This is a genomic window from Caulobacter sp. GW821-FHT09H08 (assembly GCF_059415885.1).
On record NZ_JBWKOC010000006.1, the window covers coordinates 1 to 55,485 of the forward strand.

Here is a 55,485-nt window from a genome sequence, read left to right on the forward strand (position 1 = left end):
TAGGCTTGATCGTTCTTCAGTCAAACCCATGCAACGCATGGCTCTACTTCGGACACTGATGTCTTCTTCACAATCCTCATCCCAACGGACGCAAGTCCGTCGGGGAGAGTGATATCCTTTTCGCTGACCTGGTGGCTTTGCCGGGGGTTCCCCACCCGATCCCATTCCGAACTCGGTCGTTAAGTCCCCCTGGGCCAATGGTACTTCGTCTCAAGGCGCGGGAGAGTAGGTCGCCGCCAGGTCCGCCAAAAGGATATCAAACCAACAAGTCCAAACCCTGCCAACACAATACACCAACACCCTGACGCGGGGTGGAGCAGCCCGGTAGCTCGTCAGGCTCATAACCTGAAGGTCACAGGTTCAAATCCTGTCCCCGCACCCAAGGCCCAAGGTCGTAGTATTCACCCTGTCCGTGTGCGGCAGGGTTTTTTGTTATCTTGGCGCGCAACTTATAGCGGCATTTTGGCAACGCTCGCTGCGCCAAACGCGAATTTTTCTGACTTTCGCCGCCCTCCAGCCAAGATTCTCCGTTCAAAGCCCATAGCGCGTGGCGCGGTTTTGCGTCATGACTTCCGTCGGAAGGACGCGGGCCGACTATCAGCCCGTCGATTGAGGTGTTTGAGGATAATATGGCGAACGGTGTCGTTAAGTGGTTCAACCCGGCCAAGGGCTTTGGTTTCATTCAGCCCGAGGACGGCGGCCAGGACGTGTTCGTCCACATCGCCGCGGTTGAACGCTCGGGCCTGGCGGGCCTGAACGAAGGTGATCAAGTCAACTACGAGCTGGAAGAAGATCGTCGCTCGGGCAAGACCTCGGCCGGCCAACTGCGCGTGACCGGCCATGGCGCCGTTCCGGCCGGTGGCGGCGGTGGCGCTGGCGCCCGTGGTCCTCGTCCCCCGCGTAGCTTCGACGGCCCGCGCGGCGGCGCCGGCGGCGGCGGCTTCTCGGGCGGCACCGGCGAAAGCGGCACCGGCGTCGTGAAGTGGTTCAACACCACCAAGGGCTTCGGCTTCATCCAGCCGGACAACGGCGGCGGCGACGTCTTCGTGCACATCTCGGCTGTCGAGCGCGCCGGTCTGCGCGGCCTGAACGAAGGCCAGCAAGTCGGTTACGAACTCGAACAGGACCGCCGCTCGGGCAAGACCTCGGCCGGCAACCTGCGCATCCTCTAAGAGGACGCGAAGCGAAGGGGCCGCCCCGGAGGGACGGCCTTTTCAGAGACTTTTGAAGGGCTCCGCCGACGCTGAGGTGTCGGACGGGGCCTTTCGGCATTCTGGATAGGCGGTCCAAGTCGCCTGAAAGCCCTCTAACGCTAAAGAAAAAGCCCCGCCGACGCTCACACGTCGCGGGGCTTTCTGCGTTCGGGCGAGGGGCTTCGTGAAAGCGCTAGGCCTCCAGGCGGGCCCGCTCCGAAGCGGCCTGGTTTACCGCCAGGGCCGTCAGGTTGACGATGCCGCGGGCCGTGACGCTGGGCACCAGCACGTGCAGCGGCCTGGACATGCCCAGCAGCACCGGACCGACCAGCAGGCTTTCCGTGGCGGCGCTGAGCAGCGTCAGGCCGATATTGGCCGCGTCCAGGGTCGGCATGACCAGCAGGTTGGCCGAGCCCTTCAGCGGGCTGTCGGCGACCAGGCGATCGCGCAGGTGCTGGCTGAGGGCGGCGTCGGCGTGCATTTCGCCGTCGACCTCGAGATCCGGCGCCTGCTCGCGCAGCAAGGCCAGGGCCTCGCGCATCTTGCGGGCGGTCGGCGAGTTGCTGGCCCCGAACGAGGAGTGCGAAAGCAGGGCGGCCTTGGGCGTCACGCCGAAACGGCGAACGGCCTCGGCGGCCAGCTGGGTGCACTCGGCCACCTGCTCGGCGGTCGGATCCACGTTCACGTGGGTGTCGCAGAAGAACAGCGTGCCGTTGTCGAGGATCAGGGTCGACATGGCGTAGACGCGGCTGACGTTCTCCCGGCGCGGGATGATCGGCAGGGCGTAGGTCATGTGCTGCCACCAGTCACCGCTGCCGCCGACCAGGGCGGCCTCGACATAGCCCGACGCCAGCAGCATCGAGGCGGCCACCGTGCGGCGGCCCTCGACGCGGCGCTCGGCGGCCGTCGGCGGCACGCCGCGCCGGCCGACCAAGCGCTGATAGTCGGCGATCAGCGGCGCGAACAGTTCCTTATCGGCCTGGGGGTCGACGATCTCGACCAGGTCGCCGCCCAGGCGCAGGCCCAGTTCCTCGATCTTGGCCTTGATCACCGAGCGGCGGCCGACCAGGACGGGGAGGGCCAGGCCTTCGTCGACCACGGTCTGGACGGCGCGCAGCACGCGCTCGTCCTCGGCCTCGGCATAGGCGACCTTGACCGGGGCCTTGCGGGCCCGCTCGAACACCGGCCGCATCAGTTGGCCCGAGCGGTAGACGAACAGCTCCAGCTCGGCGCGATAGGCGTCGAAGTCGGCGATCGGCCGGGTGGCCACGCCGCTGTCCATGGCCGCCTTGGCCACGGCCGGGGCGATCTGCAGGATCAGGCGCGGATCGAAGGGCTTGGGGATGATGTACTGCGGGCCGAACATCGGAGCGACGCCGCCATAGGCCGAGGCGACGACCTCGGAAGCTTCGGCGCGGGCAAGCTCGGCGATGGCCTCGACGGCAGCGACTTTCATCGCTTCGTTGATCTCGCTGGCCCCGACGTCCAGCGCACCGCGGAAGATGAACGGGAAGCAGAGGACGTTGTTGACCTGGTTGGCATAGTCGCTGCGGCCGGTGGCCATGATGGCGTCGGGTCGGGCAGCCTGGACCAGCTCGGGCAGGATCTCCGGCTCGGGATTGGCCATAGCCAGGATCAGCGGATTGGGCGCCAGCAGCGGCAGCCATTCGGCCTTGAAGACGCGCGGCGCCGAGAGGCCCAGGAAGATGTCCGCGCCGGGGATCACCTCGGCCAGGGTGCGGGCGTCGGTCTGGCGCGCATAGCGAGCCATGTTGTCGAGCATGTCGTCGTCGCGACCGGCGTAGACGACGCCCTTGATGTCGGTCAGCGTCACGTTCTCGACCGGCAGGCCCATCGAGACCAGCAGATCGACGCAGGCCAGGGCGGCCGCGCCGGCGCCCGAAGTGACCAGCTTGACGTCCTTCAGCGTCTTGCCCTGGACGAGCAGGGCGTTGCGGACGGCCGCGGCGCAGACGATGGCGGTGCCGTGCTGGTCGTCGTGGAAGACCGGGATGTTCATCCGCTCGCGCAGCTTGCGCTCGATGACGAAGCACTCGGGGGCCTTGATGTCCTCGAGATTGATGCCGCCAAAGGTGGGCTCTAGTGCAGCCACCACCTCGATGAAGCGGTCCGGGTCCTCGGCGTCGACCTCGATGTCGAACACATCGATGCCGGCGAACTTCTTGAAGAGGACGGCTTTGCCCTCCATCACCGGCTTGCTGGCCAGCGGGCCGATATTGCCCAGGCCCAGCACGGCGGTGCCGTTCGAGATCACGGCCACCAGGTTGCCACGCGCGGTGTAGTCGCGGGCGGTGTCGGGATTGGCGGCGATGGCTTCGCAAGGAGCGGCGACCCCCGGGGAGTAGGCCAGGCCAAGGTCGCGCTGGGTGGCCATCCGCTTGGTGGCCTCGATCGCCAGTTTCCCGGGCCGCGGCAGCCGGTGGTAGTCCAGGGCGGCTTTGCGGAAATCCTCGTCCATCGATCGTTCCTCTGGGCGGCCTGCGCGGCGCATCTGTCAGGCTTCGTCTCAGCGCGAAGCGTCAAAGCCTTGCTAGCGGGGTTGGCGCGGCAATTCCAACCCTTCGCCTCGGATTACACGATTTTTCTTGGTACCGGTACCAATTGGCAATCGCGCGAACGATGGATTCCAGCTCTCATAAGTAATAAATCTATTATATAATGCCTCTGCTTCGGGCGCCCTGCGCCGCCTTCCTCGGCGCTTCTCCTTCCCGCGCGACCTTACGGGGCAAGGTGCTGGACAGGGCGTCCGGAGCACCCGAGCATCGGCTCGGCAATGAGATCTGAGGACGGCGCATGAGCGGACTGACGACACACATCCTCGACCAGGCGGCCGGAAAGCCGGCGGCGGACGTCGTGGTGCGCGTGTCTCGGCGCGAGGGCGAGGCGTTGACGCCGATGGCGGAGTTCCGCACGGACGCCGACGGGCGTGCGCGGCTTATCGCCGGCGAGGCGCTGGAAGTGGGCGGCTATCGCCTGGAGTTCTCGATCGGCGCGTATTTCGAGGCCTCTGGCCTGCCGGTCACCGACCCGCCGTTCCTGGACGTCGTGGTCATCGATTTCGCCGTCTCGAACGTCGAGCAGCACTGGCATGTACCGCTGTTGGTCTCGCCGTACGGCTATTCCACCTACCGGGGTAGCTGATGGGCGAGATGATCCGCTTCCTGCTCGACGGCGAGGTCCAGGAGGTCCGCGGGGCGAACCCGACGACGACCCTGCTGGAGCACCTGCGCGGCCCGATGCGGCGCACGGGAACCAAGGAAGGCTGCGCCGAGGGCGACTGCGGCTCGTGCACCGTGCTGGTCGGCGAGCAGGACGGTGAGGCTGTCGCCTGGCGGGCGGTGAACAGCTGCATCCAGTTCCTGCCGATGTTGCATGGCAAGGCGTTGCTGACCGTCGAGAGCCTGGCGAAAGGCGGCGCGCTGCACCCGGTGCAGCAAGCGATGGTCGACAAGCACGGTTCGCAGTGCGGCTTCTGCACGCCTGGCATCGTGATGTCGCTGTACGGTCGCGCGATCGCGGCCAAGGGCGCCGAAGCGCCGGCTGGTGAAGTGCTGGCCGGGAACCTGTGCCGCTGCACCGGCTATGGCCCGATCATCGAGGTGGCCAAGGGTGTGAGCGCCGAGGTCGCGCCGGCGGTCGATTTGACGGCCGTCCACGACGAGACGATGCTGGAGCTCAGCTTCCAGGACGAGATTCATGGCGTCACCCGCACGTGGTTGGCGCCACGCACGGTGGCCGAGTTGGCGCAGGCCTACCTGGCGCATCCGGACGCGACCATCGTCGCCGGGGCGACGGATGTCGGCCTGTGGGTCACCAAGCAGCGGCGGCCGCTGCCGACCCTGATCAGCGTGTCCGAAGTCGCCGAACTGAAGGCGCTGGAGGAGACGGCCGACGGCCTGCGCATCGGCGCTGGCGTTCGCTATGTCGACGCCATCGCGGTGATCTCGAAACTCTATCCCGATCTTGGCGCGATGATGCGCCGACTGGGCTCGACCCAGGTGCGCAACAGCGGCACGATCGGTGGCAACATCGCCAACGGCTCGCCGATCGGCGACATGCCGCCAGCGTTGATCGCAGCGGCGGCGACCCTGGTCCTGCGACGGGGCGACGAGCGCCGCGAGATGGCGCTGGAGGACTTCTTCCTCGACTACGGCAAGCAGGATCGTCGGCCCGGCGAGTTCGTCGAGGCGGTGATCGCGCCGAAGCTGGATGCGGGCCGCATCTTCAAGGTCTTCAAGCTGTCCAAGCGCTTCGACCAAGACATCTCGGCCGTGTGCGGGGCGTTCTCGCTGGCGGTCGAAGGCGGCGTCGTCATCGATGCGCGCGTCGCGTTCGGTGGCATGGCGGGTACGCCCAAACGAGCCAAGGCGTGCGAGGCGGCGCTGATCGGCCAAGCCTGGAACGAAGCAACCATCGAGGCCGCGATGGCCGCGCTCGACACCGACTACGCGCCGATGAGCGACATGCGCGCCTCGGCGGCCTACCGGTCGCTGGCGGCGAGGAATATGCTGCGCAAGGTGTTCCTGGAGAGCCAGGACGTCGAAGCCCGCGTCACGCCGGAGAGCGCTCATGGCTGACTCCGCAGCAACTGCCCCCGTTCAGAGCGCGCCCTTTCAGGGCGTGGCCGCGCCGCTGCCGCACGACAGCGCCGCGCGGCATGTGGCGGGCTCAGCGGTCTATATCGACGACCTGCCTGAACCGGCCGGCCTGCTGCACCTGGCTTTCGGCATGAGCACCAAGGCGCATGCCAAGATCACGCGCATGGACCTCTCTGCCGTGCGGACCGCGCCCGGTGTGGTGCTGGTGATCTCGGCCGAGGACATCCCCGGCGAGAACGACGTCAGCCCGGTCATCCACGACGACAAGCTGTTCGCCGCCAGTGAAGTTTCTGGCGGCGAAGTCTATTGCGTCGGCCAAAGCCTGTTCGCCGTAGCCGCGACCTCGATCGCCGCCGCTCGGGCCGCCGCCGCCAAGGCCGTGGTCGAGTACGAGGACCTGCTGGCCGCCATCGACATCGCCGCCGCGCGGGACATGGATCTCAAGATCGAGGCCAGCCAGCGCATGGCGCGGGGCGACGCCCAGGCCGCGTTGGCGAGCTCGCTGCGCCGCGTGCAGGGCAAGTTCGCCATCGGCGGCCAGGACCACTTCTATCTCGAAGGCCAGATCGCGCTGGCGACGCCGCGCGAGGATGGCGACGTCCACGTCTGGTCCTCGACCCAGCACCCGACCGAGGTGCAGCACCTGATCGCCCGCGTGCTGGGCCGGCCCGACCACTGCGTCACCGTCGAGGTGCGTCGCATGGGCGGCGGCTTCGGCGGCAAGGAGACGCAAGCCTCGCTGTTCGCCGCCGCCGCCGCTTTGGTCGCCGTGAAGACCGGTCGTCCGGCCAAGGCGCGTCCAGATCGTGACGAGGACATGGTCATGACCGGCAAGCGGCATGACTTCGAGGCCGCCTATGACGTCGGCTTCGACGACGAGGGCCGCCTGACCGGGCTGTCGCTGGAACTGGCCTCGCGCTGCGGGGCGACGACCGACCTCTCCATGGCGATCAACGACCGGGCGATGTTCCATGCGGACAACGCCTATTTCCTGCCGGCGGTCGAGATCGTCTCGCACCGCTACCGGACGCACACGGTGTCGAACACGGCCTTTCGGGGTTTCGGCGGGCCGCAGGGCATGATCGCCATCGAGCGGGTGATGGACGACGTGGCCGCCGCGACGGGTCTCGATCCGCTGGAGGTGCGTCGCCGCAACCTCTATGGCGGCGAGGGTCGCAACCTGACGCCCTACCACCAGGTGGTGGAGGACAATGTCGCGCCGCAGTTGATCGACGAGTTGGCCGCGTCCTGCGCCTACGACGCCCGCCGCCGTGAAATCGAGGCGTTCAACCGCACGAGCCCGGTGCTGAAGAAAGGCATCGCCCTGACGCCGGTGAAGTTCGGCATATCGTTCACGACGACCTTCCTCAATCAGGCCGGCGCCCTGATCCATCTATATGCCGACGGCTCGATCATGCTGAACCACGGCGGGACCGAGATGGGGCAGGGGCTGAACGTCAAGATCGCCCAGATCGTCGCCAACGCCTTCCAGGTCGAGATCGGCCGCGTGAAGATCACCTCGACCGTCACCGACAAGGTGCCCAACACCTCGGCCACCGCCGCCTCGTCGGGCGCGGACCTCAACGGCATGGCGGCCCTGAATGCGGCTGAGACCATCAAGGGCCGTCTGGTCGAGTTCGCCGCGAAGAAGTGGGGAGTCGAACCGAACGAAATCGCCTTCACCCCAAGCGGTGTCCGCGTCGGGGCCGAGGCGTTCGAGTTCGGCTGGTTCATTCGCCAGGCCTATCTGGCGCGGATCTCGCTGTCCTCGACCGGCTACTACGCCACGCCCAAGATCCACTACGACCGCGCGACCCACACGGGCCGGCCGTTCTACTACTTCGCCTATGGCGCGGCCTGCAGCGAAGTGCTGATCGACACCTTGACCGGCGAGATGAAGGTCACCCGGGCTGACATCCTGCACGACGTCGGCAAGTCGCTGAACCCGGCCATTGACCTGGGTCAGATCGAGGGCGGCTTCGTCCAGGGCATGGGCTGGTTGACGACCGAGGAGCTGGTGTTTGACGCCCAGGGCCGCCTGCGGACCCACGCGCCGTCGACCTACAAGATCCCGACCTGCGGCGACCGCCCGGCGCACCTGGATGTTCGCCTCTGGAAGGCCGGGCGCAATGTCGAGGCTACCGTGCATCGCTCCAAGGCCGTCGGTGAGCCGCCGCTGATGCTGGCGATCTCGGTGCACAGCGCGATCAACCACGCGGTGGCCAGCGTCGGCGACCACAAGGTCTTCCCCCAGCTCGATGCGCCGGCGACGCCGGAGGCGATCCTGATGGCGTGCGAGGATGTGCGGAGGCGCGCCCATGCGTAACTGGGCCCGCGCCGCTCTAGCTCGCCTAGACGCCCACGACGAGGCCGCCCTCGTCACCGTCCTCGCTACCGAGGGCTCGGCTCCGCGCGAGGCCGGGACCAAGATGGTCGTCTGGCGGGGCGGCCAGGACGGCACCATCGGTGGCGGCAATCTGGAGTACCGCGTGGCCGACCAGGCGCGGCGGATGCTGGACGGCGGCCAGGCCCATTTCGCGATCCAGGACTATCCGCTGGGCCCGCTGCTGGCCCAGTGCTGCGGCGGCCGCGTGCGGCTGTTCCTGGAGCGCCTGAACGACAACAGCCGCGACTGGTTGACCGAGGCCGCCAAGCGCATGGATGCGGCCCAGCCGTTCGAGGTCCGCACCCGCTTCGATCCTGGCCTGTTGACCAAGGTGGTCGCGCCGATCATGGCCAGCGACGCCGAGGGGGCGGCCGTCTCGTTCGGCGACAATCCCGCCACCGCGCGCGGCGCGCGGCCCGAGCAGGGCGACGTGATGGTCGAGCGCGCCGATGCGCCCCGTCCGCCGCTGCTGCTGTTCGGCGCCGGCCATGTCGGTCAGGCCATCGCGCGCGCCTTCGAGCCGCTGCCGTTCCGTCTCTCCTGGTTCGACACCCGTCCCGAGACCGCCGACATCCCCGGCGTCACCGTGCTGGAGCCGGCCGAAGTCGCCGCCAAGGCCATGGGCGCGGGCGCTGACGCCTATGGCCTGGTGCTGACCCACGACCACGCCCTGGACTACGCGCTGGTCTCGGCGGGTCTCGCCGGCGGCGGCTTTTCCTATTTCGGCGTCATCGGTTCGAAGACCAAGCGCGCCCGTTTCATGAGCCGGTTACGTGACGATGGTTTCTCGGAGGCCGTGCTGACCCGTCTGACCTGTCCCATCGGCCTGCCGCATCTGAAGAGCAAGGCGCCGGAGGTGATCGCGGTCTCGGTGGCGGCGGACCTGCTGATGCGCCAGGAAGCCGCGCGCGCCCGTAACGACGAGAGTATCGCCAGTGCAAGCCTTTAGGGCGTCGATCCTCCACCTGCTGGATGATCCCGCGAAGAATCCGGAGGCGGTCGCCTTCCACGACGACGGCCTGCTGCTGGTCGAGGACGGCCGCGTGGTCGCGTGCGGGGCCTATGAGGAACTGACGCCCTGGCTGGGCGAGACGGCGGTCGTGGACCTGACCGGCCACCTGATCACGCCGGGCTTCATCGACACCCACATCCACTTCCCGCAGGTCGACATCATCGCGGCCCACGGCAAGCAACTGCTGGACTGGCTGGAGCAGCACACCTTCCCGGCGGAGAAGGCCTTCGCCGATCCCAAGCACGCGGCGGATACGGCGGCCTTCTTCATCGACGAACTGCTGCGCAACGGCACGACGACGGCCCTGGTGTTCGGCTCGGTGCACAAGGTCTCGGTCGACGCGTTGTTCGCCGAAGCCTTCGACCGCGACATGCGCCTGATCGCCGGCAAGTCGCTGATGGACCGCAACGCGCCCGACGGCCTGACCGACACGGTCGAGAGCAGCCGCGCCGACATGGAAGCCCTGATCGCCGAGTGGCACGGCAAGGGGCGGCTGGGCTACGCCGTCACCCCGCGCTTCGCGATCAGCTGCAGCGACGAACAGCTGGCCATGGCCGGCGAGGTGCTGGCCCAGCATCCGGACGTCTGGATGCAGACCCACCTCTCCGAGAACGTCCACGAGATCAAGGAAACGGCTCGGCTATTCCCTGCGGCCCGGGACTATCTGGACGTCTACGACCGCTTCGGCCTGCTGCGGAAACGCTCGGTCTTCGCCCACTGCGTCCACCTGAAGGGCGAGGCGTTCCAGCGCCTGGCGGCCAAGGACGGGGCGGTGGCGTTCTGTCCGACCTCGAACCTGTTCCTGGGCTCGGGCCTGTTTCCGTTGGAGGAGGCTTGCGCGCATGGCGTGAAGGTCGGAATGGGCACGGACGTGGGCGCCGGCACGACCTTTTCGATCCTCCATACGCTGGGCGAGGCCTACAAGGTTGGGCAGTTGCGCGGCGACGCGCTGGATCCGTTCCAGGCGCTGTATCTCGCCACGCTAGGCGGGGCGCGGGCGCTGGATCTGGCCGACAAGATCGGGAATTTCGCGCCGGGCAAGGAGGCCGACTTCGTGGTGCTGGACCTGGCCGCTACGCCGCTGCTGAAGCGGCGGCTAGCCGAGACGAAGAGCCTGGAGAACAAGCTCTTCGCGCTGACGGTTCTGGGGGACGATCGGGCGGTGGCGCGGACGTATCTGGCCGGCGTGGAGCGGTATAGGCGGGGGTAGTCCGAGGACTTGCCCCCTCCGCGCTTCGCGCTCCTCCCCCGAAGGGGGAAGAGGGAAGCGTCCGCCCGCCTTTGGAGGCGGACGACCTCGCGAAGCGAGGTCAGGTGGGGGAAGTTACCCGTGCGCCGCCTTCATCGTGTCGGCGTAGAGCTTAAGCAGACGATCACCGTCGACGGCCACCGTCGCCGCCTGCACCGGCATGTCATCCCAAGCCGACGGCCCGAACAGCTCGCCCTCAGGGCTCTGGCAGGTCTGGCCCAGGGTAATCCCCTCGGTCACCACCCGCACGGCCCCACGGCGCACCTCGAACAGCGTCGGATCGATCACGAACGCCACCGCCGCCGCGTCGTGAACGCAGCAGCCGACGATGCCATCGCGGCCGCCGTAGAAGGCCGCGTAGGGCTTGGAGATCTCGTTCAGGAACACGCCGACGTCGGAACCGCCGGCCGCGAGGGCTTCCATATACTCAGGCGACATCACCACCTGGGTCGTCACGTCCAGGCTGACGGCGGTCAGGTTCCAAGGGGCGGTGAAGACCTGGTCGGCGGCTTCCGGATCGTTCCAGATATTGGCCTCGGCGACCGGGGTGACGTTGCCCGGCTTGCCGGCCACGCCGAACGCGCCGCCCATAATGACGACGGACTTCAGCAAGGTCGCGACTTCCGGATCGGCCTGCAGCGCCAGGGCCAGGTTGGTCAGGGGACCGACGGCGCAGAGGACGACCTCGCCCGGATACTGGCGGGCCAGATCGATGATCGCCTGGTGGGCCGGCTTGGCTTCGGGCTGGGCCGGAACCAGGCCCGTCAGCTCGACATCGCCCAGTCCGTTCTCGCCGTGCACGAAGGTCGGCGAGGGGTTGCGCGGGCGGGTCAGCGGCTTGCTCGCGCCCTTGTAGACCGGCGCCTTCAGGCCGAAGCGGTCCTTCAGGTACAGCGCGTTGCGCGTCGTGGTCTCGATGTCGGAATTGCCGAAGATGGTCGTCACCGCGATCAGCTCGAGGGCGGGGCTCGCCTCGATGAACAGCAGGGCCATCGCGTCGTCGATGCCGGGGTCGGTGTCGAAGATAATCTTGGTCGTCATGTGCAGGCTCTAGCGCTTTTCTTCTTGTGGAGCGAGGCGCTGGTCGGCCCCGCCCTGCATCAACGAAACATGGGCCGAGGCGACTTTCCAGCCGTCGGCGGTGCGGATCCAGGTCTGGCTCTGGCGGCCGATCTTGCCGCTGTCGTCGCGGCGGAACTCGACATTGGCGACGGCGAAGTCCGCGCCAAAGGTCGTGATCTCCGTTCGCAGTCGCGTGCGCGGCGGCGAGCCGCCGGCCCGGCCGACGCGGAAGGCGGCGATCTCGTCGAAGCTCCACAGGTTCTCGGCAACGCCCAGGCGCACCGTATGGGCCGAGTTCCAGAACGCGCCGTCCAGGGCTTCGACGTCGTTGCTCATCAGCGCGACTTCATAGGCGTCGACCAGGGTGGTGACCTCGGCCAGCACGGTAGGGTCGTTGACGATCATAGGGCGCCTTTCGGGGGATGGGCGGCCACGACGCCGGCGCGCTGCAGGCGCAGGGCGGCGGCGAAGGCCAGGTCCTCGCGCCAGGCCGGAGCGATGATCTGCACGCCGATCGGCAGTTCGCCGGGCCTGTTCAGCGGCGCGGCCACGACGGGCAGGCCGATATAGCTGATCGGCTGGGTGAAGGCGCCGAGGTTCTTGCGGACCGAGACCGGCACGCCGTCCATCTCCATGGTCGCCTGGCCGATCGGCGGCGCGGGGCAGACCGACGATGGGGCCAGCAGGATGTCATAGCGCTGGAAGGCTTCGCGGACCTCGTCGCGGAAGACGGTGCGATAGCGCTGGGCGGCCTTGTGCACGCCCTCGGGCAGCAGGGCGCCGGCCAGCAGGCGGTCGCGGACGGCGGGGTCATAGTCCATGGCGCGCTGGACAAGATCAGCGTGGTGCAGCTCACCGCCCTCGAAGGCGGTCAGGCAGAATGCGGCGGCGCGCGCGGCCTGGGCGCCGGGCAGATCGACGAGGTCGATAGCGTTCAGTCCCTTGGCGGCGCGTCCCAGGGCGTTCAGCACGTCCGGGAACGCGCCTTGCTGGAACCAGCCGCGCAGAACGCCGACACCCAAGGGACGTTCGGCCAGCTCGTCCAGGCGGGCGGACAGTGGTTCGGCCTCGCGGATGCAGATCGCGTCGCCGGTTGGATCGGGGCCTTGAAGGACGTCATACGCCAGGGCCAGGTCCTCGACCGACCGCGCGAATGGGCCGACGTGGTCCAGGCTCTCGACGAACGGGAAGACGCCCTGGCGCGACAGGCGGCCATAGGTGGGCTTCAGACCGAACACGCCGCACAGGCTAGCCGGGATACGGATCGAGCCGTTGGTGTCCGAGCCCAGGGTCAGGGGCACGAGGCCAGCCGCCACGGCCGCCGCCGAACCGCCCGACGAGCCGCCGGCGATGCGCGTGGGATCATGCGGATTGCGCACCGGCCCGTCGTGGGCGTTCTCCGTGACGAAGCCGTAGGCGAACTCGTCCATGTTCAGCGCGCCGACCAGGATGGCGCCGGCGGCGGTCAGGCGCTGGACCAGCGTCGCGTCGTGAGCGGGCGGCGCGGCGTCGCGACGGATCTTCGAGCCGGCCAGGGTCGGCAGGCCTTCTACGTCGAACAGGTTCTTCACGGCGAAGGGGACACCGGCCAGCGGACCGGTGACGTGACCGGCATCCACTGCGTCGGCGGCGGCCAGGGCCCGGTCGGCCGTCACGGCGGTGAAGGCGTTGATCCCGCCGTCCAGGCGTTCGATGCGCGAGAGGGTGGCCTCGGTGACTGCGCGTGCGGTGACGCGGCCGGCGCGGACCTCGCCGGCGATCTCGACGACGCTGCAGAAACTCACGGCTGGAACGTCTCCGGGGTCTCGCCGGCATGGCTGCCGAGCGCGGCGACGAAGAGGGCTGTCTGGGTCCTCAGCAGGGTCACGTTCTCGATCACGCCGGGCAGGGCGGCGGAGGGCAGGTCCAGCCCCTTGTCAGCCGCGCGAGACGGCGTCCAGGCCGCCAGCTCGAAATCATCGAGGGCCAGGAAGGCTGCTGTCTCGGCATCAAGCGCCATGGCGGCTGACTCCATAAGTAAGAAAAAACTTCATACACCCGGGTTCGCCGACCGCGCCAGTCCTGCTTGGTCCGGAACCGTATTCCGCTCAAGCCCGCGCCATCCGAAGGCGCGATCGCCTGCCTGACGAGCAGGCGCCGGCGAACGTGCATCGCGAAGCCCGCCAGCCCTTCTGTCGCGTCTCCGAACGGCGCGAGATGCACTTGTAAGGAAGGACTTACTTGATGGCGCATCACCGACTGGCTTCGACTCCTGACACCGTCCGCTTCGGCATGTTCGATGCGGCGTTCGATCCCGTGCTGACGGTGAACCCGGGCGACAGCGTCACCTTCGAGTGCGTCTCGGGCGGTGTCGAGGTGATGCCGCAGCCCGGTTCACCCTACGCCATCCCACCGGCGCTGCAGGCGATCCACGACAGCAACCCGGCGCGCATCGGTCCGCACATCCTCACCGGCCCAGTCGCCATCGCCGGCGCCGAGCCGGGGGACATGCTGGAGGTCCGCATCGAGGCGATCGAGCCCAACAACGATTGGGGCTACTGCGCGGTGCGGCCGCTGGCGGGCACGCTGCCCGAGGATTTCCCCGACCGCTATGTCAGCCATATCGCCGTCGACGCCGCGCGCGGGACCTGCAAGCCGGAGTGGGGACCCGAACTGCCGCTGGCGCCGTTCTTCGGCACCATGGGCGTCGCGCCGCCGGCGAAGTACGGCCGCCTCTCCAGCCGCGAGCCGCGCGAGCACGGCGGCAACATGGACAACAAGGAGCTGGTCGCCGGCTCGACCCTCTACCTGCCGGTCTGGGTTCCGGGCGCGAACTTCTCGGTCGGCGATGGCCACGGTCGCCAGGGCGATGGCGAGGTCTGCGTCAACGCGCTGGAGATGGGCCTGACGGGGACCTTCACCTTCGTGGTGCACAAGCAGGCCGAAGGCTTCGCCTGGCCGCGCGCCGAGACCTCGACCCACTACATCCTGATGGGCTTCAACGAGGATCTGGACCTGGCGATGAAGCAGGCGCTGCGCCAGACGATCGACTTCATCGTCGCCCGTTCCACCCTGACGCGCGTCCAGGCTTACCAGTTCTGCTCCCTGGCCGTGGACTTCCGCGTGACCCAGACGGTGAACGGCGAGAAGGGTGTGCACGCCTTGCTGCGCAAAGGCTTGCTGTTCTGAAACGGCACGCTTTCGCGGGCGGCGGGAGCGCGTTTATCCTTAATTTTCCCTTGCTGGATGAATGACGTTCTGGTCGAGCGCCACAACCTCTAGGTCTCGCTGCGGTTGCAGCTTGGCCGTGGAGCCCGACGATGGATTTGCAAGGTAGCGATGGCGCCAACGCCCTGACGGGCGGCGCGGGCGACGACGTCATCTACGGCTTCGGCGGCAACGACACCCTCAAGGGCGGCGCGGGTGACGACGTCCTGGCCGGGCATTCGGGCAACGACCTCCTGCAAGGCGTCGACGGCGAGGACTACCTCCTCGGCGGCGCGGGCAACGACACCCTGGACGGCGGCGCGGGCGGCGACTGGGCGGCCTACGAGGACGCCACCGCGGCGGTGAAGATCGACCTCAACAACACCAATGCGCAGAACACGGGCGGCGGCGGCACGGACAAGCTGGTCGGCATCGAGCACGTCTACGGCTCGGCCTTCAACGACGTGCTGATCGGCAACGCCGACAACAACATGATGGTCGGCGACGCCGGCAACGACTCGCTGACCGGCGGCAAGGGCGACGACACCCTGTGGGGCGACACCGGGACCGACACGCTCGACGGCGGCGACGGCGACGACTACCTGGTCGGCGGCGCGGGCGACGACACCGTCAAGGGCGGCGCGGGCTGGGACTGGTCGTCCTATGAAAACGCCACGGCTGGCGTCGCGGTCGACCTGACCAAGTCGGGCGCCGCGCAGGACACTGGCGGCGCGGGCAAGGACCTGCTGACCGGCATCGAGCATCTGTACGGCTCGAAGTTCAATGACGTGCTGACCGGCGACGCCAAGGACAACTACCTCTGGGGCGCGGACGGCAACGACAAGCTCTTCGGCGGCGCGGGCGACGACCACCTGTCGGGCGGCAATGGCGTCAACACCATCGACGGCGGCGACGGCTGGGATACGATCGACTACTCGTTCAGCGCTGTCGGCGTGACCATCAACCTGCAGAACGCCCCGGCGCCGCAGATCCCGATCCCCGACGGCGTCGACACGATCATCTCGGTCGAGGCGGCGATGGGGTCGGCCTTCAACGACTACATCGTCGGCAACGCCGCCGAGAACTACCTGTTCGGCGACGCGGGCAACGACGTCATCTTCGGCATCGACGGCCATGACGTGCTGGACGGCGGCGACGGCAACGACATCCTGCGGGGCAGCTTCCGCAAACCCGGCGACATGCTGCTGGGCGGCGACGGCAACGATCTGGCGATCGTCTGGACGGGCCCGGGCAGCGAAGGCGACGCCACGATCGTGGACGGCGGCGCGGGCGTCGACGAGTTGGCGTTCTCGTCGGGCTACAACATCACGCTCGATCTGAAGATCACCGGCGATCAACTCGTGGCGCCCGGCGTGCACTTCGTCGTGCAGAACGTCGAGAATCTCACCGGGGGCAGCGGCAACGACCGCCTGACGGGGGACGCCAAGGACAACGTGCTGGACGGCGGCGCGGGCGTCGACACCCTCGATGGCGGCGCGGGCTCCGATACGGTCAGCTATGCCAACAATGGCGGCGTCGGCGTGGCTATCAACCTGAGCCAATCCGCCCAGTCGAGTGTCAACGGAAACGATGGTGACACGCTCATATCGATCGAGAACGTGGTCGGTTCCTTTGGCAACGATATTATCACTGGCAATGCCACTGTGAACCGCCTGGACGGCGGGGGCGGCGATGACGCGCTCAACGCCGTTGGCGGTAACGACGTGCTGAATGGCGGCTTCGGGGATGACTTTCTCGTGGCCTCTTTCGACGGGATTTCCAAGGACTCGCTTTTCGGCGGCGCCGGCAATGACCTCTTGGTGACCAGCAAGTCGGCGGCGACGCTGGATGGCGGCGAGGGCGACGACGTTTTCGGCGTGGCGCACTGGGCGAACATGGTCGGAACCGTGATGATCGATGGCGGCGTCGGCGTCGACACCCTGAACATGAACGATTTCTACGGAACGGTAGCGCCTGACCTGAAGATCGATCTGTCGCTCAGCGGTAGGCAGGATGTCGGTCAAGGCCAGTTCCTCGACATCAAGAACGTCGAAAACCTGGTCGGTGGTCTGGGCAACGATCTTCTGAAGGGCAATGCGGGTGACAATGAACTGCGCGGCTCGGCAGGCAACGACACGCTCGACGGCGGGGCTGGGTTCGACATCGTCAGCTATGCGGAAATCGGCTTCACGGCCGGGGTGACTGTCGACCTGCGCAACAGCGTGCAGTCGAACGGTCTGCTCGGAACCGACACGCTGATCTCGATCGAAGGCGTGCGGGGAACGGCCTACAACGACACTCTGACCGGCGATGCGAAGGACAACCTGTTCATCGGCGGCGCGGGCGACGACTATATCGACGGCGGCGCCGGCATCGACACGGTGAGCTACCTGAACGATGGCCTGAACACCGGTGTGCAGGTGCATCTCTGGATGGGTTATCAAAGCCTGGTCAGCGACCGTGGCCACGACACCCTGATCTCCATCGAGAACGTGATCGGTTCGAACTACGACGACATCATCTACGGATCGTCAGGCGCCAACCTGCTCAAGGGCGGGGCGGGTAACGACAATCTGAATGGCTATGGCGGGGCCGATCAGCTCGAAGGCGGCGCGGGCGACGATTACCTGTCGGCCTATGTCGTGGACCAGCCGACCATCGCCTCGACCGGGACGGTCATGCTGGGCGGCGATGGCAAGGACACCATCGAGTTTGGCCTGGGAGACAACCGAGGCGAGGGCGGCGCCGGTGATGACCGGTTCTACTTCAACAACTTGGCCGGCGATAAGGTGATCCTCGGCGGCGAGGGCGTCGACACGCTCCAGTTCGTCAATCGCGGACTGGACTTCCTTGACGGGATCACGCTGGACCTGTCGCTCTCGGGCAAGCAACAGATCGCGGCGGGCGTGACCGCCACGGTCAGTTCGATCGAGAACGTCATCGGCACGCTCGCCAGCGACAAGATCACGGGCGACGCCGGCGACAACTTCATCATCGGGTTTGGTGGCAACGACACGCTGCTTGGTGGCGACGGCGCCGACACGCTGTCCTGCTCCGACGGCGCCGACGTGCTGACCGGAGGTCGGGGCGCGGACAAGCTGTGGGGCGGCGCCGGCTCGGACACCTTCGTGTTCGCCGTTGGCGACTCCGCGCCCGCCGACGCGACGACGGGCGCCGGCGTGGATGTCATCATGGACTTCCAGAGCAACGACGAGATCCGCTTCACGGGCAAGAGTCTGCCGATCAGCTTCGGCAGCTACACCGCGAGCGACTTCGCGTCGGCCCTGTCCACGGCCAGCACGTTGCTCAAGGCGGCCGCCTACAACCAGCTGTACATGGCCTTCCAGGTCGGGGCGGACGTCTACATCTTCGCCGGCCAGAACGTCGCCGCCAACGCGCCCGGGATCGAGAACATCATCAAGCTGCAAGGCGTCTCGGTCGGGACGGTCAGCATCGACAACTTCTTCTAAGGGCGCCTAGCCGCCCCGCCCGCAACCACCACCCCATCCCTACGTTGACATCTCGTCGGCGTAGGGATGTGACCCCTCCGCGAGGCGTGCGGAGCCTGTCCAACGAAGGATGGGTCCGACCCATGGAGGGAAGCGTATGAGATCGTTGTTGCCCGCCGTCGCCTTGCTGGCGCTGGCCGCCTGTTCGCCCCAGCCCGCCGAGACCAAGGCCGAGGCGCCCGTCGCCGCGCCGGCGGTGACCGCCCTCAAGCCGCCGAAGGCCGATATCCCGGCCGGCGATTACACGCTGGACAAGCACCACGCCACGCTGGTGTTCCGGGTCAGCCACCTAGGCTTCTCGAACTACACGGCCGCCTTCGCCGACTTCGACGCCAAGCTGAAGTTCGACCAGAACAACGCCGGGGCCAGTTCGCTGGAGGCGACGATCGATCCGCGCTCGCTGACGCTGCCGGCGCCGCCCGAAGGCTTCAAGGAAGAGCTGGTCGGGACGCAATGGCTGAACACCGGGACCTATCCGACCATCACCTTCAAGTCGACCAAGGTCGAGACGACCGGGCCCGACACCGGCAAGGTGACCGGCGACCTCACCCTGCACGGCGTCACCAAGCCGGTGACGCTGGATGTGACCTATAACGGCGGCTATCCGGGCCATCCCCAGGACCCGAACGCCCGCATCGGCTTCTCGGCCAAGGGGATGTTCAAGCGCTCCGACTTCGGCATCGCCTACGGCGTGCCGGCGCCGGGCACGACCATGGGCGTCAGCGACGAGGTCCAGGTCCAGATCGAGGCCGAGTTCAGCGGTCCGCCGCTGGCCAACGCCCCCGCGCCAGCCAGCGGTCACTAGGCAAGCTCCAAGGGCCCGTCCTCGCCCTTCGACAGGCTCAGGATGAGGACTATTCCAGGCGCTTCAGTAGAAACCTCACCCTGAGCTTGTCGAAGGGCGAGGTTTCGGTCGCTCACCGCGCGCCGCGCGTCAGGTAGCCTTCGAGCAAGGCCAGGGCGTGATCCAGGCGCGCCCGGCGCCACTCGGGGGCGCTCATGTCGGTGTCCAGGGTCGCCGACAGCGAATAGCCGTTGGCCAGGTGGAAGCGGCTCATGGCCGCGATGGTCACGTAGATCTGCACCGGGTCGAGATTGGCGCCGAAGATCTTCTGGCGCTGGCCGCTCTCGATCAGCTTCTCGATAGTCCGGCGCAACGGAAAGGCCGTTTCGGTGACGACCTTGGACTGCGAGGCGAACTTGCCGTGCTGAAGGTTCTCGTTGCGCAGCAGGCCCTCGAAGCGCGGGTTCTTCTCGAAATAGTCGAAGGTGAATTTCTGCAGTTCGAGGAAGCCCTCGAGCGGCTTGTCGAAGTCGATCTTCAGCTCGGCCTCGCGGGCCCGCAGGTCCATGTACGCGTTCTCGAGGACGGCCATGTACAGGCCCTTCTTGTCCCCGAAGTAGTGGTACAGCATCCGGATGTTGCACTTGGCGGCCTTGACGATCTTCTCGATCCGGGCCCCGGCGAAGCCGGCCTGGGCGAACTCCTTCAGGGCCGCGGCGAGGATCGCCTTGCGCGTACGCTCGGCGTTGCGCTTTCGGGGCGCGTTCTCTGCGTCGGTCTTGTTCGCGTCCAGGACGGCGTCGGTCGTCACGGGATATTGGCCCCCTGCTTGATCCAGGCGCCCAGCTGGGCGCGCTCCTCTTCGGTCATGCCGGTCTCGTTGCCAAGGGGCATGCTGGTCGAGGCGACCGCGCGCTCGCTGATTTTCGGCGCATAGGTGCGAATATGTTCCGGCGTGTCGAAGGTCGCGCCCAGCGGCGCAGCCGAGAAGCCGGCGTGGGTCGGCTTGGCGCTGTGGCAGGCGACGCAGTGTTTCTGGACGATGGCCTGGGCGGTGGCGAAGGGGACCTGGCCCGAGACCTCGACCTTGTCCTTGGGCTTGATCGAGGCGATCGCCGTCGCGCCGAAGATCAGCATCGCCCCGTAGAACAGGAACTCGTGCCGGATCTTGCCGAAATGGCGCTGGATGAAGAAGTAGCGGATCGCGATCGCGCCGGCGCTGATCATGGCCAGCAGCAGCCAGGCCTTCGGATGACCCGAGACGGCCGGATAGTGGTTGCTGATCATGATGAAGATGACCGGCAGGGTCATGTGGGTGTTGTGCACCGAGCGCTGCTTGCCCATCGCTCCCAGGCGCGGATCGACGGGCCGGCCGGCCAGCATGTCGGCGACGATCTTGCGCTGGTTGGGGATGATGATCAGGAAGACGTTCCCGACCATGCAGGTGCCGATGATCGCGCCCACGTGGATGAAGGCGCCGCGATCGGTGAAGAGCTGGGTCAGCGCCCAGGTCGCCGCCGTCAGGGCCGAGAACCAGAGCACGCCGAATAACTTACCGTTCTTGCCCAGCGGCGAGCGGCACAGGGCCTCGTAGACCAGAAGGCCGCCGAAGATGAAGGCCAGGCCGACGCCGATCGCTTCGGCTTGCGTGAACGCGTGCTTGGCCGTGTCGATCAGAAAGATGGGCGCGCCGACATAGTAGAGCACCGTCAGCAGGGCGAAGCCGGAAAGCCAGGTGGTGTAGGCCTCCCATTTGAACCAGTGCAGGTGCTCGGGCATGTGGGCCGGGGCGTTCAGGTACTTCTGCGAGTGGTAGAAGCCGCCGCCGTGCACGGCCCACAGCTCACCCTTCACGCCGTCCTTCGGCGGATTTGGGTCGCGCAGATTGTTGTCCAGCCAGACGAAGTAGAAGGACGCGCCGATCCAGGCCACGCCGGCGACCACGTGCAGCCAGCGTAGCGCCATGCCGATCCAGGCGGCGAAATCGTAGTCCATCAGGCGGTCACCGCGTCGAGCAGCCGGAGCTTGGAGATCAGGCCGATCTGCTTGATCGCCTCGGCGATCTCGGTCGTCTCGTCGTTGTCGGCGCGAGCCTCCATGGCCCGGAGGATCGAGGCCTTGTCGTTCAGGCGCACGGCGATGATGAAGGGGAAGCCGAAGCGCGCGTTGTAGGCCGCGTTCAGTTGGTGGAAGCGCGCGAACTCCTCGGGCGTCAGCCTGTCGAGGCCGGCGCTGGCCTGTTCGGCGTTGCTCTCGGCGGTCAGCGCCTTGGCGATCGCGGCCTTGCCGGCCAGTTCGGGATGGGCGCGGATCAGGGCCAGCTTGTCGGCGGTGGTCGAGGCGTTCAGCACGGCCATCATGTCGTCGTGCATGGCCTCGACGCTGGCGAATGGCCGCTCGCCCCAGGCGCGCTCGACCACCCAGGGGGAGAGCTCGAAGGCGAACCCCAGGGCGGTGGTGAAGCCGGTCTGGTTCATGCTGTTCAAGCGCGCCAGGGTCAGGGGAGGAGCGCCGCTCATGCTGTTTCTCCCGCGTACGGATGGGTCGCGATCCAGTGCCGCGCGATGTCGATGCGCTTGGCCACCCAGACACGGTCGTGGCGGATAATGTGCTCCAGGAACCGCCGCAGCGCGCCGATGCGGCCGGGCTTGCCGACCACGCGGCAGTGCAGGCCGATGCTCATCATCTTCGGCGCGGTCTCGCCCTCCAGATAGAGAGCGTCGAAGGCGTCGCGCAGGTAGGTGAAGAACTGCTCGCCGGTGTTGAACCCTTGGGCCGCCGTGAAGCGCATGTCGTTGGCTTCCAGGGTGTAGGGCACGATCAGCTGGGCGCGGCCATGCTGGTCGTCCCAGTACGGAAGATCGTCGGCATAGCTGTCGGCGTCGTAGACGAAGCCGCCTTCCTGGGCGACTAGGCGGGCGGTGTTGGGGCTGGTGCGGCCCTGGTACCAGCCGAGGGGCCGCTCGCCGGTCAGGCGCTTCTGGATGTCTATGGCCTGCTGGATGTGCTCCAACTCCTGGTCGGGCGTGAAGTGCTGATAGTCGATCCAGCGATAGCCGTGGCTGGCGATCTCCCAGCCGGACGTCATCATCGCCTCGACGGCGTCCGGGTGGCGCTCCATGGCCTGGGCGACGCCGAATACGGTCAGCGGCAGTTGGTATTCCTCGAACAGCCGCCGGATGCGCCAGAACCCGGCGCGCGAGCCGTACTCGTAGAGGCTTTCCATCGACATGTTGCGCATGCCCTGGATGGGCTGGGCGCCGACCATCTCCGACAGGAAGAACTCGCTGACGGGGTCGCCATGCAGGATCGAGCGCTCGGCGCCTTCCTCGTAGTTCAGCACGAACTGCACGGCCACGCGGGCGCCGTTCGGCCATTGCGCCTGGGGCGGGTGCTCGCCGTAACCGATGAGATCTCTCGGATAGCTCATTCGAAAACCTTCGCCGCCGCGTCGACGCCTGCGCCGGCCGGGGCGCCGAAGCCTTCCCAACGCAGCACGGCTTCCAGCCCGGCCAAGGTCTGAAGCACCGCGTGCTTGCGGGCGTTCACGCCCATGGTGCCGATGCGCCAGATCTTGCCGGCGAGAGGACCGAACGCCGCGCCGATCTCGATCTCGAACTCGGTGCGCATGCGGGCTTTCACCCGGTCGTAGTCGACGCCGCTCGGGGCGATCACGCCGGTCACGTTGGTCATCTTGTGGGCCTGGTCGCCATAGACCTGGAGCCCGAGCGCCTCGATCCCGGCGACCATCGCCGCGCCAGCTTGAGCGTGGCGGGCGAAGCGGGCTTCGAGACCTTCCTCCAGCACGATCCGGGCGCACTCCCGCGCCGCGAACAGCATGCTGGCCGCCTCGGTGTGGTGGTTCAGGCGCTTGTCGGACCAGTAATCCATGATCATCGCCAGATCGAAGTAGTTGGAGGCGATGCGGCGGCCATTGCCGCTCATGCCAGGCCCGGCGAGGCCCTTCTCGACATGGCGGCGACCGAAGATGTGGTCGGCGGCGCGGTCGCTGATGGTGATAGGGGCCGAGCCCGAGGGGCCGCCCATGCACTTCTGCAGGCCGGCGGTGACGATGTCGGCCTGCCAGGCATCGGTCGGCACGCTCATGCCGCCTAGCGTGGCGGTGGCGTCGACATAGAGCAGGGCATCGTGGCGCCGGCAGATCTCGCCGATGGCCTCAATGGGCTGGGCGATGGTGGTCGAGGTGTCGCCGTGCACGCAGGCGACCAGGCGCGGCTTCACGCGAGCCACGGCGTCCTCGACGGCCTGAGGATCGACGACCTTGCCCCATTCGCCCTCGACGAAGGTGACCTTGGCGTCGCAGCGCTCGGCGATCTCGGCCAGCAGCAGGCCGAAGCGGCCGGCATTGACCACCACCACATCGTCGCCGGGTGAGAGCGTCGAGACCAGCGCCGCCTCGATCCCGGCGCGCGAGGTGCCGTCGATCAGGAAGGTCCAGCGGTTCTGGGTCTCGAACACGCCGCGATAGAGGCTCATGACTTCGTTCATGTAGCCCGTGAACTCGGGATCGAACTGGCCCAGCAGTTGCACTGACATGGCCCGCAGCACGCGCGGATGCACGTTGATCGGGCCGGGTCCCATTAGCAGGCGGGCGGGGTGATCGAGTTCTTTGAAGACTTCAGTCATGCGCGTTCGCGTCGTTCTAGCTTGTCGATGAAATGGAGCATGGCCTGAGCCGCCAGGGCGCAGTCGGCCTCGGTGACGGCCTCGGCCGGGTTGTGGCTGATGCCGCCCTCGCAGCGGATGAACAGCATTGCGACGGGGCAGAGGTCGGCCATCACCATGGCGTCGTGGCCGGCGCCCGAGGGCAGGCGGCGAGCCGGCAGCGAAAGGTCGGCGAGCGCCTCGTCCAGAAACCCCATCAGCGACGGATCGCAGGGGCTTTCGGCCAGGGCCTGCATCAGGTGGATCTCGGCCTTGAGGCCTCGCGCGGCGACGATGGCGTAGATTTCCGTGCAGATCGCATCGACGGCGGTGTCGCGCGTCGCAGAGGTCTCGGCGCGAATATCCATCGAATATTCGACCGCGCCGGGGATGACGTTGAACGCGCCGGGCAGGGCGGTCATGCGGCCGACGGTGCCCACGAGGCCATCGGTTCCGGCCCGGCAGATCCGCTCCAGGGCCAGCATGCACTCGGCGGCGGCGGGACCGGGGTCCCTGCGCAGATTCATCGGCGTCGTGCCGGCGTGGCCGGCGGCGCCGATGATCTTCACCATCAGCCGCTTTTGCGCCGCGATGGCGGTGACCACGCCCAGCGCCAGGCCCTCGGCTTCGAGGACGGGGCCCTGTTCGATGTGGGCCTCCAGGAAGGCCAGGACATCCGCGGGCTTCCGCGCGGCGCTGGCGATGGCCTCGGGATCGCCGCCGAACGCGGTCAGCGCCTCGGCGACGGTGACGCCCTCGGCGTCCTTCATCTCCAGAGCGGTGGCGTCCAGCGTCCCGGCGATGGCTCGGCTGCAGCTCATCGAGGCTGGAAAGCGCGAGCCTTCTTCGTCGCCGAACGCCACCACTTCGATGGCGAAGGGCAGGCGGCGGTCGGCGACATGCAGCGCCTCGACCACGTCGATGCCCAGCATGATCCCGAGCGGGCCGTCATAGCGCCCGCCGTTGCGGACGCTGTCGATGTGCGAGCCGATGATCAGGGCCTTGGCGTCCGGCGTCTCGCCCTCGTAGCGGCCGATCAGGTTGGCGGCGGCGTCGCGGCGCACGGTCATGCCGGCGTGGATCATCCAGCCTTCCAGCGCGGAGAGGGCGGCCGCGTGCGCCGGCGTCAGGAACCGCCGCGTCAGCTGTCCCTCGACCTCGCTGTAGGGCGCGACGCCCAGCAGGTCGCAGCGCGCCTTCGCCCGAACGCCAAGCAAGCCTCCGATGTCGCCCGCTACCGCCACCTTCGATTCGACCTCCGCATCGTTCGCGAGACTTCAGCGGTAGCAGGAGAGACCCGAAAGCCTTGCCCCGCAACCGCCCGTGCGCCGTCTTTCGCGCACCGGCGCCTCGACAAGCGCCATCCGCGATCGGCGGCGCCTGCAGCTAAGTCATAATCTACTTACTTGTGATCGGCGAGAGGCAGCTTGTCAGGGGATCCGGCGTCGCTCTACCATCGGGCGAGCCGAGGCGCCCATGAACCGCACCATCCCCGCCAGGATCCTGAGAGTGAACCACGGCGGCGAGCATGGAGCTATCCGCATCTATGGCGTCCAGATCGCCTTGGCGCGGTTGCGAGCGCCTGATCTGCTGCCCTTCCTCAACCACACGCTCGAGCACGAGCGCGAACACCTGGTGAAGTTTCGGACCCTGATGCCGGCGCGCGGCGCCAAGCCGTGTCGCCTGATGTGGATCTGGTCGGTCGGCGGCGCTGTGTTGGGCGCGGTTACAGGCCTCTTGGGGCGCAAGGCCATCCTGGTCTGCACCGAGGCGGTCGAAAGGACAGTCCATCGGCACCTAGACGATCAACTGGCTTTCCTGGGTTCCAGCGATCCTGAAATGTCGACAGTGATCCGCGACATCCAGGCCCAGGAACTAGCGCACCTGCGTTTCGCTCAGGCTTCACGCGGCGTCGTCAATCCACTGACTCGGCTGTTGGATGGAGCGATCGTGGCGGCGACCGAGACCCTGATCTGGATGTCGACACGCGGAGACTCCGTGCGTCTTGCGGGCGAGCTCCGCAGCGCTGCTTGACGCCCAAAAGAAAAGGCCGCGCCGGGGTTTCCGGCGCGGCCCAAGTCAAGCGTTGGGAGGAAATAACGCTTAGAGAGAAAGCTAGTAGACGAACCGGATGCCCGCGAAGATCGAACGGCCCACTGCGGCGTAGCGCGTGGTGACCGGGTCGTTCTGGTAGGCCCAGCGGTTCTCGGTCTGGTTCGTCAGGTTCAGGGCGTCGACCGACAGGGTCAGGGACTTGTTGAACTTGTAGGTGACCGAGCCGTCCAGGTTGAACGTGCTGTCGTTGCCCAGGAAGTCGTTGACCAGCGGGCTGTCGCAGAAGCCCGGATCGCAGGTGCCGGTCGCGATCGGGTACTGCGTGCGGTACTTGGCGCGGTAGGCCGATGACAGGCGAGCGCTGAACTTCTCGACTTCGTAGTAGACCGTGAAGTTGAACGCGTCCGGCGAGGCGCCCGTGAACGGACCCTTGGCGGTGACGGCGGCCGTGCCCAGGCGGGCGTTGGCCGGGGTCACGATATATTCGAGTTCCGACTCCAGGTGCGTGGCGTTGAACTGCACGCCCAGGTTCTTGAAGTACCAGGGCAGGAAGGTCAGGTCCTGCTGGTAGTTGAACTCGATGCCGCGGATGTAGCCGCCCGGCGCATTGCCGAACTGGCGGACGTCGAACGGGTTGTTGTTGTCGATATAGGCGATGGCCAGGGCGTTGGTCTGGGCCGCGCGCAGGGCCGCGATGGCGTCGGCGTCCATGAACGAGTTCAGGCTGGCCGAGGACACCAGGGTCTGCGGGAAGCTGGAGATGTCCTTGTTGAACACCGCCACCGAGACCAGGGCGCCCGGCTGGAAGTACCATTCCAGCGAGAGGTCCAGGTTGGTGGCGCGGAACGGATCCAGCTTCGGATTGCCGACCGTCAGCGAGCCACCGACCGTGGCGCCGTTGGTCGGCACGCTGATGGCGGTGACGTTCGGGGCCAGGTTGGCCAGCAGCGGACGGGCCATGACCTTGGCCGCGCCGAAGCGCAGCAGCAGGTTGTCATAGACCTCGTACGACACGTTCATCGACGGCAGCAGGTCGTGGTACTTGTTCTCGCCCGAGATCGGACGCGAGGTGTTGGTCAGGCCGTCCGACTGCACCTCGGTGAGGGCGTAGCGCGTGCCGATGTTGCCGCGCAGCTCACGACCGAACAGCTGGGTGTTGTAGTCGAACTGGACGTAGGCGCTGGTGTCCTTCTCGTCGACCGAATAGCGGTTGGCCGCGCTGGCCAGGTACGACAGGCGCCAGTCGCCATACTTGTTGATGCAGTTGCAGTTGAAGCCGAACAGGTCGGTCATCTTCCGCAGGTCGGGTGCGAGGAAGGCGGTGGTCGTGCCTTCCGGGACCTTCAGGCCGGTGCCCCAGTTGATGACCTTGCTGACGGCCGCGACGTTCGAGCCGGCTTCCTTCAGGCTGGGGTTCAGGGTCTCGCCGGTCAGGCGGCGATATTCCGAGGTCTCGAAGCCGTATTTGCGCTGGCTGATGCCGAACCGGACGGCGGTGTCGCTGTCCAAGTCGTACTTGAAGTCCACGCGCATCGTCTCGTAGTCATTGCGGGTGTAGCGCTGGTAGTTGCGCAGGGCCGAGTAGCCCTTCACGAAGTCCCAGGCATTGGCCTGGGTCGCGTCGAAGCCCAGGTTCAGCACCGGCATGTCGCCACCGCCGCGCGCGTCGTACGTGACGTAGTCGTTGCCGGCCACGCCCTGGCCGCTGTCGAGGCGGATGAAGTCCGCCAGCAGGCCTTGGGTCTTGTTGTTCGACGAGGACTTCCCGTAGACGGCCGTCATCGAGAAGTTGTCGCTGAACTCGTGGTCCAGCTTCAGCGACGACTGGCGGAAGTAGGTCGTGAAGAACGACGCGTCGGCGGCCGAGCGCAGGTCGACATTGCCCAGCTTCAGGTAGTCGGCGTTGGCGCCCGAGGGGCTCAGGGCGGCGTCGATCAGGCGCACGCTGGGACGGCCGATGAACTGGGTCAGCATGGCCGTGCCGGTTGGATCGGCGACGTAACCGACCGACTTCGGGTTGTTGTAGTAGTCGTACGGATCGAGGTTGTTGGCGTTGTAGCTGTTGGTCATGCCCGAAACGAGCGCGCCGCCACCCAGCGACTGGCCGCAGTCGATGGCGTCCTGGATCGCGCTGGCGGCGCGGGCCGTGCAGCTGGCGTAGAGGGCGCGCTTGGCTGCGGCCGTGTCACCGGCGGTGATCGTGTTCAGCGCGGCGTTGGTGTTGTTGCGGTTCAGGCCGACGGTCTGGACCTGGTAGTTGATCGAGGACTGCTCGAGCTCCGAATAGACCCAGTCCAGCGACACCGTGGTGCGGCTGGTCGGGCGCCATTGCAGGGCGCCGGTCAGGCCGGTGCGCTTCTGGTCCAGGTCCTGCTGGTTCAGCGTAGCCAGGGCCGGGATGCGGGTCAGGGCGCCGGGCGCGGTGATGCCCGAGCCGACGACCGTGGCGCTCGAGGGATTGTTGACCAGGTTGTAGGCGGTCGGGTTCGAGCCCACCAGCGCGGCGCAGACGGCGGCGTTGGTGATGTTGGCGCCCGGGATCACGCCGTTGTTGCACGAGGTGCCGGTCGGGGCGGCGAAGCCCTGGCGACGCGGGGTCGCGGTGGTCGAGCCCGTGCCCAGGAACGTGGCTTGGCGATAGGTGTAGTCAGACTGGCCGGCTTGGCGCTGGTAGCTGTCGATGATCTGGTTGCGCTTGTTGTAGGCGACCGAGAACAGGGCGCCGAACTGGCCCCAGTTGGTGTCCCAGCGGTCCGAGACCAGGGCGGCGACGCGCGGCGAGTGGGTGCCGCCGTTCTTGTAGTAGGCGTCCTGCACCGACAGGGCCAGGCGACGGCCCTTGAAGTTCAGGGGCTTGCCGGTTTCCAGGTCGACCGTGGCGCCCAGCGAGCCTTCGTCGGTCTCGGCCGAGGCGGTCTTCTGGACCTTCAGGGCGCTGAACAGCTCCGAGGCGAAGGTGTTGAAGTCGAAGCCGCGCGAGCGGTTGGCGCTGTCGCCCGAGTTGGACGGACCGGCCGTCGACAGGGCTTCCAGGCCGTTCAGGCGCACGCGGGTGAAGTCGCTGCCCAGGCCGCGGACGGTGATCGTGCGGCCTTCGCCGTTCTCGCGGTCGATCGAGACGCCCGGAAGGCGCTGCAGCGATTCAGCCAGGTTGGCGTCCGGGAAGTCGGCGATGTCGTCGGCGTTGATGGCGTCGACCATCACGCTGGAATTGCGCTTCATGTTGAGCGCGCTCTGCACGGCGGCGCGGTAGCCGGTGACGACGACGGCTTCGACCGAGGTGTCTTCGGCGGGGGCGGCGGCCGGGGCGGGGGTCTGCTCCTGGGCGAGGGCCGAACCGGCCGTCAGGGTCAGGGCGGCGGCGATCGACAGGGCGCCCAGCGAGGCCTGGCCCAGCAGCGCGCAGGCACGGAGATGCTTGGAATGAGTTTGCACGGTTTCCTCCCGAAAAGTTGCGGCAGGCCCGGCTCTTCTTGACGCGCACCGGGTCCCAAAAACGATGGGACCGCTACCGGCCACCGGTGTCATTAGCAAGAGAAACCGGTGTCATTTGAAACTTTGTCAGTTTTGTCGAAAAACGATGACGTATTTCGGCCCCGTGCGGGGTGGCGGAAATAGCCAAGCATTAGCCCGGTAAGGGGCTGAAAATTCTAACGGAAGCCGGGGCGGTTTCGCGATACCCAGCGTTCGAAAGTGGGCGCGTCCAGGCGCGGGGCGGAGGCGCCCTTAAGTGCCATTTGTTGGCGGATTACGTCGGATTCGCGGCCGCAGGACAGGGTTTCGCGCCTCCTTTTGGACACGCTGCGCCTCCAGCTTAACCTTGGGATGTGGAGGGGGATCATGCGTCGGACCTTGGCGGCTTGTTTCGCGATCGCGCTTGCGATGCTGGCTTCGGCGGCGACCGCCGATCCCCTCACGATCGTCTCCGAGGCCGCCATCACGGAGCAGAACGCGACGCGGTTCGTCGTCCATTCCGATCGTCTAGGGCGCGACTACGAGGTCGCGGTTCAGCTTCCCAACGCCAAGGTCTTCCTGCCCGGTCAGAAGCTGGCGACAATCTATGCGCTGGATGGCGGTTATGGCCTGGCCGGACCGAACAGTGTCTTTCTCGGCGCGCGGGCCATGATGGCGCCGGCGATCGTTGTCAGCATCGGCTTCCTCCGAGGCCAGCCGCCGTCGCGCGCGGAGGACTTCGCCCATCGCCCGTTCACGGCTGATGGTGTAACGGCAGGCGGCGGTGGCGCCGCCTTCGAGGCTTTCCTGCTGCAGGACCTGAGGCCATTCATCGAGGCGAGATATCCAGCCGATCCGGCGGGTTCCGTGCTGTTCGGCCATTCGATGGGCGGGGTGTTCGCCACCAACGTGTTCGCGGACAATCCCGGCGCCTTCGCGGGCTACATCATCGGCAGCGTGGTGGTCCCGCGAGATCCCGGCATGGTGGATCGGGTCGCCAAGGCCACAGCCAAGGCGCACGGCGAAAGGGTCTTTCTCGCCGTGGGCGGCGCGGAAGACGCCACGACCAGGGAAAAGCGCCTGATGGATAAGGGCTTCGCCGCGTTGACCGCAGCGTTCAAGACCAGCCCGGGCGTGAAACTGCAAGCCAAGTCCTACGCGGGCGAGAACCACATTTCCTACTATCCGAACCTGGTTCTCGACGGCTTGCGCTTCACGTTGCCGCCGACCGTGCCTGTCGATCTGCCGTATGCGCCGCTGTCGCCGGCTGCGCTGGCCCGCTATGTCGGCGGCTACGCGCTGCCGGACGGTCGCATCCTGACGATCAAGCCGGGTTTCGAGAACCTCCTGTCGGCTCAAATCGAAGGCCAGTCAGCGACCTACATGCTGCCGAACGGCCCGGACCGCTTCTATGCCTATGTGGCCGACCTCGACGTCACCTTCGACACGAACGGGCTGACCTTGACGGGCCGCGGCGCCAAGGCGCGCGCGGATCGGAAGGCGTCGGAGTAGGGGGGCTTTAAGCCCCCGCCCAGGTCTCCAGGTCCTTGAGCGCGCGGACGCTCATCAGGCGCTTCTTGGCGCGACCGCGTTCCTTGAGCGGGATCTTCTTGCCGTCCTCGTCGACCTTAGGAGCCTCCAGCGGCGGCAGCAGGCCGTAGTTGATGTTCATCGGCTGGAAGCTGCCGGGACCATTGCCCGCCTCCAGGTGGCCGCCGGTGATATGCTCGACCAGCGCGCCCAAGGCGGTGGTCGGAGGCGGAGCGTCGATCGGCGCGCCCTTGCGGTCGGCGGCGGCGAAGCGGCCGGTGAGCAGGCCCATGGCGGCGCTCTCGACATAGCCCTCGACGCCCGTGACCTGGCCGGCGAAGCGCAGGCGCGGCTGGACCTTCATGCGCAGCGACCGATCCAGCAACTTGGGCGAATTGATGAAGGTGTTGCGATGGAGGCCGCCCAGGCGGGCGAACTGGGCGTTCTCCAGCCCCGGGATCATCCGGAAGGTCTCGGCCTGGACGCCGTGCTTCAGCTTGGTCTGGAAGCCCACCATGTTCCAGAGCGTGGCCAGGGCGTTGTCCTGGCGCAGCTGGACGATGGCGTAGGACTTCACGGTCGGGTCGCGCGGGTTGGTCAGGCCGACCGGCTTCATCGGACCGTGACGCAGCGTCTCGCGACCGCGCTCGGCCATCACCTCGATGGGCAGGCAGCCATCGAAATAGGGGACGTTCTCCCACTCCTTGAACTCGGACTTGGGGCCTTCGAGCAGGGCGTCGATGAAGGCCTCGTACTGCTCCTTGTTCATGGGCAGGTTGATGTAGGCGGCCGCGTCGCCGCCGGGGCCTTCCTTGTCGTAGCGCGACTGGCGCCAGGCGACGTCCATGTTGATGGACTCGAAGTGGATGATCGGCGCGATGGCGTCGAAGAAGCTGAGCTGGCCTTCGCCGGTCATGTCCAGGATCGCCTGGGCCAGGGCCGGCGAGGTGAGGGGGCCGGTGGCGACGATGACGTTGTCCCAGTCTTCCGGCGGCAGGCCGGCGATCTCCTCGCGGACGATGGTGACCAGCGGATGGGCTTCCAGGCGGCGAGTGACCTCGCCGGAGAAGCCGTCGCGGTCGACGGCCAGGGCGCCGCCGGCCGGCACTTGGTGCTGGTCGGCGCAGGCCATGATCAGGCTGTCCAGCTTACGCATCTCGGCGTGCAGCAGGCCCACGGCGTTGAACTGCCAGTCGTCCGAGCGGAACGAGTTGGAGCACACCATCTCGGCCAGGCCGTCGGTGTGGTGCGCGTCGGTGATGACTTTGCCGGTCGCGTCATCCTTGCGCATTTCGTGCAGGATGACGGGCACGCCGGCCTGGGCGATCTGCCAGGCGGCCTCGGAGCCGGCCAAGCCTCCGCCAATGACGTGAACGGGCTGAAGGGTCGAATTCGTGGTCATGGCGCGCCCTATACCCCCGGCTGTCGCCGGACGAAACCTAGTGTAGGCTCCTGAGTCACGGGCGGGGCCGCGCGCCCGGCGAGCCTGGGAGGGCATATGGCGAGGTTTTCCGTGACCGAGGCGGCGACGGCCGGCTTCGGCGTCATCACCCGCAAGCCGCTGGTGGTGGCGGGTTGGGCGATCGCTTTCATCGTGGCGATGCTGCTGCCGGCCATACTCTGCTTCCTCGCCCTGGGGCCGGAAGTGCAGAAGCTGATGCAACTGGCCATGACCCAGAAGGGCGACACGCCCGATCCCGAAGCTTTCCAGCAGATGATGAATGCCCAGGCGGGCATGACCGGTGTCAACTTACTGTTCTGGCTGTGGTCCTCGTTCGTGAAGGCGGTGTTCGCGGCGGCGGTGTTCCGCGCCGTGCTGGCGCCCGAGCAGTCGGCCTGGGCCTATCTGCGGGTCGGCTCGCGCGAACTCTGGCTGACGCTGCTGCTGCTGGTCGAGCAGGTGCTGGCGATGATCGTGATCTTCGTCGTCGTCCTGCTGGTGGTCGTGCTGACTGCGGTGGTGATGGTGGCGGGCGGCGAGGCAGGACGTGGCGCGGGCGTCGCCGTCGGCGTCGTGGCCGGCGCGGCGGCCTTCTGCATGCTGATCTGGCTGGCCCTGCGCCTGTCGATGGCCGCGCCGATGACCTTCGTCGACAACCAGTTCCGGCTGTTCGAATCCTGGACCCTGACCAAGGGCAAGGCGTTGCCGCTCCTGGGCATGACGCTGTTGGTCGTGCTGCTGATCCTGTGCCTGGAGATCGTGTTCATCGGGGTGCTGATCGGCGCCGGTGTCGCAGCCGGCGGATCGCTGGCGGCCTTGTACGGCTCCGGCGGCGTGGAAGCCTTCATGGCCCGGCCGCCGATGGAGTGGCTGCGCGATCTCTGGCCGTGGCTGACTGTCTTCGGTCTGATCGCCGCCCTGTTCAGCGCGACGGTCCAGGCGGTGTTCTACGCCCCGTGGGCGGCGGCGCACCGGATGCTGACCTCCGAGGACTGAGTGGCGCCGGCGTTACGGCCGTCCGAAATCCGGTTCCGTCCACGCGACGGCATCGCCAGACGCGTGGCGAGGCCATAGATTGCGAGGGATCGCGACGACTCGCCCACGGCGGTCCGGAGCGAGCGTCGCATGAAGGGACTTGATCGGATGACGGACGGATCGGCGAGCGTCGCCGGCGCATTGCGCGCGGGCGTTTCCGACCTCGGCGCGTCGATCAATGCCTGCTGGGCGGCGCTGCTGGTCGCCATCCTGCTGACCGTGGCCGCGACCTTCCTGCCGCCGGGCGTGCAACTGCTCGCCGTGCTGGCCGCCGGCGTCGTCGCCCAAGGCGCCTTGTTTCGCCGAGCCTTCGACCGCGCGCCGGGCCTGAAGGGCCTGCGCTGGGGGCGTGACGAGTGGCGGCTGCTGGGCGCGCATCTCCTGGTGCTGTGCCTGTTCGCCCTGATCGCCTCGGTCCTGCTGATCGTCATCGGGGCCGTGGCCCTGGGCGTCGCCCGCGCCAGCGCGCCCAATCTAGACGTCACTTCGGCGGCGGCCTGGAAGGACGCCCTGGCCAATGCCGGGCTGGGCGGGATCGTCGCCGGCGCCGCGCCGCTGGCCGGCCTGGCGATCCTGGTGTGGCTGGGCCTGCGCCTGTCGTTCACCGCGCCGGCCACCGTCGCCCAGTCGAGCGTGCGGGTGCTGAGCGCCTTTCCGCTGACCAAGGGTCGGGTCGCGACGCTGCTAGTCGTCAGCCTGGCGGTCGCCCTGCCGGTGATCGTCGCCGCGCCGCTGTTGGGCCTGGCCCCGGCGCGCGGTCTGGGCCTGCGTAGTCTGGGAACGACGGCGGCGAGCGCCGCGCTCACCTATCTTCTGCTGGCGCCGGCCTGGGCCGGGGCGCTGGCCCATCTCTACCGCCACAGCGCGGTCTCGCAGGACGCCTAGATGTCTGTTCGTTCCATCGACGCCACCCTGGAAGGCCTGAAGACCATGCGGCGCAAGCCGGTGGCCGTGCTGGCCTGGGCGACCTTCTCGCTCGTGATGCTGCCGATCCTGGGCCTGCTGGTGAAGATCGTGCTGGGCGAGGAGGGCCGTCAGGTCCTGGCGGGCCGAGGCTCGTCGGCCGATCCGCGTGAATTGCTCGACCTGGTCATGCATCTGGGTGGGGTGATGGTGCTGCTGGTCGCCCTGGCCCTGCTGCTCGGCGCGGTGCTGCAGGCGGCGATCATCCGCTCGGTGCTGGAGCCGCAGAACAAACGCTTCGCCTATCTGCGCCTGGGCAAGGAGGAGATCCAGCTGCTGGTCGTTTCGCTGATCACCTGGGCGACGGCGCTGGTCTGCACCGTGATACCGTCAGGTGTCCTGGTGCTGGGCACGGCCATGCTGTCGGGCGCGGCCTCGACCTGGTTCGGCTTCCTGGGCGGTCTGGCGGTGATCGGCTTCACGCTGTGGGTGGCCGTGCGCCTGTCGCTGCTGGGTCCGCACGCCTTCTCGCACCATCACATCGATGTCCGCGCCGCCTGGATCCAGACCCACGGCCAGTTCCTGCGGCTGCTGGGCATGTTCGTCATGACCATCGTGCTGAGCGCCGTGGTTTCGATCCTGGGCGCGATGATCTCCAGCATCATCGGCAACGTGATCGGCGGCGGGGTCGACCCGATGGCCGGCGGCGATGTGGTGACGAGCCACCCGCGCCTGATCCTGGTGCTGCTGGCCAACCTGCTGCTGGCGCCCGTTTTTCTGACTCTTCAGACGGTGATCCTGGTCGCCGCCCCGGCCCGCGCCTTCGCCCAGCTGAATCAGGACGAGATCGACGCGGGCCTGCACGAATGAGGGACCGAAACCCACCCTTCGACAAGCTCAGGGTGAGGTTTCTATTGGAGCGTCCGCATTGGTCCTCACCCTGAGCTTGTCGAAGGGCGAGGATCAGGCGCTCGCGCTGGCCCGCGCCGCCATCCGCTCGCGCCAGGCCAGCACGTGCTTGGCCTCGGCCGGTGTGTTCAGGCCCGTGAAGTCGGCGAAGTCCAGGGTCGTCTGTCCGGTGATGTCGGCGACCGTATAGGTGTCGCCGGCCAGGTAGGGGCGACCGTCGGACAGTTCGCGGTCAAGCCACAGCTGGGCTTTCTCGACCACTTCGCGGTTCGACTCGCCGAACTCGACGTTCTGCTTGAGGAGACGCGCGGTCAGCGGGTGGGCGTGGCGCCAGAACATCCCGACCGGCACCATCAGGCGAAACTCGACCCGGCGAGTCCACATCTCGACCTGGGCCTGCTCCAGCGCCGTGACCCCGAACAGCGGCGGGGTCGGATGCAGCACCTCGAAATAGCGGCAGATGGCGATCGTTTCGCTGATGGTCGTCCCGTCGTCGAGTTCCAGCACCGGCACCTGGCCCAGGCTGTTGCGCGCCAAGTGCTCGGGCGACCTATGACCGCCCTGCATCATGCCGATCCGGATTTCGGGAACCTCCAGGCCCTTCTCGGCCAGGAAGATCCGCACACGGCGCGGATTGGGCGCCGGCATGGCCTCGCCATAGAGCTTCATCGTCGACTCCCCGATCGCGGCGGCGCTGACGGCCGCCTTTCAAACGGATGTTAGAGTCTGCGCGCGACTTCCCGCAAGCCCGTGGCGAATAAAGACCTCGGCGGCCCTGTCGAAGGAGGCCGAACCTGTTTAGCCTTAACGGCGAACCGTCATTTCAAGAGCCTATCATGTCCAAGTTCTCGGCCTCCGACGCGGCCTTCTCCGGTTTCCGCCTAGTGCGCGAGAACCTGAGGTCCGTGAGCGTCTGGATGCTCATCATGACGGTGTTCTCGATCATCTCCAGCGTCCTGATGATCCAGTTCTTCGGCCCTCAGCTGGATGCGCTCTCCGCCGCTATGCCGGCGACCGGCGAAGAGCCGAACCCGGAGGACATGCAGAAGGCCCTCGAGAGCATGGTCCCGACCCTGATGCTCTCACTGCCTTACCTGTTGCTGGTGAACGGGGTGGTGTTCGCCGGGGTGAATCGGCTGATCCAGCGTCCCCTGGAGAAGGGCTTCGCCCACCTGCGTCTGGGCATGGACGAGGTTCGTCAGGGCGTCGTCTGGCTGATGTACAATCTGGTGCTCTTCGCGGTGTTCTCGACGGGCATGACCCTGTCCACCATCTTGGCCACCATGGGCGCTGGCGGCGCGCTGATGGCCCTGCTGGTGCTGGTTGGCATGATCTGGGCCGTGATCTATCTGGCCGTTCGCCTGTCGATCGCCACCGCCGCGACTTTCGACGAGGGCAAGATCGTCTTCTTCAAGTCGATGCCGCTGACCAAGGGCCAGTTCTGGCCGATGCTGGGCGCCTACTTCCTGGCCGGCGTCATGTGCGTGATCGTCTTCCTGCTGCTGACGGCCATCGTCAGCGGTGTGGCCGCGATCATCTCGGGCGACATCGGCGTCTCCAGCCGCCTGATGCGGGCCGATACGAGCTCGCTGAAGGTCTTCCTCACCCCGCTGGGCATGGCCCAGGCCATGCTGTCGGGCGTGCTGTCGGTGCTGACCAGCCTGGTCCTCTTCACTCCGGCCCCGACCATGTACATGGCCCTGAAGGGCAAGGACGAGACGCCGCCCGCCAGCCAGGGCGCCTGGTAGGCCGCCCGCTGGGTTTAGAACGAAAGACGCCCCGGAGATCGCTCTCCGGGGCGTTTCTCTTTTGAGGGCTTGGGGCCTTAGGCCCGCTTGGCCTTCTTCAGCTCAGCCACCCGCGCCTTGCGGCGTTCCTCGTGGCGCTCCAGCAGTTCCTTCAGGTAGCGGCCGGTCCAGCTGGTCTCGACCTTGGCCACGTCCTGGGGAGAGCCCACGGCGACGATCTCGCCGCCGCCGTCGCCGCCTTCCGGACCGAAGTCCAGCAGCCAGTCGGCGGTCTTCACCACGTCCAGGTTATGCTCGATGACGACCACGGTGTTGCCCTGGTCGACCAGCTCGTGCAGCACCTCGAGCAGCTTCTTGGTGTCCTCGAAGTGCAGGCCGGTGGTCGGCTCGTCGAGGATGTACAGCGTGCGGCCGGTGGCGCGCTTAGAGAGCTCCTTGGACAGCTTCACGCGCTGGGCCTCGCCGCCCGACAGGGTCGTGGCCTGCTGGCCGACCTTGATGTAGCTGAGGCCCACCCGCTTGAGGGTTTCCATCTTGTCGCGGATCGGCGGCACGGCCTTGAAGAAGTCGGCGGCCTCCTCGACGGTCATGTCCAGAACGTCGGCGATGGTCTTGCCCTTGAACAGCACGTCCAGGGTCTCGCGGTTGTAGCGCTTGCCCTTGCAGATATCGCAGGTGACGTAGACGTCGGGCAGGAAGTGCATCTCGATCTTGATGACACCGTCGCCCTGGCAGGCCTCGCAGCGGCCGCCCTTGACGTTGAAGCTGAAGCGCCCCGGGCCATAGCCGCGCGCCTTGCTCTCCGGCAGTTGGGCGAACCAGTCGCGGATCGGACCGAAGGCGCCGGTATAGGTCGCCGGGTTCGAGCGCGGGGTGCGGCCGATCGGCGACTGGTCGATGTCGATGACCTTGTCGAAGTTCTCCAGGCCCTCGATCCGCTCGTGCGGCGCCGGAGCGTCGCTGGCGTTGTTCAGGCGCCGCGCGGCGGCCTTGTAGAGGGTCTCGATCGTGAAGGTCGACTTGCCGCCGCCTGACACGCCGGTGATGCACGTGAAGGTGCCGACGGGGATCTCGCCCGTGACGCCCTTCAGGTTGTTGCCGGTCGCGCCGACGACACGCAGCACCTTCTTCTTGTTGATCGGGCGACGCTCTTCGGGCACCGCGATCTCGCGCACGCCGGTCAGGTACTGGCCGGTCAGGCTGTTGGGATTGGCCATGACGTCGGCCGGCTTGCCCTCGGCGACGATCTCGCCGCCATGGACGCCGGCGGCCGGGCCCATGTCGATGACGTAGTCGGCGGTGAGGATGGCCTCCTCGTCGTGTTCGACGACCAGCACCGAATTGCCCAGGTCCCGCAGGCCCTGCAGCGAGGTCAGCAGGCGAGTGTTGTCACGCTGGTGCAGGCCGATCGACGGCTCGTCCAGCACGTAGAGAACCCCCGTGAGGCCCGAGCCGATCTGGCTGGCCAGACGAATGCGCTGGCTCTCGCCGCCCGATAGGGTGCCCGAGCCGCGCGACAGGTTGAGGTAGTCCAGGCCGACGTCGACCAGGAACCGCAGGCGGTCGTTGATCTCCTTCAGGATCCGCCGGGCGATCTCCATCTGCTTGTCGGTCAGTTGGCCTTCCAGGCCGGCGAACCAGTCACGAGCCGGCCGGATGGCCAGCATCGAGACCTCGGCGATGTCCATGGCCGCGATCTTCACGGCCAGGGCTTCGGGCTTCAGGCGCTTGCCGTGGCAGGTTTCGCACGGGGTGTCGGACTGGTAGCGGCCCAGCTCTTCGCGGACCCAGCTGGAGTCCGTTTCGCGCCAGCGGCGTTCCAGGTTCGGCAGCACGCCCTCGAAGGGCTTCTCGACCTCGTACTTCCGGGCGTTGTCGTCATAGACGAACTTGATCTTCACGCCCTTGGAGCCCTGGAGGACTACCTCGCGAGCATCCGGCGACAGCTTGTGCCACGGCTCGTCCATCGAGAAGCCGTAGTGGCGGGCCAGGGCCTGCAGGGTCTGGGTGTAGAGCGGCGACGGGCCCTTGGCCCACGGGGCGACGGCGCCCTTGTGCAGGCTCTTGTCCTTGTCGGGGATCACCAGGTCGGCGTCGAAGGCCAGCTTCGCGCCCAGGCCGTCGCAGACCGGGCACGCGCCCGCCGGGTTGTTGAACGAGAACAGGCGCGGCTCGATTTCGGCGATCGTGAAGCCGCTGACCGGACAGGCGAAGCGCTCCGAGAACAGGATCCGACGCGGCTCCTTCTCGCCTTCCTCGATGGTGGCGAACTCGGCGACCGCCAGGCCATCGGCCAGGCGCAGGGCCTGTTCGATGGAGTCGGCCAGGCGCTGCTCCATGTCGGGCTTGGTGACCACGCGGTCCACGACCACGTCGATGTCGTGCTTGAACTTCTTGTCGAGGACCGGCGCGTCCTCGATCGGGTAGTACTCGCCATCGATCTTCAGCCGCTGGAAGCCGGCCTTCTGCCACTCGGCGATCTCCTTGCGGTACTCGCCCTTGCGGTCGCGAACGACAGGGGCCAGCAGATAGAGACGCGTGCCTTCGGGCAGGGCGGTGATCTTGTCGACCATCTGGCTGATGGTCTGGCTCTCGATCGGCAGGCCGGTGGCGGGCGAGTAGGGGGTCCCGACCCGCGCCCACAGCAGGCGCATGTAGTCGTGGATCTCGGTCACCGTGCCGACGGTCGAGCGCGGGTTGCGCGACGTCGTCTTCTGCTCGATCGAGATCGCGGGCGACAGGCCCTCGATCAGGTCGACGTCCGGCTTGCTCATCAGCTCCAGGAACTGACGGGCATAGGCCGACAGGCTCTCCACGTAGCGGCGCTGGCCCTCGGCATAGATCGTGTCGAAGGCCAGGGACGACTTGCCCGAGCCGGACAGGCCGGTCAGCACGACCAGCTCGCCACGCGGGATGTCGACGCTGACGTCCTTGAGATTGTGCTCACGGGCGCCGCGAACGCGGATGAAGTTCAGTTGCTCAGCCATGTTTTCCGGAACGTTGGGCCGCACGATTGGTGGCGGCGCAGCGGCTATATGTAGGGCTCGAAGCGCGAATTAACACAAGAACAAGATGCGAACAAATGTCGCGCGCGCGAGGCGGCCTTTCTGCTGACAGCGGATGTCAGCAGCGGCGCCGCCAATAAGGCGCCGCTTGACACCGGATGGTCTCGAAACCGGCGCCATTCGCGCGCGTCGTCCCCGCCCAGCTTAACCGGAGGTGGCGGCGGCATGGGGCGGAGGGGGACCGATCGGTGGATCGCCGTGTGCGGTGGCGTGCTGGTCAATGGCCTGATCCTCGGCGCCCTGGTGCTGATTGAGGAGCCCGCGCCGTTGGTCGAGGAGCCGCCGACCATTCTCGTGGAGCTGGAACGGCCGGAGAAGCAGAAACAGCCGACGAAGTTGGTCTCGGTTGCGTCCGGCTCGCCGTCGGTCGCCGCGCTGGCGTCACCGGATCGATCCGCGATTTCGGAAGGGCCCACGGCGACGACACAGGCGGCCCCGAACGCGCCGCCCGCGCCCGCCATCGATCCGCAATGGCGGATGGATCAGAGGACCATCGACCGCTGGAAGATCACGGAGGGCGTACCGGAGTGGGGCTGGGGCCGTTACTACCGCGCCTGCCAGGGCCTTAGCAGCGAGCACATGACCGACGAGGAGAAGGACAAGTGCTACGGCGGCTGGGGCGGCAAACCGCGCGACAAGCGCCCATCGGCCAACTTCATTGGCCCGATAGACGAGACGAAGTGGGAGACGCCAGGACCCAAGGCGGCGCCTGACCCGCACGAGGTGCGCAAGCAGCGCTGCCGCGACTATCGCCGGGGTCGCACACCCGGCTTCAGCGAGCGAAACCTCGCCTCGACCGGCAGCCCGTCGCCCAGCCTGCGCGACGGCGGCTGCTTCTGAGCAGGCCCATTGCCTGTGCGCGCGAAGGTGGCATCATCGCGCCATGACCCGCCTTCGCAGAGCCGTCGCCGCGCTGGCGACCATCACCGCCCTGATGGGCGCCGCCGTGGCCCGCGCCGAGGCGCCGCCGTCGCCGTTGCTGGCCCCGCTGGACGTCAACAAGGCCCAGAGTTGGGGCGAGGCCCTGGCCGCCTGCGACATGACCCGCTTCCTGCTGTCGGACCCGGACGTCACGGCCAACACCATCATCGCGCCGGGCGACGGGGCGCTGCGGATCCTCTACCCGCCGCTCTACATCCCGACGAACCTGTTCTACGCGCCGTCGCTGGCCGAGGCGTTCGAGACCCTGCAGGCCAAGGGCGAGGTCGACCGCAAGAGCGTGACCGACGCCCGCTTCCGGCTGGCCTCGGCGATCGTGCCGAAGTTCCGCAGAGGCGACACGGTCGAGAAGACCTTCCTCACCGACCAGATGAAGTTGTGCAACGTCCTGACCGACGGCGTGGCGGCTCAAAAGCCGAAGAAGTGAAGTCCAAGACCTGATGGTCGTTCGGATTCGCTAAACCCTGTTTGGAAGCGGGTTCTTCAGTCCACGCATGGTTTAACGCCCACCATCGGGCGGTGGCTCGACCTTGGAAGGGACCGAGCCATGGCCAAGAAGGCCGCCGCCGCTGAAAGCGGGAAACAGGAAGCCAAGCACGACGCCTTCGACGCGTTGAAGGCGCCCAAGCCGCGTTCGGTCATCATCGACATGATGGTGTTCTGCGGCGGGATCGGCTCGCTGATCTGGGTCCTGAACAACATGGTCCCGAACTAGGCTCCCTAGGCGCGGTCGATCCTCGCCGCGTAGCAGCCCCACTTGGCGTAGTGGGCGTGCAGGTAGGCGATCTCCGGATTTTCGAACAATGTCGCGATCAGGCTGTCGGCCTGCGCGCCCTCGACGATGTCGGCGGCGCGCATCATGCCGTCGGCGTCGAAGGCGCGTAGGGCCAGCAGGCGGCGGCGCAGGGCGGGCGGCATCGCATCGACCGTGGCGGCGGGCTCCACGCCTTCGCGGACGAAGATGGCGTGGCTGGCGCGGAACGGCGTCGGCGCGGGCTGGTGCTCGTAATTGACTAGGATCAGCGTCTCGCCGACCTCGGCGTCGTCCAGGCTCACCCGGCAGGGAAAGCCCAGCCTGGCGTCGGCGACCACGCGACGAGCGCCGTGGCGGGCCAGGGTCTCGTCGTCCATCGAGAACAACGGGGCGAACGGTTCGGCGGGCAGGCTGGTGACGGCGTAGGCCATGAGAGGAACTCCTGTGTTGGCCTCGTTCTCGCGCCGCCGGCCGCACTGCGACACCCGATCCTTGCGGTCGCCAGTCACGCTTGCCGAACCGCGTTCGCGGGCGTAGAAGCCCGGCTCCCAACCGATGGAGGCTCCCATGATCAGCAAGCCGGAAGACCGCTTCGTCCTTCCCGTTTCCCTGACCGTGGGTTCGCATGTCCTTCGTCACTCTGGATGCCGTTTCCGCCGCAACGCCTGACGGCCGGCCGCTCTTCGAAAACCTGAACCTGTCCATCGGGGCCGAGCGCATCGGCCTGGTGGGACGCAACGGCGTGGGCAAGTCGACTTTGCTGGCGCTGATTGCCGGTGCGCGCTCGCCGCTGTCTGGAACCGTCGCCCGCGTCGGCTCGGTCGGCGTGCTGGACCAGGCGCCGGACCTTTCCGGCAACACGCGGCTGGTCGGCCTGCTGGGCGTCGGCCCGGACTGGGACCGCCTCTCGCGCATCGAACGCGGGGAGGGCGACGAGGCCGATCTCTCGGACGCCGACTGGGATCTGCCCGCGCGACTGGACCAGGCCCTGGCCGACGTCGGTCTCTCCGGTCTTGATCCCGAGCGACCAGCGGCGGCGCTGTCGGGTGGCCAGGCGACGCGGGCGGGGCTGGCGCGGCTGCTGATCGCTCGGCCCGACGTGCTGCTGCTGGACGAGCCGACCAACAACCTCGACGCCGAGGCCAAGGCGCTGGTCGCTCGGGTGCTGGCGCGCTGGCGCGGCGGAGCGGTGGTGGTCAGCCACGACAGGAGCCTGCTGCGTGGCATGGACCGGATCGTCGAGCTGTCGTCGCTGGGCGCGCGCTCGTACGGCGGCGGCTGGGACCTCTATGCCGAACGCAAGGCCGCCGAGTCCGAGGCCGCCCAGCGCGACCTCGACCACGCCGAGAAGGAAGTCCGTCGCGTCGCCCGCGAGGCCCAGGTCGCCCGCGAGCGCAAGGACCGCCGCGACGCTGCCGGCCGCAAGTTCGCCGACCGGGGCGGCACGCCGAAGATCCTGCTCGGCATGATGGCCGAGCGGGCCGAGAACAGCGGCGCGCGCGAAGGCAAGCTGGCCGAGAAGCTGACGGCCCAGGCGACGGAAGCGAAGGCTTCGGCGGAAGCTCGCGTCGAGCGCGCCCGGACGCTGGGCTTCGACCTGCCGTCCAGCGGCCTGCCGGAGGGGCGGACGGTGCTGTCCTTCGAGAACATCGCCTTCGCCTGGCCAAGCGGGACGCCGTTGATCGAGGGGCTGACCTTCCGTTTGGCCGGGCCGGAGCGCGTGGCGGTGTCCGGCGCGAACGGGACGGGGAAGACCAGCCTGATCCGCCTGGCGACGGGGGATCTGTCGCCGACCGGCGGGGAAGTCCGCCTCGGCGTTCCAGTCGCCTTGCTGGACCAGCGCGCCGCGCTGCTGAACGACGACGAGACCATCCTGGAGAACTTCCGCCGTCTGAACCCGGGCGCCAGCCAGAACGACGCCCACGCGGCCCTGGCGCGGTTCCTGTTCCGCAACACCGCCGCCCATCAGGTGGCTGGCACCCTGAGCGGCGGCGAGCGCCTGCGGGCGGCCCTGGCCTGCATGCTCTGCGCCGCCACGCCGCCGCAGCTGCTCATCCTCGACGAGCCGACCAACCACCTGGACCTTTCCTCCATCGAGGCCGTCGAGGCGGCGCTGTCCGGCTATGACGGGGCGCTGCTGGTCGTCAGTCACGACGAGGAATTCCTGGCCGCCATCGGCGTCGAGCGGCGGATCGTCCTCGGATCGCATGGCACGCCAAGGGATTTGTCAGCTTAATGTGACCGCTAACATTGCGTCTTGACTTGGTGACGTCAGGCCACGGTAACTACGGCATGAGCGGCGACCGGGACCACCCCCTCCGGGTGACATTGAGCGAACTGATGCACCTGCGGGCGCTGCCATTGGACCGGGCGCCGGTCCGCCTGCGCCAGTGGGTGTTCCTGGTCGAGCCCGATGATCGCGCCGCCGAGAGCGCCTTCGTCGCCCTGTTCGCGCCAGGCCAGGACGCCGCCTTGGGCCGCGCCGTCGTCGCCGATGAGAGCGGCGGTTGGCTGTGGGAGCGGCATCAGGAGTTCTCGACCTGGACCTGGTTCGCCTGTGGCCCGCTGGGCCGCGATCTCGGCTTCGAGCCGCGGTCGAACGAGAGCTTCTTCTGGCTGGACGGCGCGCCGGGCCAGGTGTTTCGAGGCGTCGAAATCTCCGTCTCCGCGCCGGGCGCCAAGCCGCCGGCCGACGCGGCGCTGGGCCGGCATATCGATCTGCATCGCTGCGTCTCGTGCGAGGTGTTCGACGGGGCGGCGCGCATCTGGACCGACTTCCGCCTGCGCGAGGGCGGGACGGGGCGCATCCACGTGCACAATATCAGCCTGGCCAACGACGAGGTCTCGCGCCTGCTCCAGACCCTACTGGAGGTCGGCAACTATCGGAAATTGGCCCTGATCGGCTTCCCGCCGGCGCGCGAGCTGCTGGCCTGGCTGGACGGGGCCGAGGCGCGGTTGGCCGGGATCACCAGCGGCCTGGCGGCGGGCGAGGACAGCCAGACGGTGCTGGACCACCTGCTGGCGCTTTCCGCCGAGGTCGAGCTGCGGGCCGCCAAGAACCGCTTCCGGCGCGGGGCCACCGAGTCCTATCACCGCCTGACCCTGGACCGGCTGGAGGCCCTGCGCGAGCGGCGCGTCGCCGGTCACTCCACAATGAGCGAGTTCATCGCCCGGCGCCTTCTGCCGGCCATGCGAACGCGCGAGGCGGCCGATCGGCGGCTGGATGATCTTTCCCTGCGCATCGCCCGCAGCGGCGACCTGCTGCGCACCAAGCTCGGCTTGGCCCAGGATCGCCAGAACCAGGAGACCCTGCGCGGCATGGACGCCAGCCTGCAACTGCAGACCAAGTTGCAGGGCCTGGTCGAAGGGCTGTCGATCTTCGCGGTCGGCTACTACGTGCTGGGCTTGCTGGGCTATCTCTTGAAGCCTTGGCTGCATGGCTGGCCGGGCGGAGGAGAGCGGGTGCTGTCGGCCCTGGTTCCGCTGGTGCTGGTCGGGATCGCCCTTAGCCTGCACCGCCGCAAGAAGCGGTTGATCGACGGCCCGCACTAGGCCCTTAGTCCGGGCTTGGACCTCGAAGCCTTCATTCAGGAGCGCCTGCCGCTGGAGCCCGCGCCCGGCGTGCCGGAGGTGCGGCTGCACCGCGCCGGTCCCCGCAGCGGCCTGATGCGGCTGGCGCAGGTCGATCCGGACTTCGGCTCGCCCTACTGGGCGCGGACGTGGGGCGGAGGGCTGGCCCTGGCGCGACATGTGCTGGATCGCCCTGAAACGGTCGACGGCAAGCGGGTGCTGGACCTGGGCGCCGGCTCGGGCCTCGTCGCCATCGCCGCCGCCTTGGCGGGCGCGAGCGAGGTGAGGGCGGCCGATGTCGATCCCTACGCGGTGACCGCCACGCGCCTGAACGCCGCCGCCAACGGGGTGAAGGTCGAGGCCATCCACGGTGATCTGACGACGGGCGAACCGCCTTCGGTCGATCTGATGCTGGTGGGCGATCTCTTCTACGACCCGGACCTGGCGACGCGGGTCCTGGCCTATCTGCAGCGCTGCGTGGCGGCCGGGATCGCGGTGCTGATCGGCGATCCCTGGCGGGCCTCGCTGCCGAGCGACCGCCTGGCGGTGGTCGCGGAATATCCGGTCGCCGACTATGGCGACCCGGACGGCGCGGCGCGGGCCGCAGCCGTCTTTGTCCTGAAGTCCTAGGCCTTGCGGTTCAGGGTGATCGCCGCGCCATGCTGCGGGCGGTCGTTGATCATGCCGCCGCCGCCATAGGTGGTGGCCGGCGCGGCGCGCTGGTTGGCGATTTCCTGAGCCACGGCGTGGACCAGGCCCTCGGTCACGGTCTTGGCGGCGGTGACGGCGCGCGCCTGGCGGGCCAGGACGGCGTCGAAGGCTTCGGTGGCGCGCATCAGGCGCTGGCGCAGTTCGGGGCGCGCGGCCTCGACCAGGGCCACGTTGTGCCGCACCCGCATCGACTCGTGCCGATAGACGTTGGCGAGCTTGGCGGTCTCCTCGACGTACTGCGCCGCCTCGTGCGGGCGGTGGGTCTCGAAGGCGTGCGCTTCCTTGGCGATCAGGTCGGTCAGGCGCTCGGTCAGCAGGATCAGCTGGTGGACGCGATCGTCGGCGTCGATGGCGGCGATGGCCATGGGGCTACTCCTTCAGACCTTGCATCTTCAGCATTTCGCGCTGGATCGTGGATGCCAGACCGATGCCGCCCGACTGGGTGACCTGCTTGGACATCGCGTCGGTCAGCACCGACTTGAACATCGCCTCGCCGTTGCCGCCGCCGAACGGTTCGGAGGTTTTCACGCCCTCGAACATCTGCTGCATCATCACCGACATGAACGAGCTCTCGAAGTTCTGGGCGGTCGCGGCGATCTTGGCGCGCTTGGCCTTTTCGTCGGGCGACTGAACGGCGGTCTGCACCGCCTGGGCGGCCGACTTGACCGAAGCGGCCGCGGCGCCCAGCTGCGGCGAGAGGGTGGAGAGCGTCGACAGCATGCTCATCACATCACCTCGATGTCGGCTTGCAGGGCGCCGGCCGCCTTCACGGCCTGCAGGATCGAGATCATGTCGCGAGGCGTGACGCCTAGGGCGTTCAAGCCACCGACGAGGCTCTTCAGCGAGGCCGCGCCGCCCAGGGTGAGCAGTTGCTTGCCCTTCTCCTCGTCGATGCTGACGGTCGACTGCGGGATGACCTTGGTCTGGCCCTGGCTGAACGCGCCGGGCTGGCTGACCGCCGGGTTCTCCTGGACCGTGATGGTCAGGTTGCCCTGGGCGATCGCCACTTGGCTGATGCGGACGTCGTCGCCCATGACGATGACGCCGGCCACTTCGTCGATCACCACCTTGGCCGGAGCGTCGGGCTCGACTTCCAGGTTCTCGATGTTGGTCATGAAGGTGATCATGTCCGTGCCGGGAGGGGCGCGGGTGGCGATGATGGTCGGGTTCTGGGCCTGGGCGCAGCCGGGGAACTTGGCGTTGATGGCGTCGGCGATGCGGCGGGCGGTGGTGAAGTCCGGATTGCGCAGGGTCAGGCGCATGATGTCCATGTTGACCATCTGGAAGCCGGTCTCGCGCTCGATGATGCCGCCCGAGGCGATGCGCCCGGCGGTCGGCACGCCCTTGGTGACCGAGCTGCCCGAAGCGCCGCCGGCCGAAACCGAACCGGTCTGCACGGTGCCTTGGGCGACGGCATAGGTCTGGCCGTCCGCGCCTTGCAGGCTGGTGACCAGCAGCGTGCCGCCCAGCAGGCTCTTGGCGTCGCCCAGGGCCGAAACGGTCACGTCCAGCTTCGAACCGGCCGCGCCGAACGCGGGCAGGTTGGCGGTGACCATGACCGTGGCTGTGTTCTTGGTGTTGAGGTTCGCGTCGCGGACGTTGACGCCCTGGCGTTCCAGCATCGCTTCCAGGCTCTGCTTGGTCATCGGCGCGTTGCGCAGAGAGTCCCCCGAACCGTTCAGGCCGACGACGACGCCGTAGCCGATCAGCTGGTTGTCCCGGACGCCCTCGAAGGCGACGATGTCCTTGATGCGCGACTTGGCGAAAGCCGGACCCGCGACGAACGCGGACGCGGCGACCAGGGCGATCAGAACGGTGCGAAAGAATGAACGCGGCATGGTAGTCCCGTGACGGGGAGACGTCCCCGCGCCGCCCCATGCCAGAAGCGGGCCAGTTTCAAATCCTTATGACGCAAGGGATTTCGGATTCGCCGATGGTCCGTACGGCGCCGAACGGCAGAATCTGCCCGGCATTAACCATACTTCAAGCGCGGAACGGGATTATGGTGAGGCAGCGGGAAGAGTGACTCGCGTGCGCATGCTTTTTGGAGCTGTCGGATGAAGGTTTCAGGCACGGGGGGCGTAGGGGCTACTGGCGCGTCGCGGGCCAAGTCCGCCGGCGGTTCGACCGGCTTCAGCCTGCCTTCGGTGAACGCCGCCAGCGGCGCAGCCAGCACGGCCTCGGTCGGCGGTCTGTCGGGGGTCGGCTCGGTCGACGCCCTTCTGGCCCTGCAGGAAATGGGCGCCGTCGGCGGTCCCCTGGAGCGCCGCAAGCGCGCGGTGCGCCGCGCCGAGCACATCCTGGATCTTTTGGGCGACGTGCGGGTGGCGCTGATCGACGGCGACATCTCGCAGGACACCCTGCACAAGCTATCGCGCGCCATCCGCGAGCAGCGCGAGAACACCGAGGATCCCGGCCTGGAAGGCATCCTCAACGAAATCGAGACGCGCGCGGCCGTCGAGCTGGCCAAGCTTCAGGCCAATAGCTGACATGGCTAGGGCAGGGGACACCGATATGGCCTTCCCTTGCGACGCTTGGCCTTCTCGCGCGTTTTATACCCGTCGTCGCCGCGATCCTGCGCCTTCCGTGCGCTCTGCGCGACCTGAACGCGCCACTCACGCGAGGTTCATTGAACGCGGCTCACCTTTTGCTATAAGCACGCAGCCTTCGAGGGCTGAGTTCATTGGGGCGTGAGGCGTTGATGCAAACGGCCACAGTTCTAGTCGAGAAATCTGATTATCGTCCTTCCGAGGACGAGCCTTTTATGAACGACCGGCAGCTTGAGTATTTCAAGCAAAAGCTGCTGGCTTGGAAGGAAGAGATCCTTCGCGAATCTCGCGAGACGGTCTCCCATCTCCAGAAAGAAACCGAGAACCACGCCGATCTAGCCGATCGTGCGTCCTCGGAAACTGATCGGGCTCTTGAGCTCCGTACCCGCGACCGCCAACGGAAGCTGATCTCCAAGATCGACCAGGCCCTGCGCCGAGTCGAAGACGGCTCTTACGGCTATTGCGAGGAGACGGGCGAGCCCATCGGCCTGGCTCGGTTGGACGCTCGTCCGACCGCGACCATGAGCGTCGAGGCCCAGGAACGCCACGAGCGCCGCGAACGCGTCCACCGCGACGACTAGCGCCGCTTGGCGGGGTTCCTCCGGGAGCCGACTGATGTGTTTTCAAACGGCCCTGAGGGAAACCTCGGGGCCGCTTTTGTTTTCACCACATCGTCTTCGCGGCCCGCCCAGGCCACTCGCGGTCATAGGCCTCGCCGCCGACCTCGCCGGCCGTGACCGCCGCCAGCATGGCGCCGGGTGTCGGCAGGCTGGCCGGGTCGACGTGGCTCTCGGGCTTCCACAGCCCCGACCGGACGATGGCCCGGGCGCACTGGAAGTAGGCCTCCTCGACCGTCACGACGGTCACCGTCCGCGGCGGCTTGCCGTCGACGGCGAAGCTTTCCAGCAGGTCGGGATCGGCGCTCAGAACGGCGCGGCCGTTGACGCGGAACGTGGTGCCTGAGCCCGGGATCAGGAATAGCAGGGCCACACGTGGATCGCGGACGATGTTGCTAAGGCTGTCGATGCGGTTGTTGCCGCGCCGGTCGGGAAGCATCAGCGTCCGGGGATCGGCGATGCGGACGAAGCCGGGCAGGTCGCCGCGCGGGCTGCAGTCCAGGCCCTCGGGACCGACCGTGGCGAGGGCGACGAACGGTGAGGCCTGGATCAGGGCCGCGTAGTGCGGGGTGATGTGGTCGGTGACCTTCACCGTCGAGGCGGCGACCGGCTGGGGCTGGTACAGCGCCTCCAGCGCTTCGAGGGTGGTGATCTGATGCATCGCGTCCTCCCGTGGGCCCGCTTGTAGGACCCTGAGGGCGAGGCGACAACCTCAGGCGGCGGACGCCCGCGCGCAGGCCTCGGCGAGGATGCGGGCCGAGATCGGCTTGTCGACCACGGGGGTCACGCGGCCCTTCAACTGATCGGCGTTGCCGGTGACGTAGACGACCGGGATGCGGCCGAGTTGCCGTTGGATGGCCTCGACCGCCTCGACGCCCGTGCCGCCCACGATGCGGTAGTCGGCGGTGATCAGGTCTGGAGGATTGGCTATGGCGAGGGCCAGCGCATCGCCCGGGCTGTCGGCGATATCGAAACTCGTGAAGCCCTGCTCTGTCAGCAGAGCTTCGACCTCGAACGCGACGAGGATTTCATCCTCGATAATCAACACGTGTCGGGCCTTTTCGTGCTCGGTCATTGCCGCAGCCTTCTTTGCCGTCCTTGTCTGACATTTCAATGTCGGGTCGAGCTTATGCGCCAGTCGCGTTTTCGTGATCGGTGTAATCGCACCGGTTGTATTGCCTGGCTTGGCTGCACAGCGGCGGAAAGCAGGCTATGGAAGGGAAAACCAAGAAACCCAGCAGGAGCGCCTACTTGTCCCTCATCCTCACCGAGAAGCGCGGTCATATCGCCATCCTCACCCTGAACCGGCCGGAGGCGATGAACGCCCTGGGCGCGCCGGGCGATGGCGACCAGGTGGCGGCCGCCTGCGAGGCGATCAACGACGACCAGGAGATCCGCTGCGTGATCCTGACCGGCGCGGGCAAGGCCTTCTCGGCCGGCGGCGACGTCAAGGCGATGAAGGCTCGCGAGGGCGCGTTCGGCGGCAACGGCGTGGCCGTGCGCGACGGCTACCGCAAGAACATCCACCGCATCGTCCGCGCTATCTACGGCTTGGAAGTGCCGGCGATCGCGGCGGTGAACGGGGCGGCGATCGGCCTGGGCTGCGACGTGGCCTGCATGACCGACATCCGCATCGCCGCCGATACGGCCAAGTTCGGCGTCACCTTCCTGAAACTGGGCCTGATCCCCGGCGACGGCGGCGCCTGGCTGATGCCGCGCACCGTGGGCATGAGCCGCGCGGCAGAGCTGCTGTTCACCGGCGACGTCATCGACGCCGCGAAGGCGGCGGAGTGGGGCCTGATCAGCAAGGCCGTCCCGGCCGAGACGCTGATGGACGAGGCCCTGGCCCTGGCGACCCGGATCGCCCAGCAGCCGCCGCACGCCCTGCGCATGGCCAAGAGCCTGCTCAAGCACGGCCAGACCGCCAGCTACGACACCTTGATGGAGATGAGCGCGGCCGCCCAGGCCATCGCCCACCACACCGAGGACCACATGGAAGGCGTCGACGCGATCCTCGAGAAGCGTCAGCCGAAGTTCGAAGGCAAGTAAGCATGGGTAGGGAAGCAAGCGGCGTCTGGGGGCAGCTGTCCGACGGCGACAGCGAGGGTAAGCTGCTGTGGGAGCCGCCGAAGCTGATCTTCCGCGGCGCGGTGCGCGGCATCTATCAGGGCCACGCCCTGCGGAACCTGCGCGTCGAGGGCGATGACCTGGTCCTGAGCGACGGCACCCGCTTCACGCTGGAGCCGGGCCAGGCCGAGAAGTGGCTGTACGCCATCCAAAACCCGCCCTCGCGCCTGGACAAGCTGGGCGTGAAGCCGGGCATGACCGTGGTGGTCGACGGCGTCGAGGACGAGGCGTTCATCGCCGAGCTGGAGACGCGGGTGGAGTTGGGCGAGGCGGAGGAGGGGATCGACATCCTGTTCCTGGCCGCCGAGGACCTGGCCGACTTCGACCGGATCGAGGACTGGGAAGGCGCGCTGGCCCCCAAGGGCGCGATCTGGATCGTCGCCCAGAAGGGCAAGGGCGCGCCGCTGAAGGACGTCGAGATCCTGGAGGCGGTCCGGGGCCAGGGCTTCGTGGACACCAAGGTCTGCGCGTTCTCGCAGACGCATACGGCGCTGCGGTTCGTGAAGCGCAAGGCGCCGAAGGCCGTGGCCAAGCCGACGGCCGACGAGGACGAGGCGTTCGACGACGAGGAATAGATTTAATGCCGCTCATCCCCGCGAAAGCGGGGACCCAAGCGGCGCGCTACAATCGCGGCTGCGGGCTCTAGGCCTTGGCTTGGGTCCCCGCTTTCGCGGGGATGAGCGGGGGATGGTAGGTCTCCAGCAACCGCTTCCGCTCGCTACGGCTCCGATAGAGGAAGTCGTACGGCAGCCCCAGTCGCACGCTGGCCTGACACGGTGGTGAACCGCGCACCGCGATCTTCTCGGCTAGGCCGCCGGCGGCCTTCAGGGCCAGACGATCCACCGTCGTCAGGTCGTACTCCCGTCCCAGCGCCAGCTTCTCCTGCACCACCGCTGGCAGCAGCGACACCGACGCCCGCGCCAGGGCCTTGTGCAGGAACTTCGGCGCATTGGGCGCTGCCTGGCCCGACTGGATGATGTCCAGGAACTCGCCGACGATCGGATGCGGCTCGAACCGCGGAGCCAGCTTGTCCAGCATCGCCATGAAATCCGCTTGCGAGCTCGGCGAATACTTCACGCCGTAGAGCCGGGCGATCGGATGGGCTTCCTCGTAGAACCGGGTCTTCTCGGCCTCGGTCAGCGGTTCGACGAAGCGATCATAGGCGTTGAGGAAGCCGTAGCCTGCCGTGGCGCTGACCCAGTCGAGCAGCTCGACGTCCAGCGCCTTGTAGGCCTCGCCCTTCGGCGTCTCGCCGACCACGCGGGTGTGCATGTTGGTGACGCCCTGGATCACCCGCCGCGCGGCGGCCTGCGGGCCGTAGACCCCGACCATGGCCGCGATGCCGGTGCGCTTGGAGCGCCCGATCGGGTCGGCCTTGTAGGTCGAGTGGTCCCAGACGCCGGAACGGATGCGCGCGTCGGCGAACTCCAGCAGCACGGCCGCGACGCCTCCGACAGCCAGGGCGATCGGGTTCTTGTAGATCCGCCAGTGCATCGAGCCCGGGTCCAGATAGGCGGGCTCGCCGGGCGGGTTGGCGTAGTCGATCTTCCAGCCCAGGTACGAGGACGGTTCGGCCATGTGCGATCTCCTTACTCCTCAAAGTCGGAGTCCGGACTGGCGGTCGCAACCTATCAAATCCGATAGGGAAGCGGAGCCGAAACCCCGCCCTTCGACAGGCTCAGGGTGAGGTTTCTACTAATCGGCCTGCAAGTAGTCCTCACCCTGAGCTTGTCGAAGGGCGAGGGCGGACCACGGATTAAGCCGCTTCCATCGCCTTCGGGGCTTGCGCCTTCACGCCGGTCTTCCGCCCAAACTGCATCACCCCGTCCTCGACCTTGCCCAGCCGCAGGGCGGCCAGGTCCAGGGCGTAGTTCTGGTGCACCTTCCACGGCTTGCGCAGGCCCTGCTTGGGGAACTGGCCGATGGAGCGGGTGACGTAGCCCGACGAGAAGTCGAGCCACGGCGCGACCTCCATCTCGCCGTCGACGCGCGGCACGCAGTAGTCGGTGCGCGTGCGGGTCATGTGGTTCAGCAAGCGGCAGACATACTCGCTGGTGAGGTCCGCCTTCAGGGTCCAGCTGGCGTTGGTGTAGCCGAAGGCCGAGGCCAGGTTCGGCACGTCGCTGAACATCATGCCCTTGTAGCTCATCGACTGGGAGAGATCGGCGACCCTGCCGTCGACCACGATCTCGGCGCCGCTGAGCAGCTGCATCTGCAGGCCCGTGGCGGTGACGACGACATCGGCGTCCAGGGTCTTGCCCGACTTCAGCTGGATGCCGGTTTCGGTGAAGGTCTCGATGTGGTCTGTGACCACCGAGCTCGAGCCGGCCTTGATCGAGTCGAAGAGATCCGCGTCCGGCACCAGGCACAGGCGCTGGTCCCAGGGATTGTAGCGGGGCGTGAAGTGGGTGCCGACGTCGTAGTCGGGCCCCAGGTGCTCGCGCACCATGCCCAGAAGCTGTTCCTTGACCTTCTCGGGCTTTTTCCGCGCCATGTTGAAGAACAGCATCTGGAAGAGGACGTTCTTCCAGCGGGTGATGCCGTAGGCGGTCATGGCCGGCAGCTTGGCGCGCAGCCAGTTGGCCACCCCGTCCTCGGCCGGACGCGAGACCACATAGGTTGGCGAGCGCTGCAGCATGACGACATGCTCGGCGGTCTTGGCCATCTCTGGCACCAGGGTCACGGCGGTGGCGCCGCTGCCGATCACCACGACCTTCTTGCCGGTGTAGTCGAGGTTCTCGGGCCAGTGCTGCGGGTGGACGATCTGACCCTTGAAGCGCTCGATCCCGGCGAAGTCGGGCGTGTAGCCGGCCGAATAGCGGTAGTAGCCCGAGCACATGTAGAGGAAGCCGCAGGTGAATTTGACGACCTGACCGTCGTGCTCGGCCTCGACGGTCCAGGTGGCGGTCTCGGTGGACCAGCTGGCGCGCTTGACCAGGTGCTTGAAGCGGATGTGGCGCTCGACGTCGTGTTCCCGCGCGGTCTCACGGACATAGCTCAGGATCGACGGGCCATCGGCGATGGCCTTGGCGGCCTTCCACGGCTTGAAGCTGTAGCCCAGGGTGTACATGTCGCTGTCGGAGCGGATGCCGGGATAGCGGAACAGGTCCCAGGTGCCGCCGATCGCCTCGCGCCCTTCCAGGATCGCGTAGGTCTTGCCGGGGCAGTGCTTGGTCAGGTGATAGGCCGCGCCGATCCCCGACAGGCCCGCGCCCACGATCAGTACGTCGACATGTTCCATGGCCATTCCCGGTTCGCCCCTCCACGAGCGCGTTCCGCGCTCGATTCCTCTCTAAAGACTCGAGTCTGCCCATGCAGACTCGATGAGCCCGCCGGTTGACCCGACGTGGCGTATGTGAACGTTGTTCATAAACAAACGACCGTTTTGACCGAACGTCAACTGCGGCCTATCGGATCACTTCATGTCCCTACGCGACTTCGGCATCCTGATCCTCGTCTGCCTGGTCTGGGCCAGCAGCAATATCATCTCCAAGCTGGTGGTGGCCCACTGGGGCGTGCCGCCGCTGTACTACGCCGCCGTGCGCTTCGCGGTGGTGGCGGTGCTGACCCTGCCGTGGCTGCTGCCAGCGCCCAAGCCGACCTGGCGCATGGTGCTGGTCGGACTGCTGATGGGCGGCGGCAACTTCGCCCTGCTGTTCATGGGCTTCAAGACCGCCTCGCCGTCGGCGGCCTCGGTGGTGATCCAGGTCGGCGTGCCGTTCACGACCCTGCTGTCGGTGCTGATCCTGGGCGAGCGTATCCGCTGGCGGCGCGGGGTCGGCATCGCCCTGACCCTGGCGGGCGCGGTGGTCGTGATGTGGAGCCCGCATGGGATCGAGCTCTCGGCTGGTCTCTGGCTGATCGTCGCGGCGGCCTTCACCGGTTCCCTCGGGGCGGTGATGATGAAGCAGGTCGAGGGCGTGAAGCCGCTGCAGTTCCAGGCCTGGGTCGGCTTTTCGTCCCTCTGGCCGCTGGCGGCGATGAGCGCCTTCATGGAGCCCGGCCAGGTCGCCGCCGGCTTCCACGCGGGCTGGCCGTTCGCGGCGGCGGTGCTGTTCTCGGCCCTGGTGGTTTCGGTCGTGGCCCATACGGCCTATTACGGGCTGATCCAGCGCTACGAGGCCAACCTGATCGCTCCGCTGACCCTGCTGACGCCGCTGTTCACCATCGGCCTGGGCGTCCTGATCACGCATGATCATTTCGACCTGCGGATGGGGATCGGCGCGGCCCTCGCCTTGCTGGGTGTTCTGATCATCGCGCTTCGGCGGAATCAGGTCATGCCGTTGCTGATGTCGATCCGGAACCGCGCCCAATGAGCCTGTCCTTCATCGAGGCCCCGTCGCCGAACTTCGACGCCCGCAAGGCCGTGCCCGACACCGTGGTGCTGCACTACACGGGCATGGAGACCGGCGAG

At 67.4% G+C, this 55,485-nt stretch carries 51 protein-coding genes, 1 tRNA gene, 1 rRNA gene and 4 pseudogenes (1 of these 57 only partly in view); 32 read left to right on the forward strand and 25 right to left on the reverse strand.

Annotation, left to right across the window (positions count from 1 at the left end):
* Positions 1–127: 127 nt before the first annotated feature.
* From rrf to AC07NN_RS19975, 4 genes and pseudogenes are all read left to right on the forward strand, one after another.
* Positions 128–242: ribosomal RNA gene (gene rrf / locus AC07NN_RS19960) — 5S ribosomal RNA — on the forward strand.
* A gap of 63 nt (positions 243–305) precedes the next feature.
* A tRNA-Met gene (locus AC07NN_RS19965) sits at positions 306–382 on the forward strand.
* Between the two features lie 247 nt (positions 383–629).
* Positions 630–833, forward strand: a pseudogene (locus AC07NN_RS19970) (cold-shock protein); the annotation flags it as partial.
* 144 nt (positions 834–977) lie between these two features.
* Complete coding sequence (locus AC07NN_RS19975; RefSeq protein WP_035017693.1) at positions 978–1,172, forward strand: cold-shock protein; 195 nt, start codon at positions 978–980, stop codon at positions 1,170–1,172.
* A gap of 214 nt (positions 1,173–1,386) precedes the next feature.
* Here the strand turns inward: AC07NN_RS19975 and AC07NN_RS19980 are convergent, their stop codons facing one another.
* Positions 1,387–3,672: an NADP-dependent malic enzyme gene (locus AC07NN_RS19980; protein WP_494645043.1), complete on the reverse strand. Its 2,286-nt coding sequence runs from the start codon at positions 3,670–3,672 to the stop codon at positions 1,387–1,389.
* 335 nt (positions 3,673–4,007) lie between these two features.
* On the opposite strand from AC07NN_RS19980, the gene uraH reads away from it, so the two are divergent.
* Genes uraH through guaD form a run of 5 tightly spaced genes read left to right on the forward strand, consistent with a single transcriptional unit; the run spans position 4,008 to position 10,420 of the window.
* The gene (uraH, locus tag AC07NN_RS19985; RefSeq protein WP_494645045.1) at positions 4,008–4,355 is read left to right on the forward strand and encodes a hydroxyisourate hydrolase; all 348 of its coding nucleotides are present in this window, start codon (positions 4,008–4,010) and stop codon (positions 4,353–4,355) included.
* Entirely contained in the window at positions 4,355–5,791 is a 1,437-nt protein-coding gene (gene xdhA, locus AC07NN_RS19990; protein ID WP_494645047.1) for a xanthine dehydrogenase small subunit, read from the forward strand. Before uraH ends, xdhA begins: the two co-directional genes overlap by 1 nt.
* Positions 5,784–8,138: a xanthine dehydrogenase molybdopterin binding subunit gene (gene xdhB / locus AC07NN_RS19995; RefSeq protein WP_494645049.1), complete on the forward strand. Its 2,355-nt coding sequence runs from the start codon at positions 5,784–5,786 to the stop codon at positions 8,136–8,138. The genes xdhA and xdhB overlap by 8 nt, the downstream gene beginning before the upstream one ends.
* Positions 8,131–9,147, forward strand: coding sequence for a xanthine dehydrogenase accessory protein XdhC (xdhC, locus tag AC07NN_RS20000; RefSeq protein WP_494645051.1), 1,017 nt, complete (start codon positions 8,131–8,133; stop codon positions 9,145–9,147). Before xdhB ends, xdhC begins: the two co-directional genes overlap by 8 nt.
* Positions 9,134–10,420 (forward strand): guanine deaminase, encoded by a 1,287-nt coding sequence (guaD, locus tag AC07NN_RS20005; protein ID WP_494645053.1) that lies wholly within the window; start codon positions 9,134–9,136, stop codon positions 10,418–10,420. The genes xdhC and guaD overlap by 14 nt, the downstream gene beginning before the upstream one ends.
* Before the next feature lie 114 nt (positions 10,421–10,534).
* Here the strand turns inward: guaD and AC07NN_RS20010 are convergent, their stop codons facing one another.
* The 4 genes from AC07NN_RS20010 to AC07NN_RS20025 are packed head-to-tail and all read right to left on the reverse strand — an operon-like array spanning position 10,535 to position 13,520.
* A complete protein-coding gene (locus AC07NN_RS20010; protein WP_494645907.1) occupies positions 10,535–11,506 on the reverse strand; it encodes a nucleoside hydrolase in 972 nt (323 codons plus the stop codon).
* 3 nt (positions 11,507–11,509) lie between these two features.
* Positions 11,510–11,926 (reverse strand): oxalurate catabolism protein HpxZ, encoded by a 417-nt coding sequence (gene hpxZ / locus AC07NN_RS20015; protein WP_494645055.1) that lies wholly within the window; start codon positions 11,924–11,926, stop codon positions 11,510–11,512.
* A complete protein-coding gene (locus AC07NN_RS20020) occupies positions 11,923–13,305 on the reverse strand; it encodes an AtzE family amidohydrolase (protein WP_494645057.1) in 1,383 nt (460 codons plus the stop codon). The genes hpxZ and AC07NN_RS20020 overlap by 4 nt, the downstream gene beginning before the upstream one ends.
* Positions 13,302–13,520: a hypothetical protein gene (locus AC07NN_RS20025; protein ID WP_494645059.1), complete on the reverse strand. Its 219-nt coding sequence runs from the start codon at positions 13,518–13,520 to the stop codon at positions 13,302–13,304. The genes AC07NN_RS20020 and AC07NN_RS20025 overlap by 4 nt, the downstream gene beginning before the upstream one ends.
* Before the next feature lie 221 nt (positions 13,521–13,741).
* On the opposite strand from AC07NN_RS20025, the gene AC07NN_RS20030 reads away from it, so the two are divergent.
* The 4 genes and pseudogenes from AC07NN_RS20030 to AC07NN_RS20045 all read left to right on the forward strand — a co-directional run.
* Positions 13,742–14,689 carry an acetamidase/formamidase family protein gene (locus AC07NN_RS20030; protein WP_494645063.1) on the forward strand — a complete coding sequence of 316 codons (948 nt, stop codon included), beginning with the start codon at positions 13,742–13,744 and terminating at the stop codon, positions 14,687–14,689.
* A 131-nt stretch (positions 14,690–14,820) separates the two neighbouring features.
* Positions 14,821–18,177 carry a beta strand repeat-containing protein gene (locus AC07NN_RS20035; protein WP_494645065.1) on the forward strand — a complete coding sequence of 1,119 codons (3,357 nt, stop codon included), beginning with the start codon at positions 14,821–14,823 and terminating at the stop codon, positions 18,175–18,177.
* A gap of 136 nt (positions 18,178–18,313) precedes the next feature.
* Positions 18,314–19,021, forward strand: a complete 708-nt coding sequence (locus AC07NN_RS20040; protein ID WP_494645067.1) for a YceI family protein — start codon at positions 18,314–18,316, stop codon at positions 19,019–19,021.
* Between the two features lie 17 nt (positions 19,022–19,038).
* Positions 19,039–19,124 (forward strand): annotated as a pseudogene (locus AC07NN_RS20045) (hypothetical protein); the annotation flags it as partial.
* 9 nt (positions 19,125–19,133) lie between these two features.
* On the opposite strand, the gene AC07NN_RS20050 reads toward AC07NN_RS20045, so the two are convergent.
* Genes AC07NN_RS20050 through AC07NN_RS20075 form a run of 6 tightly spaced genes read right to left on the reverse strand, consistent with a single transcriptional unit; the run spans position 19,134 to position 24,891 of the window.
* Positions 19,134–19,811, reverse strand: coding sequence for a TetR/AcrR family transcriptional regulator (locus AC07NN_RS20050; RefSeq protein ID WP_494645069.1), 678 nt, complete (start codon positions 19,809–19,811; stop codon positions 19,134–19,136).
* A complete protein-coding gene (locus tag AC07NN_RS20055; protein WP_494645071.1) occupies positions 19,808–20,995 on the reverse strand; it encodes a urate hydroxylase PuuD in 1,188 nt (395 codons plus the stop codon). The genes AC07NN_RS20050 and AC07NN_RS20055 overlap by 4 nt, the downstream gene beginning before the upstream one ends.
* Entirely contained in the window at positions 20,995–21,519 is a 525-nt protein-coding gene (gene uraD, locus AC07NN_RS20060; RefSeq protein ID WP_494645073.1) for a 2-oxo-4-hydroxy-4-carboxy-5-ureidoimidazoline decarboxylase, read from the reverse strand. Before uraD ends, AC07NN_RS20055 begins: the two co-directional genes overlap by 1 nt.
* Positions 21,516–22,430 (reverse strand): allantoinase PuuE, encoded by a 915-nt coding sequence (gene puuE, locus AC07NN_RS20065; protein ID WP_494645075.1) that lies wholly within the window; start codon positions 22,428–22,430, stop codon positions 21,516–21,518. The genes uraD and puuE overlap by 4 nt, the downstream gene beginning before the upstream one ends.
* Complete coding sequence (locus AC07NN_RS20070; protein WP_494645077.1) at positions 22,427–23,647, reverse strand: pyridoxal-phosphate-dependent aminotransferase family protein; 1,221 nt, start codon at positions 23,645–23,647, stop codon at positions 22,427–22,429. The genes puuE and AC07NN_RS20070 overlap by 4 nt, the downstream gene beginning before the upstream one ends.
* Positions 23,644–24,891, reverse strand: a complete 1,248-nt coding sequence (locus tag AC07NN_RS20075) for an allantoate amidohydrolase (RefSeq protein ID WP_494645909.1) — start codon at positions 24,889–24,891, stop codon at positions 23,644–23,646. Before AC07NN_RS20075 ends, AC07NN_RS20070 begins: the two co-directional genes overlap by 4 nt.
* Before the next feature lie 250 nt (positions 24,892–25,141).
* Between AC07NN_RS20075 and AC07NN_RS20080 the strand changes: the two genes are divergently transcribed.
* Entirely contained in the window at positions 25,142–25,699 is a 558-nt protein-coding gene (locus AC07NN_RS20080; RefSeq protein WP_494645079.1) for a demethoxyubiquinone hydroxylase family protein, read from the forward strand.
* Positions 25,700–25,780: 81 nt separating this feature from the next.
* Here the strand turns inward: AC07NN_RS20080 and AC07NN_RS20085 are convergent, their stop codons facing one another.
* Complete coding sequence (locus AC07NN_RS20085) at positions 25,781–29,155, reverse strand: TonB-dependent receptor (protein ID WP_494645082.1); 3,375 nt, start codon at positions 29,153–29,155, stop codon at positions 25,781–25,783.
* A 357-nt stretch (positions 29,156–29,512) separates the two neighbouring features.
* Here AC07NN_RS20085 and AC07NN_RS20090 point away from each other — a divergent pair, with 357 nt between their 5' ends.
* Positions 29,513–30,685, forward strand: a complete 1,173-nt coding sequence (locus AC07NN_RS20090; RefSeq protein WP_494645084.1) for an alpha/beta hydrolase — start codon at positions 29,513–29,515, stop codon at positions 30,683–30,685.
* A 7-nt stretch (positions 30,686–30,692) separates the two neighbouring features.
* Here AC07NN_RS20090 and trmFO read toward each other — a convergent pair whose 3' ends face one another.
* On the reverse strand, positions 30,693–32,105 hold the full coding sequence (gene trmFO / locus AC07NN_RS20095) for a methylenetetrahydrofolate--tRNA-(uracil(54)-C(5))-methyltransferase (FADH(2)-oxidizing) TrmFO (protein WP_494645086.1): 1,413 nt from the start codon (positions 32,103–32,105) through the stop codon (positions 30,693–30,695).
* A gap of 96 nt (positions 32,106–32,201) precedes the next feature.
* Between trmFO and AC07NN_RS20100 the strand changes: the two genes are divergently transcribed.
* From AC07NN_RS20100 to AC07NN_RS20110, 3 genes are all read left to right on the forward strand, one after another.
* The gene (locus AC07NN_RS20100; protein WP_494645088.1) at positions 32,202–33,140 is read left to right on the forward strand and encodes a hypothetical protein; all 939 of its coding nucleotides are present in this window, start codon (positions 32,202–32,204) and stop codon (positions 33,138–33,140) included.
* Positions 33,141–33,287: 147 nt separating this feature from the next.
* Entirely contained in the window at positions 33,288–34,064 is a 777-nt protein-coding gene (locus tag AC07NN_RS20105) for a hypothetical protein (RefSeq protein ID WP_494645911.1), read from the forward strand.
* Positions 34,065–34,952, forward strand: coding sequence for a hypothetical protein (locus AC07NN_RS20110; RefSeq protein WP_494645090.1), 888 nt, complete (start codon positions 34,065–34,067; stop codon positions 34,950–34,952).
* 14 nt (positions 34,953–34,966) lie between these two features.
* Here the strand turns inward: AC07NN_RS20110 and AC07NN_RS20115 are convergent.
* Together AC07NN_RS20115 and AC07NN_RS20120 are read right to left on the reverse strand one after the other, a co-directional pair.
* Positions 34,967–35,049, reverse strand: a pseudogene (locus AC07NN_RS20115) (hypothetical protein); the annotation flags it as partial.
* Positions 35,046–35,660 (reverse strand): glutathione S-transferase family protein, encoded by a 615-nt coding sequence (locus tag AC07NN_RS20120; RefSeq protein WP_494645092.1) that lies wholly within the window; start codon positions 35,658–35,660, stop codon positions 35,046–35,048. The pseudogene AC07NN_RS20115 and the gene AC07NN_RS20120, both read right to left, overlap by 4 nt.
* A gap of 167 nt (positions 35,661–35,827) precedes the next feature.
* On the opposite strand from AC07NN_RS20120, the gene AC07NN_RS20125 reads away from it, so the two are divergent.
* Positions 35,828–36,739: a hypothetical protein gene (locus AC07NN_RS20125; RefSeq protein ID WP_494645094.1), complete on the forward strand. Its 912-nt coding sequence runs from the start codon at positions 35,828–35,830 to the stop codon at positions 36,737–36,739.
* A 77-nt stretch (positions 36,740–36,816) separates the two neighbouring features.
* On the opposite strand, the gene uvrA is transcribed toward AC07NN_RS20125, so the two are convergent.
* Positions 36,817–39,726, reverse strand: coding sequence for an excinuclease ABC subunit UvrA (gene uvrA / locus AC07NN_RS20130; protein ID WP_494645096.1), 2,910 nt, complete (start codon positions 39,724–39,726; stop codon positions 36,817–36,819).
* A 243-nt stretch (positions 39,727–39,969) separates the two neighbouring features.
* Between uvrA and AC07NN_RS20135 the strand changes: the two genes are divergently transcribed.
* The 3 genes from AC07NN_RS20135 to AC07NN_RS20145 all read left to right on the forward strand — a co-directional run bounded on the left by AC07NN_RS20135 (position 39,970) and on the right by AC07NN_RS20145 (position 41,458).
* Positions 39,970–40,644 (forward strand): hypothetical protein, encoded by a 675-nt coding sequence (locus AC07NN_RS20135; RefSeq protein ID WP_494645098.1) that lies wholly within the window; start codon positions 39,970–39,972, stop codon positions 40,642–40,644.
* Positions 40,645–40,687: 43 nt separating this feature from the next.
* Positions 40,688–41,170, forward strand: a complete 483-nt coding sequence (locus AC07NN_RS20140; protein WP_494645100.1) for a hypothetical protein — start codon at positions 40,688–40,690, stop codon at positions 41,168–41,170.
* A gap of 120 nt (positions 41,171–41,290) precedes the next feature.
* Entirely contained in the window at positions 41,291–41,458 is a 168-nt protein-coding gene (locus AC07NN_RS20145) for a hypothetical protein (RefSeq protein ID WP_494645102.1), read from the forward strand.
* A gap of 5 nt (positions 41,459–41,463) precedes the next feature.
* Here the strand turns inward: AC07NN_RS20145 and AC07NN_RS20150 are convergent, their stop codons facing one another.
* On the reverse strand, positions 41,464–41,928 hold the full coding sequence (locus AC07NN_RS20150) for a DUF1203 domain-containing protein (RefSeq protein ID WP_494645104.1): 465 nt from the start codon (positions 41,926–41,928) through the stop codon (positions 41,464–41,466).
* A 124-nt stretch (positions 41,929–42,052) separates the two neighbouring features.
* On the opposite strand from AC07NN_RS20150, the gene AC07NN_RS20155 reads away from it, so the two are divergent.
* The 4 genes from AC07NN_RS20155 to AC07NN_RS20170 are packed head-to-tail and all read left to right on the forward strand — an operon-like array spanning position 42,053 to position 45,697.
* Positions 42,053–42,166 carry a hypothetical protein gene (locus AC07NN_RS20155; RefSeq protein ID WP_494645106.1) on the forward strand — a complete coding sequence of 38 codons (114 nt, stop codon included), beginning with the start codon at positions 42,053–42,055 and terminating at the stop codon, positions 42,164–42,166.
* Positions 42,123–43,733: an ABC-F family ATP-binding cassette domain-containing protein gene (locus AC07NN_RS20160; RefSeq protein ID WP_494645108.1), complete on the forward strand. Its 1,611-nt coding sequence runs from the start codon at positions 42,123–42,125 to the stop codon at positions 43,731–43,733. Before AC07NN_RS20155 ends, AC07NN_RS20160 begins: the two co-directional genes overlap by 44 nt.
* A 56-nt stretch (positions 43,734–43,789) precedes the next feature.
* Positions 43,790–45,049 carry a DUF3422 domain-containing protein gene (locus tag AC07NN_RS20165; protein ID WP_494645110.1) on the forward strand — a complete coding sequence of 420 codons (1,260 nt, stop codon included), beginning with the start codon at positions 43,790–43,792 and terminating at the stop codon, positions 45,047–45,049.
* 15 nt (positions 45,050–45,064) lie between these two features.
* Positions 45,065–45,697, forward strand: coding sequence for a class I SAM-dependent methyltransferase (locus AC07NN_RS20170; RefSeq protein ID WP_494645112.1), 633 nt, complete (start codon positions 45,065–45,067; stop codon positions 45,695–45,697).
* On the opposite strand, the gene AC07NN_RS20175 is transcribed toward AC07NN_RS20170, so the two are convergent.
* Genes AC07NN_RS20175 through AC07NN_RS20185 form a run of 3 tightly spaced genes read right to left on the reverse strand, consistent with a single transcriptional unit; the run spans position 45,694 to position 47,616 of the window.
* On the reverse strand, positions 45,694–46,143 hold the full coding sequence (locus AC07NN_RS20175; RefSeq protein ID WP_494645114.1) for a flagellar basal body protein: 450 nt from the start codon (positions 46,141–46,143) through the stop codon (positions 45,694–45,696). The two genes, AC07NN_RS20170 and AC07NN_RS20175, sit on opposite strands and share 4 nt — an antisense overlap.
* Before the next feature lie 4 nt (positions 46,144–46,147).
* The gene (locus AC07NN_RS20180) at positions 46,148–46,504 is read right to left on the reverse strand and encodes a rod-binding protein (RefSeq protein WP_494645116.1); all 357 of its coding nucleotides are present in this window, start codon (positions 46,502–46,504) and stop codon (positions 46,148–46,150) included.
* Positions 46,504–47,616 carry a flagellar basal body P-ring protein FlgI gene (locus AC07NN_RS20185; RefSeq protein ID WP_494645118.1) on the reverse strand — a complete coding sequence of 371 codons (1,113 nt, stop codon included), beginning with the start codon at positions 47,614–47,616 and terminating at the stop codon, positions 46,504–46,506. Before AC07NN_RS20185 ends, AC07NN_RS20180 begins: the two co-directional genes overlap by 1 nt.
* A 219-nt stretch (positions 47,617–47,835) precedes the next feature.
* On the opposite strand from AC07NN_RS20185, the gene fliX reads away from it, so the two are divergent.
* Positions 47,836–48,267, forward strand: a complete 432-nt coding sequence (gene fliX / locus AC07NN_RS20190; protein ID WP_494645121.1) for a flagellar assembly regulator FliX — start codon at positions 47,836–47,838, stop codon at positions 48,265–48,267.
* Positions 48,268–48,479: 212 nt separating this feature from the next.
* A complete protein-coding gene (gene dksA, locus AC07NN_RS20195) occupies positions 48,480–48,908 on the forward strand; it encodes an RNA polymerase-binding protein DksA (protein WP_494645124.1) in 429 nt (142 codons plus the stop codon).
* A gap of 82 nt (positions 48,909–48,990) precedes the next feature.
* Here the strand turns inward: dksA and AC07NN_RS20200 are convergent, their stop codons facing one another.
* Together AC07NN_RS20200 and AC07NN_RS20205 are read right to left on the reverse strand one after the other, a co-directional pair.
* On the reverse strand, positions 48,991–49,605 hold the full coding sequence (locus AC07NN_RS20200) for a pyridoxamine 5'-phosphate oxidase family protein (protein ID WP_494645127.1): 615 nt from the start codon (positions 49,603–49,605) through the stop codon (positions 48,991–48,993).
* 51 nt (positions 49,606–49,656) lie between these two features.
* Positions 49,657–50,019, reverse strand: a complete 363-nt coding sequence (locus tag AC07NN_RS20205; RefSeq protein ID WP_494645129.1) for a response regulator — start codon at positions 50,017–50,019, stop codon at positions 49,657–49,659.
* A 176-nt stretch (positions 50,020–50,195) separates the two neighbouring features.
* On the opposite strand from AC07NN_RS20205, the gene AC07NN_RS20210 reads away from it, so the two are divergent.
* Both AC07NN_RS20210 and AC07NN_RS20215 read left to right on the forward strand, forming a co-directional pair.
* Complete coding sequence (locus tag AC07NN_RS20210; protein WP_494645131.1) at positions 50,196–50,993, forward strand: crotonase/enoyl-CoA hydratase family protein; 798 nt, start codon at positions 50,196–50,198, stop codon at positions 50,991–50,993.
* A gap of 2 nt (positions 50,994–50,995) precedes the next feature.
* Positions 50,996–51,646: a DUF3052 domain-containing protein gene (locus AC07NN_RS20215; RefSeq protein ID WP_494645133.1), complete on the forward strand. Its 651-nt coding sequence runs from the start codon at positions 50,996–50,998 to the stop codon at positions 51,644–51,646.
* Positions 51,647–51,713: 67 nt separating this feature from the next.
* Here AC07NN_RS20215 and AC07NN_RS20220 read toward each other — a convergent pair whose 3' ends face one another.
* From AC07NN_RS20220 to AC07NN_RS20230, 3 genes and pseudogenes are all read right to left on the reverse strand, one after another.
* Entirely contained in the window at positions 51,714–52,649 is a 936-nt protein-coding gene (locus AC07NN_RS20220) for an oxygenase MpaB family protein (protein WP_494645135.1), read from the reverse strand.
* Between the two features lie 78 nt (positions 52,650–52,727).
* A pseudogene (locus AC07NN_RS20225) lies at positions 52,728–52,814 on the reverse strand (hypothetical protein); the annotation flags it as partial.
* Between the two features lie 13 nt (positions 52,815–52,827).
* On the reverse strand, positions 52,828–54,318 hold the full coding sequence (locus AC07NN_RS20230) for a flavin-containing monooxygenase (RefSeq protein WP_494645137.1): 1,491 nt from the start codon (positions 54,316–54,318) through the stop codon (positions 52,828–52,830).
* A gap of 175 nt (positions 54,319–54,493) precedes the next feature.
* On the opposite strand from AC07NN_RS20230, the gene AC07NN_RS20235 reads away from it, so the two are divergent.
* A complete protein-coding gene (locus tag AC07NN_RS20235) occupies positions 54,494–55,387 on the forward strand; it encodes a DMT family transporter (protein WP_494645138.1) in 894 nt (297 codons plus the stop codon).
* Positions 55,384–55,485 carry the start of an N-acetylmuramoyl-L-alanine amidase gene (locus AC07NN_RS20240; RefSeq protein WP_494645140.1) on the forward strand. 627 nt of this gene lie beyond the right edge of the window, so 102 of the gene's 729 nt are visible here — the first part of the coding sequence; the start codon lies at positions 55,384–55,386; the stop codon falls past the right edge of the window. Before AC07NN_RS20235 ends, AC07NN_RS20240 begins: the two co-directional genes overlap by 4 nt.

Excerpts from the sequence above, each read along its gene's own strand:
- fliX (WP_494645121.1), top strand. The coding sequence starts at position 47,836 with ATGAAGGTTTCAGGCACGGGGGGCGTAGGGGCTACTGGCGCGTCGCGG.
- AC07NN_RS20100 (WP_494645088.1), top strand. The coding sequence starts at position 32,202 with ATGGCGAGGTTTTCCGTGACCGAGGCGGCGACGGCCGGCTTCGGCGTC.
- xdhA (WP_494645047.1), top strand. The coding sequence starts at position 4,355 with ATGGGCGAGATGATCCGCTTCCTGCTCGACGGCGAGGTCCAGGAGGTC.
- AC07NN_RS20120 (WP_494645092.1), bottom strand. The coding sequence starts at position 35,660 with ATGAAGCTCTATGGCGAGGCCATGCCGGCGCCCAATCCGCGCCGTGTG.
- AC07NN_RS20055 (WP_494645071.1), bottom strand. The coding sequence starts at position 20,995 with ATGGACTACGATTTCGCCGCCTGGATCGGCATGGCGCTACGCTGGCTG.
- dksA (WP_494645124.1), top strand. The coding sequence starts at position 48,480 with ATGCAAACGGCCACAGTTCTAGTCGAGAAATCTGATTATCGTCCTTCC.
- AC07NN_RS20125 (WP_494645094.1), top strand. The coding sequence starts at position 35,828 with ATGTCCAAGTTCTCGGCCTCCGACGCGGCCTTCTCCGGTTTCCGCCTA.
- AC07NN_RS20220 (WP_494645135.1), bottom strand. The coding sequence starts at position 52,649 with ATGGCCGAACCGTCCTCGTACCTGGGCTGGAAGATCGACTACGCCAAC.
- AC07NN_RS20070 (WP_494645077.1), bottom strand. The coding sequence starts at position 23,647 with ATGACTGAAGTCTTCAAAGAACTCGATCACCCCGCCCGCCTGCTAATG.
- AC07NN_RS20150 (WP_494645104.1), bottom strand. The coding sequence starts at position 41,928 with ATGGCCTACGCCGTCACCAGCCTGCCCGCCGAACCGTTCGCCCCGTTG.
- uraD (WP_494645073.1), bottom strand. The coding sequence starts at position 21,519 with ATGAGCGGCGCTCCTCCCCTGACCCTGGCGCGCTTGAACAGCATGAAC.
- AC07NN_RS20145 (WP_494645102.1), top strand. The coding sequence starts at position 41,291 with ATGGCCAAGAAGGCCGCCGCCGCTGAAAGCGGGAAACAGGAAGCCAAG.
- AC07NN_RS20175 (WP_494645114.1), bottom strand. The coding sequence starts at position 46,143 with ATGGCCATCGCCGCCATCGACGCCGACGATCGCGTCCACCAGCTGATC.
- AC07NN_RS20040 (WP_494645067.1), top strand. The coding sequence starts at position 18,314 with ATGAGATCGTTGTTGCCCGCCGTCGCCTTGCTGGCGCTGGCCGCCTGT.
- AC07NN_RS20140 (WP_494645100.1), top strand. The coding sequence starts at position 40,688 with ATGACCCGCCTTCGCAGAGCCGTCGCCGCGCTGGCGACCATCACCGCC.
- uraH (WP_494645045.1), top strand. The coding sequence starts at position 4,008 with ATGAGCGGACTGACGACACACATCCTCGACCAGGCGGCCGGAAAGCCG.
- AC07NN_RS20105 (WP_494645911.1), top strand. The coding sequence starts at position 33,288 with ATGACGGACGGATCGGCGAGCGTCGCCGGCGCATTGCGCGCGGGCGTT.
- hpxZ (WP_494645055.1), bottom strand. The coding sequence starts at position 11,926 with ATGATCGTCAACGACCCTACCGTGCTGGCCGAGGTCACCACCCTGGTC.
- xdhB (WP_494645049.1), top strand. The coding sequence starts at position 5,784 with ATGGCTGACTCCGCAGCAACTGCCCCCGTTCAGAGCGCGCCCTTTCAG.
- AC07NN_RS20165 (WP_494645110.1), top strand. The coding sequence starts at position 43,790 with ATGAGCGGCGACCGGGACCACCCCCTCCGGGTGACATTGAGCGAACTG.
- trmFO (WP_494645086.1), bottom strand. The coding sequence starts at position 32,105 with ATGACCACGAATTCGACCCTTCAGCCCGTTCACGTCATTGGCGGAGGC.
- uvrA (WP_494645096.1), bottom strand. The coding sequence starts at position 39,726 with ATGGCTGAGCAACTGAACTTCATCCGCGTTCGCGGCGCCCGTGAGCAC.
- AC07NN_RS20185 (WP_494645118.1), bottom strand. The coding sequence starts at position 47,616 with ATGCCGCGTTCATTCTTTCGCACCGTTCTGATCGCCCTGGTCGCCGCG.
- AC07NN_RS20180 (WP_494645116.1), bottom strand. The coding sequence starts at position 46,504 with ATGAGCATGCTGTCGACGCTCTCCACCCTCTCGCCGCAGCTGGGCGCC.
- AC07NN_RS19980 (WP_494645043.1), bottom strand. The coding sequence starts at position 3,672 with ATGGACGAGGATTTCCGCAAAGCCGCCCTGGACTACCACCGGCTGCCG.
- AC07NN_RS20080 (WP_494645079.1), top strand. The coding sequence starts at position 25,142 with ATGAACCGCACCATCCCCGCCAGGATCCTGAGAGTGAACCACGGCGGC.
- AC07NN_RS20160 (WP_494645108.1), top strand. The coding sequence starts at position 42,123 with ATGTCCTTCGTCACTCTGGATGCCGTTTCCGCCGCAACGCCTGACGGC.
- xdhC (WP_494645051.1), top strand. The coding sequence starts at position 8,131 with ATGCGTAACTGGGCCCGCGCCGCTCTAGCTCGCCTAGACGCCCACGAC.
- AC07NN_RS20135 (WP_494645098.1), top strand. The coding sequence starts at position 39,970 with ATGGGGCGGAGGGGGACCGATCGGTGGATCGCCGTGTGCGGTGGCGTG.
- AC07NN_RS20235 (WP_494645138.1), top strand. The coding sequence starts at position 54,494 with ATGTCCCTACGCGACTTCGGCATCCTGATCCTCGTCTGCCTGGTCTGG.
- AC07NN_RS20155 (WP_494645106.1), top strand. The coding sequence starts at position 42,053 with ATGGAGGCTCCCATGATCAGCAAGCCGGAAGACCGCTTCGTCCTTCCC.
- AC07NN_RS20215 (WP_494645133.1), top strand. The coding sequence starts at position 50,996 with ATGGGTAGGGAAGCAAGCGGCGTCTGGGGGCAGCTGTCCGACGGCGAC.
- AC07NN_RS20230 (WP_494645137.1), bottom strand. The coding sequence starts at position 54,318 with ATGGCCATGGAACATGTCGACGTACTGATCGTGGGCGCGGGCCTGTCG.
- AC07NN_RS20110 (WP_494645090.1), top strand. The coding sequence starts at position 34,065 with ATGTCTGTTCGTTCCATCGACGCCACCCTGGAAGGCCTGAAGACCATG.
- AC07NN_RS20200 (WP_494645127.1), bottom strand. The coding sequence starts at position 49,605 with ATGCATCAGATCACCACCCTCGAAGCGCTGGAGGCGCTGTACCAGCCC.
- puuE (WP_494645075.1), bottom strand. The coding sequence starts at position 22,430 with ATGAGCTATCCGAGAGATCTCATCGGTTACGGCGAGCACCCGCCCCAG.
- AC07NN_RS20035 (WP_494645065.1), top strand. The coding sequence starts at position 14,821 with ATGGATTTGCAAGGTAGCGATGGCGCCAACGCCCTGACGGGCGGCGCG.
- AC07NN_RS20025 (WP_494645059.1), bottom strand. The coding sequence starts at position 13,520 with ATGGCGCTTGATGCCGAGACAGCAGCCTTCCTGGCCCTCGATGATTTC.
- AC07NN_RS20205 (WP_494645129.1), bottom strand. The coding sequence starts at position 50,019 with ATGACCGAGCACGAAAAGGCCCGACACGTGTTGATTATCGAGGATGAA.